Source organism: Pseudomonas anguilliseptica (assembly GCF_021375795.1).
Lineage (GTDB): Bacteria > Pseudomonadota > Gammaproteobacteria > Pseudomonadales > Pseudomonadaceae > Aquipseudomonas > Aquipseudomonas anguilliseptica_A.
In genome coordinates, this window is sequence record NZ_JAEIOI010000002.1 from 1 (window position 1) to 55,711 (window position 55,711).

Annotated in this window: 55 protein-coding genes, 1 tRNA gene and 1 pseudogene (1 of these 57 cut by a window edge); 31 read left to right on the forward strand and 26 right to left on the reverse strand. The window is 60.4% G+C overall.

Going from position 1 to position 55,711, the window contains the following annotated elements; translation table 11 throughout:
* Positions 1–8: 8 nt before the first annotated feature.
* Positions 9–85, reverse strand: a tRNA-Met gene (locus IOD17_RS07765).
* Between the two features lie 194 nt (positions 86–279).
* On the opposite strand from IOD17_RS07765, the gene IOD17_RS07770 reads away from it, so the two are divergent.
* Together IOD17_RS07770 and dinB are read left to right on the forward strand one after the other, a co-directional pair.
* Positions 280–495, forward strand: coding sequence for a zinc-ribbon domain-containing protein (locus tag IOD17_RS07770; RefSeq protein ID WP_233684544.1), 216 nt, complete (start codon positions 280–282; stop codon positions 493–495).
* A 26-nt stretch (positions 496–521) separates the two neighbouring features.
* Positions 522–1,583 carry a DNA polymerase IV gene (dinB, locus tag IOD17_RS07775; protein ID WP_233684545.1) on the forward strand — a complete coding sequence of 354 codons (1,062 nt, stop codon included), beginning with the start codon at positions 522–524 and terminating at the stop codon, positions 1,581–1,583.
* Between the two features lie 69 nt (positions 1,584–1,652).
* Here dinB and rhlB read toward each other — a convergent pair whose 3' ends face one another.
* From rhlB to IOD17_RS07800, 5 genes are all read right to left on the reverse strand, one after another.
* Positions 1,653–3,092, reverse strand: coding sequence for an ATP-dependent RNA helicase RhlB (rhlB, locus tag IOD17_RS07780; protein WP_233684546.1), 1,440 nt, complete (start codon positions 3,090–3,092; stop codon positions 1,653–1,655).
* Between the two features lie 104 nt (positions 3,093–3,196).
* The gene (locus IOD17_RS07785) at positions 3,197–4,360 is read right to left on the reverse strand and encodes a dipeptidase (RefSeq protein WP_233684547.1); all 1,164 of its coding nucleotides are present in this window, start codon (positions 4,358–4,360) and stop codon (positions 3,197–3,199) included.
* Positions 4,361–4,484: 124 nt separating this feature from the next.
* The gene (locus IOD17_RS07790; protein ID WP_233684548.1) at positions 4,485–5,423 is read right to left on the reverse strand and encodes a GGDEF domain-containing protein; all 939 of its coding nucleotides are present in this window, start codon (positions 5,421–5,423) and stop codon (positions 4,485–4,487) included.
* A gap of 194 nt (positions 5,424–5,617) precedes the next feature.
* Complete coding sequence (locus IOD17_RS07795; protein WP_233684549.1) at positions 5,618–7,519, reverse strand: acyl-CoA synthetase; 1,902 nt, start codon at positions 7,517–7,519, stop codon at positions 5,618–5,620.
* Between the two features lie 22 nt (positions 7,520–7,541).
* The gene (locus tag IOD17_RS07800; RefSeq protein WP_233684550.1) at positions 7,542–8,201 is read right to left on the reverse strand and encodes an alpha/beta hydrolase; all 660 of its coding nucleotides are present in this window, start codon (positions 8,199–8,201) and stop codon (positions 7,542–7,544) included.
* A 481-nt stretch (positions 8,202–8,682) separates the two neighbouring features.
* On the opposite strand from IOD17_RS07800, the gene IOD17_RS07805 reads away from it, so the two are divergent.
* The 4 genes from IOD17_RS07805 to IOD17_RS07820 all read left to right on the forward strand — a co-directional run bounded on the left by IOD17_RS07805 (position 8,683) and on the right by IOD17_RS07820 (position 12,875).
* Complete coding sequence (locus IOD17_RS07805) at positions 8,683–9,711, forward strand: amino acid ABC transporter substrate-binding protein (RefSeq protein WP_233684551.1); 1,029 nt, start codon at positions 8,683–8,685, stop codon at positions 9,709–9,711.
* A 101-nt stretch (positions 9,712–9,812) separates the two neighbouring features.
* Entirely contained in the window at positions 9,813–10,997 is a 1,185-nt protein-coding gene (locus IOD17_RS07810; RefSeq protein ID WP_233684552.1) for an amino acid ABC transporter permease, read from the forward strand.
* A gap of 9 nt (positions 10,998–11,006) precedes the next feature.
* Positions 11,007–12,104 carry an amino acid ABC transporter permease gene (locus IOD17_RS07815; RefSeq protein WP_233684553.1) on the forward strand — a complete coding sequence of 366 codons (1,098 nt, stop codon included), beginning with the start codon at positions 11,007–11,009 and terminating at the stop codon, positions 12,102–12,104.
* Positions 12,105–12,113: 9 nt separating this feature from the next.
* Positions 12,114–12,875, forward strand: coding sequence for an amino acid ABC transporter ATP-binding protein (locus IOD17_RS07820; protein ID WP_233684554.1), 762 nt, complete (start codon positions 12,114–12,116; stop codon positions 12,873–12,875).
* Positions 12,876–12,989: 114 nt separating this feature from the next.
* On the opposite strand, the gene IOD17_RS07825 is transcribed toward IOD17_RS07820, so the two are convergent.
* The 3 genes from IOD17_RS07825 to IOD17_RS07835 form a co-directional block, all read right to left on the reverse strand.
* Positions 12,990–13,394, reverse strand: coding sequence for an META domain-containing protein (locus tag IOD17_RS07825; RefSeq protein WP_233684555.1), 405 nt, complete (start codon positions 13,392–13,394; stop codon positions 12,990–12,992).
* Between the two features lie 20 nt (positions 13,395–13,414).
* Complete coding sequence (locus IOD17_RS07830; RefSeq protein ID WP_233684556.1) at positions 13,415–13,843, reverse strand: hypothetical protein; 429 nt, start codon at positions 13,841–13,843, stop codon at positions 13,415–13,417.
* 63 nt (positions 13,844–13,906) lie between these two features.
* Complete coding sequence (locus IOD17_RS07835) at positions 13,907–16,657, reverse strand: ATP-binding protein (RefSeq protein WP_233684557.1); 2,751 nt, start codon at positions 16,655–16,657, stop codon at positions 13,907–13,909.
* 116 nt (positions 16,658–16,773) lie between these two features.
* Between IOD17_RS07835 and IOD17_RS07840 the strand changes: the two genes are divergently transcribed.
* From IOD17_RS07840 to IOD17_RS07900, 13 genes are all read left to right on the forward strand, one after another.
* Positions 16,774–17,484 carry a response regulator transcription factor gene (locus tag IOD17_RS07840; RefSeq protein ID WP_233684558.1) on the forward strand — a complete coding sequence of 237 codons (711 nt, stop codon included), beginning with the start codon at positions 16,774–16,776 and terminating at the stop codon, positions 17,482–17,484.
* Between the two features lie 3 nt (positions 17,485–17,487).
* On the forward strand, positions 17,488–18,828 hold the full coding sequence (locus IOD17_RS07845) for a histidine kinase sensor domain-containing protein (protein ID WP_233684559.1): 1,341 nt from the start codon (positions 17,488–17,490) through the stop codon (positions 18,826–18,828).
* Between the two features lie 136 nt (positions 18,829–18,964).
* Entirely contained in the window at positions 18,965–21,205 is a 2,241-nt protein-coding gene (locus tag IOD17_RS07850; RefSeq protein ID WP_233684560.1) for a TonB-dependent siderophore receptor, read from the forward strand.
* 89 nt (positions 21,206–21,294) lie between these two features.
* Complete coding sequence (locus IOD17_RS07855) at positions 21,295–22,785, forward strand: class I SAM-dependent methyltransferase (RefSeq protein ID WP_233684561.1); 1,491 nt, start codon at positions 21,295–21,297, stop codon at positions 22,783–22,785.
* A complete protein-coding gene (locus IOD17_RS07860; RefSeq protein WP_233684562.1) occupies positions 22,782–23,678 on the forward strand; it encodes an alpha/beta hydrolase in 897 nt (298 codons plus the stop codon). Before IOD17_RS07855 ends, IOD17_RS07860 begins: the two co-directional genes overlap by 4 nt.
* The gene (locus IOD17_RS07865) at positions 23,671–23,967 is read left to right on the forward strand and encodes an iron transporter (protein ID WP_233684563.1); all 297 of its coding nucleotides are present in this window, start codon (positions 23,671–23,673) and stop codon (positions 23,965–23,967) included. The genes IOD17_RS07860 and IOD17_RS07865 overlap by 8 nt, the downstream gene beginning before the upstream one ends.
* Positions 23,964–25,493 carry a PepSY-associated TM helix domain-containing protein gene (locus IOD17_RS07870; protein WP_233684564.1) on the forward strand — a complete coding sequence of 510 codons (1,530 nt, stop codon included), beginning with the start codon at positions 23,964–23,966 and terminating at the stop codon, positions 25,491–25,493. Before IOD17_RS07865 ends, IOD17_RS07870 begins: the two co-directional genes overlap by 4 nt.
* Position 25,494: 1 nt before the next feature.
* A complete protein-coding gene (locus tag IOD17_RS07875) occupies positions 25,495–25,833 on the forward strand; it encodes a DUF3325 domain-containing protein (protein ID WP_233684565.1) in 339 nt (112 codons plus the stop codon).
* Between the two features lie 94 nt (positions 25,834–25,927).
* Entirely contained in the window at positions 25,928–26,839 is a 912-nt protein-coding gene (gene cysM / locus IOD17_RS07880; RefSeq protein WP_233684566.1) for a cysteine synthase CysM, read from the forward strand.
* Positions 26,839–28,197, forward strand: a complete 1,359-nt coding sequence (gene rlmD / locus IOD17_RS07885) for a 23S rRNA (uracil(1939)-C(5))-methyltransferase RlmD (protein ID WP_233684567.1) — start codon at positions 26,839–26,841, stop codon at positions 28,195–28,197. The genes cysM and rlmD overlap by 1 nt, the downstream gene beginning before the upstream one ends.
* A 148-nt stretch (positions 28,198–28,345) precedes the next feature.
* Complete coding sequence (gene relA, locus IOD17_RS07890) at positions 28,346–30,589, forward strand: GTP diphosphokinase (RefSeq protein ID WP_233684568.1); 2,244 nt, start codon at positions 28,346–28,348, stop codon at positions 30,587–30,589.
* An 88-nt stretch (positions 30,590–30,677) separates the two neighbouring features.
* Positions 30,678–31,508, forward strand: a complete 831-nt coding sequence (gene mazG, locus IOD17_RS07895) for a nucleoside triphosphate pyrophosphohydrolase (RefSeq protein WP_233684569.1) — start codon at positions 30,678–30,680, stop codon at positions 31,506–31,508.
* Between the two features lie 72 nt (positions 31,509–31,580).
* Complete coding sequence (locus IOD17_RS07900; RefSeq protein WP_233684570.1) at positions 31,581–32,120, forward strand: DUF2058 domain-containing protein; 540 nt, start codon at positions 31,581–31,583, stop codon at positions 32,118–32,120.
* 247 nt (positions 32,121–32,367) lie between these two features.
* On the opposite strand, the gene IOD17_RS07905 is transcribed toward IOD17_RS07900, so the two are convergent.
* The 3 genes from IOD17_RS07905 to purM are packed head-to-tail and all read right to left on the reverse strand — an operon-like array spanning position 32,368 to position 34,801.
* Positions 32,368–33,084: a DUF3108 domain-containing protein gene (locus IOD17_RS07905; RefSeq protein ID WP_233684571.1), complete on the reverse strand. Its 717-nt coding sequence runs from the start codon at positions 33,082–33,084 to the stop codon at positions 32,368–32,370.
* A gap of 8 nt (positions 33,085–33,092) precedes the next feature.
* On the reverse strand, positions 33,093–33,743 hold the full coding sequence (purN, locus tag IOD17_RS07910; RefSeq protein ID WP_233684572.1) for a phosphoribosylglycinamide formyltransferase: 651 nt from the start codon (positions 33,741–33,743) through the stop codon (positions 33,093–33,095).
* On the reverse strand, positions 33,743–34,801 hold the full coding sequence (gene purM / locus IOD17_RS07915; RefSeq protein WP_233684573.1) for a phosphoribosylformylglycinamidine cyclo-ligase: 1,059 nt from the start codon (positions 34,799–34,801) through the stop codon (positions 33,743–33,745). The genes purN and purM overlap by 1 nt, the downstream gene beginning before the upstream one ends.
* Positions 34,802–35,113: 312 nt before the next feature.
* On the opposite strand from purM, the gene IOD17_RS07920 reads away from it, so the two are divergent.
* The 3 genes from IOD17_RS07920 (at position 35,114) to hda (ending at position 38,066) form a co-directional block, all read left to right on the forward strand.
* Positions 35,114–36,154: a DUF2066 domain-containing protein gene (locus IOD17_RS07920; protein WP_233684574.1), complete on the forward strand. Its 1,041-nt coding sequence runs from the start codon at positions 35,114–35,116 to the stop codon at positions 36,152–36,154.
* A 119-nt stretch (positions 36,155–36,273) separates the two neighbouring features.
* Positions 36,274–37,365: an AI-2E family transporter gene (locus IOD17_RS07925; RefSeq protein ID WP_233684575.1), complete on the forward strand. Its 1,092-nt coding sequence runs from the start codon at positions 36,274–36,276 to the stop codon at positions 37,363–37,365.
* Positions 37,362–38,066 (forward strand): DnaA regulatory inactivator Hda, encoded by a 705-nt coding sequence (hda, locus tag IOD17_RS07930; protein WP_108489847.1) that lies wholly within the window; start codon positions 37,362–37,364, stop codon positions 38,064–38,066. The genes IOD17_RS07925 and hda overlap by 4 nt, the downstream gene beginning before the upstream one ends.
* A gap of 57 nt (positions 38,067–38,123) precedes the next feature.
* Here hda and IOD17_RS07935 read toward each other — a convergent pair whose 3' ends face one another.
* From IOD17_RS07935 to arsC, 3 genes are read right to left on the reverse strand one after another with little or no spacing between them, the layout of a single operon-like run.
* Positions 38,124–38,531, reverse strand: a complete 408-nt coding sequence (locus IOD17_RS07935; protein WP_233684576.1) for a DUF2069 domain-containing protein — start codon at positions 38,529–38,531, stop codon at positions 38,124–38,126.
* Positions 38,524–39,129: an NAD(P)H:quinone oxidoreductase gene (gene wrbA, locus IOD17_RS07940; protein WP_233684577.1), complete on the reverse strand. Its 606-nt coding sequence runs from the start codon at positions 39,127–39,129 to the stop codon at positions 38,524–38,526. The genes IOD17_RS07935 and wrbA overlap by 8 nt, the downstream gene beginning before the upstream one ends.
* A complete protein-coding gene (gene arsC / locus IOD17_RS07945) occupies positions 39,126–39,479 on the reverse strand; it encodes an arsenate reductase (glutaredoxin) (RefSeq protein ID WP_233684578.1) in 354 nt (117 codons plus the stop codon). The genes wrbA and arsC overlap by 4 nt, the downstream gene beginning before the upstream one ends.
* A 104-nt stretch (positions 39,480–39,583) precedes the next feature.
* On the opposite strand from arsC, the gene IOD17_RS07950 reads away from it, so the two are divergent.
* Positions 39,584–40,813, forward strand: coding sequence for a virulence factor BrkB family protein (locus tag IOD17_RS07950; RefSeq protein ID WP_233684579.1), 1,230 nt, complete (start codon positions 39,584–39,586; stop codon positions 40,811–40,813).
* Between the two features lie 168 nt (positions 40,814–40,981).
* A complete protein-coding gene (locus tag IOD17_RS07955) occupies positions 40,982–41,194 on the forward strand; it encodes a hypothetical protein (RefSeq protein WP_233684580.1) in 213 nt (70 codons plus the stop codon).
* A 50-nt stretch (positions 41,195–41,244) separates the two neighbouring features.
* On the opposite strand, the gene IOD17_RS07960 is transcribed toward IOD17_RS07955, so the two are convergent.
* Entirely contained in the window at positions 41,245–41,637 is a 393-nt protein-coding gene (locus IOD17_RS07960) for a hypothetical protein (RefSeq protein WP_233684581.1), read from the reverse strand.
* Positions 41,638–42,094: 457 nt separating this feature from the next.
* Positions 42,095–43,504 carry a PilZ domain-containing protein gene (locus tag IOD17_RS07965; RefSeq protein WP_233684582.1) on the reverse strand — a complete coding sequence of 470 codons (1,410 nt, stop codon included), beginning with the start codon at positions 43,502–43,504 and terminating at the stop codon, positions 42,095–42,097.
* Positions 43,505–43,534: 30 nt separating this feature from the next.
* Between IOD17_RS07965 and IOD17_RS07970 the strand changes: the two genes are divergently transcribed.
* On the forward strand, positions 43,535–44,014 hold the full coding sequence (locus tag IOD17_RS07970) for a TlpA disulfide reductase family protein (protein ID WP_233684583.1): 480 nt from the start codon (positions 43,535–43,537) through the stop codon (positions 44,012–44,014).
* Between the two features lie 3 nt (positions 44,015–44,017).
* Positions 44,018–44,293 (forward strand): acylphosphatase, encoded by a 276-nt coding sequence (locus tag IOD17_RS07975; RefSeq protein WP_233684584.1) that lies wholly within the window; start codon positions 44,018–44,020, stop codon positions 44,291–44,293.
* A gap of 72 nt (positions 44,294–44,365) precedes the next feature.
* Here IOD17_RS07975 and IOD17_RS07980 read toward each other — a convergent pair whose 3' ends face one another.
* From IOD17_RS07980 to IOD17_RS07990, 3 genes are read right to left on the reverse strand one after another with little or no spacing between them, the layout of a single operon-like run.
* On the reverse strand, positions 44,366–44,938 hold the full coding sequence (locus IOD17_RS07980) for a transglycosylase SLT domain-containing protein (protein WP_233684585.1): 573 nt from the start codon (positions 44,936–44,938) through the stop codon (positions 44,366–44,368).
* A 6-nt stretch (positions 44,939–44,944) separates the two neighbouring features.
* The gene (locus IOD17_RS07985; RefSeq protein WP_233684586.1) at positions 44,945–45,898 is read right to left on the reverse strand and encodes a hypothetical protein; all 954 of its coding nucleotides are present in this window, start codon (positions 45,896–45,898) and stop codon (positions 44,945–44,947) included.
* A gap of 26 nt (positions 45,899–45,924) precedes the next feature.
* On the reverse strand, positions 45,925–47,640 hold the full coding sequence (locus IOD17_RS07990; protein ID WP_233684587.1) for a proline--tRNA ligase: 1,716 nt from the start codon (positions 47,638–47,640) through the stop codon (positions 45,925–45,927).
* A gap of 115 nt (positions 47,641–47,755) precedes the next feature.
* On the opposite strand from IOD17_RS07990, the gene IOD17_RS07995 reads away from it, so the two are divergent.
* Positions 47,756–48,163 (forward strand): PaaI family thioesterase, encoded by a 408-nt coding sequence (locus IOD17_RS07995; RefSeq protein WP_233685203.1) that lies wholly within the window; start codon positions 47,756–47,758, stop codon positions 48,161–48,163.
* A 95-nt stretch (positions 48,164–48,258) separates the two neighbouring features.
* Here IOD17_RS07995 and IOD17_RS08000 read toward each other — a convergent pair whose 3' ends face one another.
* The gene (locus IOD17_RS08000) at positions 48,259–49,566 is read right to left on the reverse strand and encodes an OprD family porin (RefSeq protein ID WP_233684588.1); all 1,308 of its coding nucleotides are present in this window, start codon (positions 49,564–49,566) and stop codon (positions 48,259–48,261) included.
* A 101-nt stretch (positions 49,567–49,667) separates the two neighbouring features.
* Here IOD17_RS08000 and IOD17_RS08005 point away from each other — a divergent pair, with 101 nt between their 5' ends.
* The 3 genes from IOD17_RS08005 to IOD17_RS08015 all read left to right on the forward strand — a co-directional run bounded on the left by IOD17_RS08005 (position 49,668) and on the right by IOD17_RS08015 (position 50,970).
* On the forward strand, positions 49,668–50,003 hold the full coding sequence (locus IOD17_RS08005; RefSeq protein ID WP_233684589.1) for a hypothetical protein: 336 nt from the start codon (positions 49,668–49,670) through the stop codon (positions 50,001–50,003).
* A 331-nt stretch (positions 50,004–50,334) separates the two neighbouring features.
* A complete protein-coding gene (locus IOD17_RS08010; protein WP_233684590.1) occupies positions 50,335–50,760 on the forward strand; it encodes an HIT domain-containing protein in 426 nt (141 codons plus the stop codon).
* 3 nt (positions 50,761–50,763) lie between these two features.
* The gene (locus IOD17_RS08015; protein ID WP_233684591.1) at positions 50,764–50,970 is read left to right on the forward strand and encodes a SlyX family protein; all 207 of its coding nucleotides are present in this window, start codon (positions 50,764–50,766) and stop codon (positions 50,968–50,970) included.
* Positions 50,971–51,022: 52 nt separating this feature from the next.
* On the opposite strand, the gene IOD17_RS08020 is transcribed toward IOD17_RS08015, so the two are convergent.
* From IOD17_RS08020 to IOD17_RS08035, 5 genes and pseudogenes are all read right to left on the reverse strand, one after another.
* Positions 51,023–51,247 carry a cold-shock protein gene (locus tag IOD17_RS08020; protein ID WP_233685204.1) on the reverse strand — a complete coding sequence of 75 codons (225 nt, stop codon included), beginning with the start codon at positions 51,245–51,247 and terminating at the stop codon, positions 51,023–51,025.
* A 105-nt stretch (positions 51,248–51,352) separates the two neighbouring features.
* Positions 51,353–51,625, reverse strand: a pseudogene (locus tag IOD17_RS19380) (cold shock domain-containing protein membrane protein); the annotation flags it as partial.
* 164 nt (positions 51,626–51,789) lie between these two features.
* Entirely contained in the window at positions 51,790–52,857 is a 1,068-nt protein-coding gene (locus IOD17_RS08025; protein ID WP_233684592.1) for a GGDEF domain-containing protein, read from the reverse strand.
* A gap of 102 nt (positions 52,858–52,959) precedes the next feature.
* Positions 52,960–53,430 (reverse strand): Dps family protein, encoded by a 471-nt coding sequence (locus tag IOD17_RS08030; RefSeq protein WP_108489828.1) that lies wholly within the window; start codon positions 53,428–53,430, stop codon positions 52,960–52,962.
* A 146-nt stretch (positions 53,431–53,576) separates the two neighbouring features.
* Positions 53,577–54,695: an HD domain-containing phosphohydrolase gene (locus IOD17_RS08035; protein WP_233684593.1), complete on the reverse strand. Its 1,119-nt coding sequence runs from the start codon at positions 54,693–54,695 to the stop codon at positions 53,577–53,579.
* 293 nt (positions 54,696–54,988) lie between these two features.
* Here IOD17_RS08035 and aspS point away from each other — a divergent pair, with 293 nt between their 5' ends.
* A protein-coding gene (gene aspS, locus IOD17_RS08040) for an aspartate--tRNA ligase (RefSeq protein ID WP_233684594.1) crosses the window boundary here: on the forward strand, positions 54,989–55,711 show its start. Its footprint extends 1,053 nt past the window's final position; the window shows 723 of its 1,776 coding nt (coding positions 1–723); the start codon lies at positions 54,989–54,991; its stop codon lies beyond the right edge, outside the window.

Here is a 55,711-nt window from a genome sequence, read left to right on the forward strand (position 1 = left end):
TGAGTATCTGGTTGCGGGAGCTGGATTTGAACCAACGACCTTCGGGTTATGAGCCCGACGAGCTACCAGACTGCTCCATCCCGCGGCGGCAATTATAGCGGCAAAAACCTACGTGTCAACCTAAAGATCGGCGGAAGTTGTTTTTATTCAGTTGCTTAGCCGTTTGACCTCTTGCTAGACCCTGAGTTAGAGCTGGTCTGATAGTTCGTAAAATTTTCACCGTAGCCCGTGACCCGGCTGTTGGGCTAGAGTCCGTGGCCATTGAAGAGGAGCGACACCATGAGTACTGAATGTAAAGCCTGTGGTGCCCAGGTGCCTACCGATGCCAAGGCTTGCCCCAGTTGTGGCGCCGCGGTGGTGAGCAAGACCAAACTGTTGCCGCTGGCGGCTTTTATGTTGATCGTCATTCTGATCATCCAGTCCTATATCAGCAAATCTGACGAGAGCGAGACGCAGGCCCAACCCACGGCACCCGTCAGCGCGGCCGAGCAGTAGCGGTCAGCGGGTCTGCTGATTTGACGATGAACAACCGCAAAATCATCCATATCGATTGCGACTGCTTTTACGCGGCAATCGAGATGCGCGATGACCCGAGCCTGGCCAGCAAACCCTTGGCGGTAGGTGGTTCGGCGGATCGGCGCGGGGTGATCGCCACCTGTAACTATGAGGCGCGCAGTTATGGTGTACGCTCGGCGATGGCTTCGGGGCAGGCGCTGAAGCTGTGTCCGGAGCTGTTGATCGTCAAGCCGCGGATGGACGTCTACAAGGTGGTGTCGCGAGAGATTCAGGCGATCTTTCGCGATTACACCGAGCTGATCGAGCCGCTGTCGCTGGATGAGGCCTATCTGGACGTTACCGACAGCCCGCACTTTGCCGGCAGTGCCACCCGTATTGCTCAGGATATTCGCCGGCGGGTCTCGCAGGAGCTGCATATCACCGTTTCTGCGGGGGTGGCGCCGAACAAGTTCCTGGCCAAGATTGCCAGCGACTGGAAAAAACCTAACGGCCTGTTTGTCATCACTCCCGATCAGGTCGAGGATTTCGTCGCGGCCTTGTCGGTGAGCAAGCTGCATGGCGTGGGCAAGGTCACGGCCGACAAGCTCGGTCGTCTGGGGATTCGCACCTGTGGTGATCTGCGCAAGTGGAACAAGCTGGCGCTGGTCAAGGAGTTTGGCAGCTTCGGCGAACGTCTCTGGGGATTGGCACGTGGCATTGATGAGCGTGCGGTGCATAACGACAGTCGGCGGCAGTCCGTCAGCGTGGAAAATACCTTCGATAAGGATCTGCCTGACCTAGCCGCCTGCCTGGAGCAGTTACCTGCGCTGCTGGAACAACTGGCAACCCGTATGGCGCGGTTGGATGCGAGTTATCGGCCAGACAAACCCTTTGTCAAAATCAAGTTTCACGACTTCAGCCAGACCACCCTGGAACAGGCCGGAGCACGGCGTGATCTGGACAGTTACGCGCGGCTGCTGAGTGCCGCCTACGTCCGAGGCAACAAGGCGGTGCGTCTGCTGGGTGTTGGTGTGCGCTTGCATGATGTGCGTGGCCAGCACGAGCAGCTGGAGCTGTTTGCGCCCTGACAGGTTGTGGCCGGTAGCCTATAAAAAAGGCGAAGCTCTGGGGCTTCGCCTTTTTTAGTCGCGCCTAGATTAGTGCTTGCGCGGTACCGGTTTGAGCAGCTCGTCCGGTGGCATTTCACAGGCAATCTTGCGGCCCAGCAAGGCTTCGATGGCGGGCAGGGCGTAGGCATCGTCTTCGCCGGCAAAGCTGATCGAGGTGCCACTAGTGCCGGCGCGGCCGGTGCGCCCGATGCGGTGCACGTAGTCGTCCGGGGTTTCCGGCAGGGTGAAGTTGATTACGTGACTGATGCCATCGACATGAATCCCGCGGCCGGCCACGTCGGTGGCGACCATCACACGGATCTTGCCTTCGCGGAAGCCTTCCAGGGCGCGGATGCGTTTGTGCTGCGGGACATCGCCGGACATTTGCACGGCACTGATGCCGTCGCGGGTCAGGCGTTCCTCGATGCGGCGTACTTCATCCTTGCGGTTGGCGAAGACCATTACCCGACTCCAGTCGTTCTGGCTGATCAGGTTGTACAGCAGCTTGTATTTGTCGCTGCCGGCAACCGCATAAACGTGCTGCTCGACGGTGTCGCTGGCGACGTTTTCCGGTTCGATCTCGACGATGGCCGGGTCGGTGGTCCACTGCTTGGCCAGATTCATCACATCGTCGGTGAAGGTGGCGGAGAACAGCAGGGTCTGGCGTTCGCCCTTCATTGGGGTCTGGCGAATGATCTGCCGCACCTGCGGGATAAAGCCCATGTCGAGCATGCGGTCGGCTTCGTCGAGCACCATCACCTCGACCATATCCAGGTGCACTTCGCCGCGCTGATTGAAATCGAGTAAGCGCCCCGGGGTTGCCACCAGAATGTCGCAGAAGCGTGATTCGAGCTGCTTGAGCTGTTTGTCGAAATCCATACCGCCAACAAACTGCATGACGTTGAGGCCGGTGTACTTGGTCAGTTCGGCGGCATCCTTGGCGATCTGCACCACCAGTTCGCGGGTTGGCGCAATGATCAGCGCGCGCGGCTCGCCCATGTAGCGCTCTTTCGGTGCCGGGGTCTGTTGCAGCTGGGTGATGATCGAGATCAGGAAGGCTGCGGTTTTGCCGGTGCCGGTCTGGGCACGGCCAATCGCATCGCGGCCACTGAGGGTGAAGCCCAGCACCTGCGCCTGAATCGGCGTGCAGTAGGGGAAACCGAGGTCATGGATGGCGTGCATCAACTCGGAAGAGAGCTTGAAGTCGTGGAAACGGGTCTTGCCTTCGGCCGGTTCGACGGCGAAGTCTTCCAGTTTCCAGGTATCGACAGGCTTGGCCGGACGTTCGCGACGCGGCTTTGCCGGCTTTTCCTGGCGCTGTGACGGTTTTTCAGCGGTTTCTGCGGCGCGCGGTTTGCTGTTGCGGCTGTCATTATCCGCGTGGGCATTCTGCTTGGCGCGCGGTGCGCTGGGCGTTACGGGCGGGCTTGATGGGCTGGGCTGCTCGCCCTCGGCTTTGCCGAATATTTTCTTGAGTGCTTTGAGCACGGTCATCTCATCAATTGGTTAAGGAGTGAACGGCCGCCAGTGTAAAGCAAGAAGCCGGCGCGGCGAAGTGCCACGCCGGATGGCAGCGTTTGACTGGTTTTTACTCAATCTACAGGGAGGCTGGCAAGCAGCAGGCGCTGTACGTTGCCGCCCATGATGGCGGCGATTTCATCACGGTTGAAGCCAGCCTTGAGCAGGCCTTCGGTGAGCTGTGGCAAGCCGGTTACATCAAACGGGGCGTGGATGGTGCCGTTGAAATCCGAGCCCAGGGCCACATGCTGTACGCCGATCAAGTCAGCGGTATAGCGGATGGCCTTGATGATTGCGTCTACTGAGGTGGCGCAAACGGCGGCATCCCAGTAACCGATACCGATCACTCCGCCAGTAGCGGCAATGGCTTTCAGGTGTTTGTCGCTCAGATTACGCGGGCCTTTGCAGGTGCCTTCGACCCCCGTATGGGAAACCAGAACCGGGCGGGTAGTGATGGCCAGTACATCGTCAATCAGCGGGCGGGAGGCGTGGGCCAGGTCAATCAGCATGGCTTTTTCTTCCAGGCGCTTGATCACTTGCTTACCCAGCGGGGTCAGGCCACCTTTTTCCAGGCCGTGGGCCGAGCCGCCGATTTCGTTATCGAAGAAGTGGGTCAGGCCGGTGATGCGAAAGCCGGCGTCATACAGTGTATCGACGTTTTCCAGTTTGCCCTCGATTGGTTGCAGGCCTTCGGTGGCGAGGATCGCCGCGACGCGTTGCGGGTCTTTTTGCCAGGCACTGATAAAGCGCCCGAGGTCGTCACGGGTTTTGATCAGTACCAGGCGACCGTCGCTGTTGGCACTGGCTGTATTGAGCTTGTGTGCCTGGTAGAGCGCGCGTTGCAGCAGGCTGGTCCAGGTTTCTTTGGGCCAGCGTTGGGCCATGGCCAGCAGGGTGATGTTGTCGCTGTCACCGCTGTTGCGTTCGTAGTTGAGGCCGCGCGGGGTTTTGGTCACGGTGGAGAACACTTGCAGGCCGACGTGGCCTTCGAGCATGCGCGGCAGGTCGGAGTGGCCGAAGTCGTAGCGCTTGAGCAGGTCGCGCTCCCACAGCAGCACGTCATCGTGTAGATCGGCGATAAACAGCTGTTGATGCAGCTGTTTGGCCGGCTCGCTGGCAGGGTAGGGTGCAGGGGATTCAACACTGTTCATCTTGCGGTCAAGCAGGGCGGGCAGGGCGAACACGCTGCCAGCAGCAATCAGCAGCACAATCAGGAGGGTCAGCAGAACTTTGCGCATAGTGGGTGCCATCCGGGCGTTGTTGTTATGCGCAGCACTCTAACAAGAGTGGGTAAAAAAGTGATTGCTAGCGAGTGAGCGTGTTTGTAACGCAGCAGGGCCGGCGCGCAGCAGATCGTAGAGGTCAGCCGCAGAGGCAGTCGCGGCCTTTCTGCTTGGCCCGATACAGCGCGCTATCGGCGCGGGCGATCAGGCCCTGCAGGCTGTCTTTGGGCTGCATCTGCGCCAGGCCGATGGAAACGGTCACACCCGGCAGGACGCCAATCGGTGAATGGAACGAGCTGACGTGATGCAGTGCCTGGCGCAGGCGCTCGCCGATATTGCGCGCTTCATCGAGGCTGATTTCCGGCAGCAGGATGACGAACTCTTCGCCGCCGTAGCGGGTCAGGCTGTCCTTGGGGCGCAGCTGATTGCGCAGGGTGTGGGCGACCAGGCACAGCGCATAGTCGCCGGCGAGATGGCCGTGCTGATCGTTGTAGGCTTTGAAGTGATCGACGTCGAGCATCAGCATGCACAGCGGTTTTTCGTTGAAGGCGCTGCGGGTGCTTTCACGCTCGAAGATATGCTCCAGCCAGCGACGGTTATAGGCGCCGGTCAGGGCGTCGATGTTGGCGGTCTGTTCGCTGTCGAGAATGATCCGATTGCCTTTGCGTACTCGATCGCACAGCAGCTCGAGCAGGTTTTGCATCAGTTCGGGTGATTGCCGGAATAGGTTGAATAGCGACTCACGGTGTAGCCGCAGCACACAGCAGGGCTCGGTGGCCACCACGTAGGCTGATGGGTGTTCATTGTCGATAAAGCTGATTTCGCCGGCGCAGTCGCCGACTTTCAGGGTGCTCACTGGCTGGCTGTCGAGCGAGCCAAGGTAGACCTTGAGTTGGCCTTTGAGCAGCAGGTAGAGGTACTGATTGCGGTTGAAGGGCGAGAGTAGCACTTCGCCAGCTTCCAGATCGCAGGCGCGAAATTCCTTGAGCAACTGGCTGATGCTGCTGGCGGCGACATTATTGAACAGTCGCAGGTGGCGGATTTGGTGCAGGTCAGCCTGCCACTTGGCGTTTTTCATCGCAGTGGCAGGTAGGGTCTGGTCTTGTGCCGAGTGTGCATCGCTAACGCTCCCTGCATTAAGGGCGAACACCATGGCTGAACATATTCCGCTGCCTGTGGGCTGACAATCCTTGTGTGGGTCTTGGGCGACCAGTGGTCTTAAAGTTGAATGGTTGGTCACAAATCTGGCGCGATCCTTGCGCCGGGTAGTTGTTATTGATCGTGGTGCAGTTGTATGCCAACGGCAAAACCACTCAGGCGCTTGGCCACGGCATCGGCCAGTGCGGCTTGTCCGGCGGGCAGGTGAATGTGCGCCACCTGACCGCGCTGGTCATCGCTGAGCACTTCCACGCGCAACTGCTCGTCCAGTTCTGTCAGCGCGGCCTGGTAGACCCGGGCGATGGCATCGAAACGCAGGGCAGGCTTGAAGGTCTTGCCCACGGCGGTCAGCGGAATGGCGTCGATGATCCAGGCGTCCTTGGGGATCGCCGCACGTTCGGGGATATGCTCGGCAGCATGGGCCAACAGCTCGGCTTCACTGACCTGTGCGCCGGGTTTGAGCTGCACGTAGACCACCGGCAGTTCACCGGCTTTTTCGTCTGGCTTGCCGACTGCGGCGGCCATGGCCACTGCGGGGTGTTTGTGCAGGGCTTCTTCGATCATTTGCGGGTCGATGTTGTGGCCGCCACGGATGATCAGGTCCTTGCTGCGGCCAGTCAGCCAGATATAGCCGTCTGCATCCACACGACCCAGGTCACCGGTGTTGAACCAGTCGCCATCGACCCAGATGCCGGCATTCTTGCTGCTCTGCAGGTAGCCCTTGAATACCGTGGCACCGCGGATGCACAGGTTGCCGATTTCATTGTTGGCCGCATTCCTTAAATAGTTGCCCTGTTCATCGAGCACCTTGATCGCCACCTCGCAGTAGGGCATCGGCAGGCCAATGGAGCCCGGGCGACGTTCGCCGGCTGGCGGGTTGGCGCAGCTGCCGCAGGTGCCTTCGGTGAGGCCGTAGCCTTCGATCAGGGTCAGCCCGGTTTTGCTTTCGAACTGGCGGATCAGTTCCACCGGCATCGGCGCCGCGCCGCACAGGGCGTACTTCAACGAGCTGAGGTCATGGCACTCGCTGGGAACTTGCAGCAGGCCGGCGTAGATGGTCGGTACGCCGCTGAAGAAGCTGACCTTGTAGCGCTCAATAATCTTCCAGAAATTACCGATCAACGCAATGTTGCGATAACCCTGCGGGGTAGCCAGCAGCACTTCGGCACCGCCGATAAAGGCGGTCAGGCCGGTGACGATCACACCGTTGACGTGGAACAGCGGCAGGCCGCAGAGGGTGACATCGCCCGGCTCGAAGCCGGTAACCAGATTCATGCTGTAGGCCATCGCCACTTCATTACCGTGGCTGTGCGGCGCCAGTTTCGGCGTGCCAGTGGTACCGCCGGTGTGGAAGTAGCTGGCAACTTCGTCGGCCGCGATCACTCGGCCGCTTTCCAGGTGATCGTCCGGGCAGCCTGCGATCAGCTCGTCAAAGTCCAGCACGCCCTCCGGCAATGCCCCGCGCTGGGCTTTGAGGCCACTGCGCTGCGGCTCTGGCAGCAGATTGGCCATGTCAACGCAGATAATCGCCTTGAGGTTCGGCAACTGATCGCGCAGGCCTTCGACCTTGGCCCACAAGTCAGTGCCGGGGAAGGGGGCGAGGGTGACCAGCAGCTCCGAGTCCGAAGCCTGGATCAGCTCGGCGATATGTTCCGGGTCGAGCAGCGGGTTGATTGCGTTGACGATCCCGGCGGCTTCGCCACCCCAGATGGTGAAGTGGGTGTGCGGCAGGTTGGGCAGCAGAAACGACACCGCCTTGCCTGGGCGCAGGCCCAGGCGGTGGAAGGCATTGGCGGTCTGGGTGATCTTGCCCAGCAGTTGCCGGTAGCTCAGGCGGTAGGCCGGCTCGTCGACATTGCCCTGCAGGATGAAGGACAGCGCTGGCGCGTCACCCTGCAACGCGGCACTGCGGCGGATCAGCTCATAGGTGCTGGTAGGCAGGTCGCGCTCGGTGAGCGGGGTTTGCTCGATCTGCTGAATGTCGCGCAGGGTCTTGATCGCAGGAATAGCAGGCATAAGTGGTTTCACTCGCAAACAGTCAACTGTTGAACCGTAGCTCCAGCCAGTCGGCGATGTCGCGGATTTCCTCGTTTACCACTTCGTGGCCCATCGGGTAATCACGCCATTGCACGCTGACGCCAGAGGCCTCCAGGTAGTCATGGGCTGCACGACCCATGGCCGGCAGAACGATGTCGTCGAATGTGCCATGCAAACACAGCACCGGCAGTTGTTTTTTTGTATCTACCAGGGTGATTTCGTCACTGAAGGTCGGTGCATAGGTTGACAGCGCCATGACCCCGCCCAGGGCAAACTGCCAGCGCAGGAACGCCGTATGCAGCACCACCGCACCGCCTTGGGAGAAACCGGCCAGAACGATACGGGCTGGATCAATGCCGCTGTCACGCTGCGCTTCGATCAGGGCGATCACCTGTTGCGCCGAGGCTTCCAGCTGCTCGCGGTTGATCGCGCGAGCCGGACTCATGGCCAGGATGTCGTACCAACTGGGCATGGCGTAGCCGCCGTTGATGGTCACTGCCTGGGTCGGCGCTTGTGGCAGGACGAAGCGGGTGCTGGTCAGGCGTTTCTGCAGCATTTCGGCTACCGGCATAAAGTCGTAACGGTCGGCCCCCAGGCCGTGCAACCAAATGACGCACGAATCGGCGGCAAGTGTGGGCTGAAGAATCAAGGGTTCGCTCATCTGAGGCTCCGCTGTGGTGCGCGCGCGCTGATTTAGTGCGCAGGGAAATTTTCAGGGTGGCGATTCTAGAAAGAAGTTGTCGCCAGGGTGCAAGTTTTGCTCTTGACCTCTCCGTATGGTGCTCAAAGCGCGGTGCTGGTACGGGCCTTGCTATACACCCTAGGGACTGATGACGTTGTTCGCCGGTGGTAACACTGCCACCCAAGCGGGCACGGAGCAGACTGAAATGCCTTGTAACAGGCTTTTCAACCAGTTCGCCAGGCGCTGCATGCTGTGCGACAAGTCACTTGCTATCTGTCTCTAGCCCATTCAAATAATGGGCGGGTGAGAGTCTATGGCCGCTGGAGCAATCGGCAACTAGACTCGAACTAAGGTCTGATCCCCGGCTGAGTGTGTTGCTGCCGACACAGTCAACGAGCCCCATAAGGGTACGGTGGTAGGGCCGAGACTCCAAACACAACAAAAGCAACTGGAGGTTTTAATGAAGATGGTGAAATCCACATTGGCAGTACTGACCACCGCCGCTGTTCTCGGTGTCAGCAGTTTCGCTCACGCAGGCGCTACGCTGGACGCGATCCAGAAGAAAGGTTTTGTACAGTGCGGTATCAGCGATGGTCTGCCTGGCTTCTCCTACGCCGATGAGAAGGGTAACTACCTGGGTCTCGACGTTGACGTATGCCGCGCAGTGGCTGCTGCCGTATTCGGTGACGCGACCAAGGTCAAGTACAGCCCGCTGACCGCTAAGGAGCGCTTCACTGCGTTGCAATCTGGCGAAGTCGACATTCTCTCGCGTAACACCACCTGGACCAGCTCCCGTGATTCCGGCCTGGGTCTGAACTTTGCCGGCGTCAACTATTACGACGGTCAAGGCTTTCTGGTGAACAAGAAGCTCGGCGTTTCCAGCGCCAAGGAACTCGATGGCGCCACCGTGTGCATCCAGGCGGGTACCACCACTGAGCTGAACCTCTCCGACTACTTCCGCGCCAATGGCCTGAAGTACACCCCGATCACCTACGATACCTCCGACGAGAGCGCCAAATCGGTTGAAGCTGGCCGTTGTGACGTGCTGACTTCCGACCAGTCGCAGCTGTACGCACAGCGCATCAAACTGGCCGACCCGGACTCCTACGTGGTACTGCCGGAAGTGATCTCGAAAGAGCCACTGGGCCCGGTTGTACGCCAGGGTGACGAGGAGTGGTTCGACATCGTGCGCTGGTCGCTCTACGCGATGGTCAATGCTGAAGAGCTGGGCGTGACTTCGGCTAACGTTGAAGAACAGGCCAAATCCACCAAGAACCCCGACGTGGCTCGTCTGCTCGGCGCTGAAGGTGAGTTCGGCAAAGATCTGAAGCTGCCGAAAGACTGGGCGGTACAGATCGTCAAGCAAGTGGGCAACTACGGTGAGAGCTTCGAGCGCAACGTCGGTACCGGCAGCGAGCTGAAGATCGAGCGTGGCCTCAACGCCCTGTGGAACAAAGGTGGTCTGCAGTACGCACCGCCGGTGCGCTGACCGTCCGCTGCCAGCCGCTCGTCCTGAGTGGCTGGCATTGTTCTGACTGATGTGAACCTCATGCCCGCTGTTGCGGGCATGAGGGTTCCAAGAGGGCTCTTATGCAAACCACTGCAAATGTCCCGCGCCCGGGTGGATCGGTTTGGACCGACCCCAAGGTGCGTGCCTGGCTATTTCAAATTCTTGCCGTTATCGCCGTTGTGGCGCTCGGCTGGTTTCTGTTTGACAACACCCAGACCAACCTGGAAAAACGCGGGATTACCTCCGGCTTTTCCTTCCTTAATAACAGCGCCGGTTTCGGCATTGCCCAGCACTTGATCGACTACAACGAAAGCAACTCCTATGGGCGTGTTTTCGTGGTGGGTTTGCTCAATACCCTGTTGGTGTCGGTGATCGGTATCGTCTTTGCGACCCTGTTGGGGTTCTTGCTGGGTGTGGCGCGCTTGTCGCCCAACTGGCTGGTCAGCAAGCTGGCCGCCGTGTACATCGAAACCTTCCGTAATATCCCACCGCTGCTGCAGATATTCTTCTGGTACTTCGCTGTCATGCTCTCGCTGCCGGGACCGCGGCAGAGCCTGGGCGTTGGCGACACTTTCTTCCTCAACAGCCGTGGCCTGTATATGCCGGCCCCCAGTCCGACCGACAGCTTTGCGCTGTTTTCCGGTGCGCTGATTGTGGCAATTATCGGGGTGGTGCTGTTTTCGCGCTGGTCGAAGGCGCGTTTCGAGGCGACCGGCCAGCTGTTTCCGGTTTCCCTGGGCGCTATTCCGCTGCTGATCGGCCTGCCAGGGCTGGCGATTCTGCTGGGCGGCAATCCGTTGCAGTGGAGCGTGCCAGAGCTGACCGGCTTCAACTTCCGTGGCGGCTGGGTGCTGATTCCCGAGCTGATGGCGCTGACCCTGGCGCTGACCATCTACACCGCGGCCTTTATTGCCGAGAACGTGCGCTCCGGGATCATGGCCGTCAGTCACGGGCAGACCGAGGCGGCGCGCTCGTTGGGCCTGCCTGCTGGTAAGACCCTGCGTCTGGTGATCATTCCGCAGGCGCTGCGGGTGATCATTCCGCCGTTGACCAGCCAATACCTGAACCTGGCGAAAAACTCCTCGCTGGCCGCCGGTATCGGCTATCCGGACATGGTCTCGCTGTTCGCTGGCACGGTGCTCAATCAGACCGGTCAGGCCATCGAGGTGATTGCCATCACGATGAGCGTGTACCTGGCGATCAGCATCAGCATTTCCATGCTGATGAACTGGTACAACAAGCGCATTGCGCTGATCGAGCGGTAAGGAGCAGCCATGCAAACTCATACATTCAAACCTGATCTACCACCACCGGCGATGAGCGTCGGCGTGGTCGGCTGGCTGCGCAGTAATCTGTTCTCCAGCTGGTTCAACACACTGCTGACACTGTTCGCCGTCTACCTGGTTTGGCTGATGCTGCCACCGCTGATTCAGTGGGCTTTCATCAATGCCGACTGGACCGGCACCACCCGTGCTGACTGCACCAGCGGCGGAGCCTGCTGGGTGTTTGTGCAGCAACGTTTTGGCCAGTTCATGTACGGCTTCTACCCAACTGAGCTGCGCTGGCGGGTGGATACCACGCTGTGGTTGGCGATCATCGGTGCTGCACCGCTGTTCGTCTCGCTGATGCCGCGCAAGGCGCTGTATGGCCTCTGCTTCCTGGTGGTGTACCCGGTGCTGGCCTTCTGGCTGCTGCACGGCGGCTTCTTCGGCATGTCGACTGTGCCGACCAGCCAGTGGGGCGGCCTGATGTTGACTCTGGTGATCGCTGCTGTCGGCATCGCCGGTGCCTTGCCGCTGGGCATTCTGCTGGCGCTGGGACGGCGCTCGGACATGCCGGCGATCCGTGTGATCTGCGTGACCTTCATCGAGTTCTGGCGCGGCGTGCCGTTGATTACCGTGCTGTTCATGTCCTCGGTGATGCTGCCGCTGTTCCTGCCGGAAGGCCTGTCCTTCGACAAACTGATGCGTGCACTGATCGGGGTGATCCTGTTCCAGTCGGCCTATATCGCTGAAGTGGTGCGCGGTGGTCTGCAAGCCATTCCCAAAGGCCAGTACGAAGCCGCAGCGGCCATGGGCCTGGGTTACTGGCGGATGATGGGCCTGGTGATCCTGCCGCAAGCCCTGAAGCTGGTGATCCCCGGCATCGTCAACACCTTTATTGCGCTGTTCAAGGACACCAGCCTAGTGATCATCATCGGCCTGTTCGACCTGCTCAACAGCATCAAGCAAGCCACCACCGATCCAGCCTGGCTGGGCATGGCCACTGAAGGCTATGTGTTCGCCGCGCTGATTTTCTGGATTTTCTGTTTTGGTATGTCCCGCTATTCCCAGAGTCTGGAGAGAAAGCTGGACACCGGCCACAAGCGTTAGGAGTGAATCATGAGTGAAGCAATCAAGCAGCCCAGCGCCGAGCCGATGATCCTGCTGCAAGGCGTGAACAAGTGGTACGGCCAGTTCCATGTGCTCAAGGACATCAACCTGAGCGTGCAGCAAGGTGAGCGTATCGTGCTGTGCGGGCCATCTGGCTCGGGCAAATCGACCACCATTCGCTGCATCAACCGTCTGGAAGAGCATCAGCAGGGGCGCATCATCGTTGATGGCACCGAGCTGACCCACGACCTCAAGCACATCGAAGCGGTACGTCGCGAAGTCGGCATGGTGTTCCAGCACTTCAACCTGTTCCCGCACCTGACCGTGCTGCAGAACTGCACGCTGGCGCCGATGTGGGTGCGCAAGATGCCCAAGCGCCAAGCCGAGGAAATTGCCATGCACTTCCTTGAGCGTGTGCGTATTCCGGAGCAGGCGAACAAATACCCAGGCCAGCTTTCTGGTGGTCAGCAACAGCGTGTGGCGATTGCCCGTGCGCTGTGCATGAAACCAAAGATCATGCTGTTCGACGAGCCGACCTCGGCACTCGATCCGGAAATGGTCAAGGAAGTGCTGGATACCATGATCGGCCTGGCCGAAGACGGCATGACCATGCTCTGCGTAACCCACGAAATGGGCTTTGCCCGCACCGTGGCGAACCGGGTGATCTTTATGGACAAGGGCGAGATCGTTGAGCAGAACGATCCGGATACCTTCTTTACCAACCCACAGAACGAACGCACCAAGCTGTTCCTCAGCCAGATCATTCACTGAGTTTCAGCGGTAAAAAAATGGCCGGGAGCCATTTTCAACGTCGCGTAGCCGCCAGGGATGGCAGGCATAAAAAAGGGAGCCCTCGGGCTCCCTTTTTTATCTGACGCAAAATGCTTACTTGTCTTCTGACCACAGGCGCAGCGGCTTGCCTTCGGTGGGCCACAGGCGCAGTTGCCCTGTGGGCGAAAAGTCCCAGCGCTGTACCTGACTCAGGCTTTCGAGAAAGCGGGTTTCCTGTTCCATCAGCGCCGGTGCACACATCTTGCGAGTGCTGCCTGGCGTGCTGATGCTGAGTTTTTTGCCGTCCAGGCGGTAGTTGGCGAACCAGTGGTTGCAGCCGGCATTGCCATAGGCCCGACCATCGTCAGCCAGGGTAATGCTCAGGTAGCTACGGTCGATCAACGGACGCTCACCAATCCACTCCACCCGGTAGCTGTGCTCGGTTTCCAGTTGTGGGCCGGGTGCGGCGCAGCCGGTGAGGCCGAGGGCCAGCAGGCTGATGGTCAGAAGTCGGTTCATATAGCCTCCTGGGGTGCGGCTTATTTTTGGCATTTAGGGCATAGGTGCTTGGCGTTATGCGACTGCCAGCCCAGCTCTTTGATGCGCGCTTCGGCCGCTGGGGCCTGGGCCTTCTTGCCGAGGGCGGCATCGACGGCAAACTCGAAATCGAGCTGGGCATTGCAGCTGTCGCAGTTGACCTGCCAATTGAAGATCGCCAGCTCCTTGAATGCCGGGCCGGTGGCCACAGCGACCCATTGGCCGCGCGGGTTGATCAGGTGGCGCACATTGTCGGCCTGCAAGCGCATGGACAGCTCGCGGCTGCCCTTGAGGGTGACCAGCAGGGTGTCGCCGCTCTTGATCGAGCCACCATTGCCGGTGACCTGATAACGGCCAGGGGCCAGTGCGCGGCATTCGATCAGCGTGTGTTCAGGGTTGAGCAGGTTGTAGCGAAAGTCGTGTTCAGCCATGGAGCCTCCAAGTAGGCGCAAATGCTAACACGCAGCCGTCATGTGCTGCGTTGGCCGACCGTCTCAGGCGCTGACTTGCGCCTCAAGGGCCAGTCGTTCGATGGCGGCATCCAGCTCATCCAGGGCTTGCTGGGCGGCCGGGTCGTTCTGTTTCAGCAGGGTTTCACTGCGCTGACAGGCGGCGCGCAACTGCGGCACGCCGCAATAGCGCGTAGCCCCGTGCAGGCGGTGCACCCGCTCAATCAGACTGTTGCGCTCGCCACTGTCGCGCGCCTGGCGAATGGCTTGGCGGTCGCCAGGCAGGCCGGCCAGCAGCATGCTCAGCATATCGGCGGCCAGGTCAGCCTTGCCGGCTGCCAGGCGCAGGCCTTCTTCAGCATCCAGTACGCTCAGGCTGTGCTGCACCTTGCCTGCGCTGGGAGGCTCGACGCTCTGGTTGCGCAGGGCCAGACCGGTCCACTTGAGCACCACCTGGGCCAGCTGGCGTTCGCTGATCGGCTTGGTCAGGTAGTCATCCAGGCCGCTTTGCAGCAGGGCGCGTTTTTCGTTGGCCAAGGCGTGGGCGGTCAGGGCTACGATCGGCACCGGGCTGCGGCCGTTCTCGCTTTCCTGCAGGCGAATCGCTTCGGTCGCTTGGCGGCCATCCATGCCAGGCATCTGCACGTCCATAAAAATCAGGTCGAAGACATGCTCGGCGGCTTTTTCCACGGCTTCATAGCCGCTGTTGGCGATGCTGACCTGGGCGCCCATGTCGTCGAGCAGGGTTTGTACGAGCAGCAGGTTGGCCGGGTTGTCGTCGACACAGAGAACCTGCGGTGCTCGGCTGGGGGCGCTCTGTGGGCTGTCCGTGCGCTGCTGGCGTGGGCTGATCAGTTCAGCCAGGGCGCGCTGCAGCTTACGTGTGCAGGCCGGTTTGGCCTGCAGTTGGCTGTAGGCGTTCGGGAGCAGGCCGTGGTACAGCGTTTGTTCGGTGGTGGGGCACAGCAACAGGGTTTTGCAGGCCTGGTGTTCGAGTTCCCAGATGCGTTGACCGAGGCGATCCGGTGGCAGGGTCTGGGTACTGACGCCGAGCACGGCCAGTTCGATCGGCTGGCTGCTGTGCCGGGCTTCGGCGACGGCCAGCAGCAGGTTGTCGAGGTTGTCGAAATCGCTGACCTGCAAACCACAATCTTCCAGTTGATGCAGTAGGGCCTGGCGTGCCAGTTCGTGGCTTTCCAGAATCGCCACACGCCGGCCAAGCAGCGGCGGCCGCGGCAGGTCTTCGGCGTCGTCACGGGCCTTGGGCAGGCTCAGGCTGATCCAGAACTCCGAGCCTTGTTCAGGCGTGCTGTCGACGCCGATCTCACCGCCCATCTGTTCGATCAGGCGCTTGGAAATCACCAGGCCCAGGCCGGTGCCGCCGGCCTGACGGCTGAGCGAGTTGTCGGCCTGGCTGAAGGCCTGGAACAGCTCGCGCAGGTCTTCATCGGAGAGGCCGATGCCGGTGTCTTGCACGCTGATGCGCAGCTGCGCGCGATCGGCGTTTTCGTCCTCGAGCATGGCGCGAATCACGATGGTGCCGGCACGGGTGAACTTGATCGCGTTGCTCACCAGGTTGGTCAGCACCTGCTTGAGCCGCAGCGGGTCACCGATCAGCGACAGCGGCGTGTCACGGTAGACCAGGCTGAGCAGCTCCAGCTGTTTGGCGTGGGCGGCGGGGGCGAGGATGGTCAGGGTGTCCTGCAGCAGGTCGCGCAGGTTGAACGGAATATTTTCCAGTACCAGCTTGCCGGCCTCGATTTTCGAGAAATCGAGAATCTCGTTGATGATCGCCAGCAGGCTGTCGGCGGATTTTTCGATGGTGCCCAGGTAATCCTGCTGGCGCGGGGTCAGTTCGCTTTTCTGTAGCAGATTGGTAAAGCCGAGGATGCCGTTGAGTGGGGTGCGGATCTCGTGGCTCATATTGGCGAGGAACTCGGATTTGATCCGACTGGCCTCTAGGGCCTCCTTGCGCGCCAGGTCCAGCTCGATGTTCTGGATTTCGATGGTTTCCAGGTTCTGCCGCACGTCTTCGGTGGCCTGGTCGACGCTGTGTTGCAGTTCTTCCTGGGCGTTCTGCAGCGACTCGGCCATGCGGTTGATGCCCGAGGCCAGCTCGTCCAGCTCATGACTGCCGAGTGGCGGCAGGCGGGTTTCCAGATGGCCGTCTTTTAGCTGGGCGACGCTCTGTTTGATCTGTCGCAGCGGGTCGTTGATGGTGCGGCTCATACGCACGGCGAGCAGGGCGGTGACCATCAGCCCGGTGGCAATCAGCAGCAGGCTGGCCAGCAGGCTGCGGTAGCCGCTGAGCAGGGTGCTGTGATGCGACAGCTCCAGCTCGACCCAGCCGAGCAGCTGGGTGCCGGGTTCGCTGAACGTACTGCCGGTCAGACTCAGGTGTTGCTGATACACCGGCATGAGAAAGCGTGTGGCGTCCTGGCTGCTGCTCTGTGCCGGCTGCTGTTCTTCGCCCATGGGCGAGGGCGTAAGCATGCGCGGGCCGGCATGGGCCAGTGGGCTGCGTTCCGGGGCTAGAAAACTTACCGCGCGTACGTCCGGTTGCTCCAGAGCCTGGGTGGCGATGCGTTGTAGCAGCAGCGCATCACCAGCCCGCAAGGCGGGGGCGGCCAGGGGCGCGAGCTGTTCGCTGATCATGTGGCCGCGTTGCAGCAGTTGCCCCTGCAAGCCGGACAGCTGCACCCAGGTGAAGTAACCCCCCAGAACCAGCGCCAACAGGCTGGTGGGCAGCAGGGTGAGCATAAGCACACGGCCTTTGATGCCTAGATCCTTTAACACGCGACGCCTCCTGGGGTGATATGTCGGCAGTGTAGCGATTCGGCGAGCGAGAATCTGTAGGTGAGTGCGGTACGAATAGTAGGTAGAATTATTATCATTTGAATTGGTGCTACCCCGTGCTCTCCTGCCATTTTCCTGCTGCGCGCATTCTTCTGGTTGAAGACGATCCCCTGTTGGCCAGTCACATGCAGGGCAACCTGCAGGCGCGCGGCTATAACGTCAGCCTTAGCCAGGATGGCCGCGAGGGTTTGCGCCTGGCCAGCAGTGGAGCGTTTGACCTGGTTCTACTGGATATCCTGCTGCCTGGCATCAGCGGTTTGCAGGCGTTGCAACATCTGCGCGAGCGCCTGGGGGTGCCAGTGATTCTGATTTCGGCGCTGGGTGGCGAGCAGGACCGCATTGCTGGCTTCAGTCAAGGTGCTGACGACTACCTGGCCAAGCCCTTCAGCATGGATGAGTTGCATGTGCGGATTGCCGCCGTGTTGCGCCGGGTGGCCTATGAGCGACGTGAGCCGGTGCAGGCCAGCCTTGACCCGCAATTGCAGTTCGATGAGGCGCGTATGGATGTGTCGCGGCAGGGGCAGTGGGCCGAGTTGACCCACACCGAATTTCGCTTGCTTGAACTGTTTGTGCGTCATCCGGAAGGGCTGATGAGCAAGGCCTTTCTCTATCAGCAGGTGTTGCGCCGCGCCTATTCGCGACATGACCGCAGCCTAGATATGCATATCAGCCACGTGCGCCGCAAGTTGCAGGCTGTTGGCTATACCGCCGGGCGCCTGGAAACCGTGTGGGGCAAGGGATATCTGTTCACCCGTGAGGGTGCCTGAGCCGTGCCGGGGCGTCATTCGCTGTTCTGGCGGCTGGCTTTGCTGGTCCTGGCCTTTTGTCTACTGATCATCTGGGTCAGCTGGTCCTGGGGCGGGCGTATCGAATTTCGTGGCTATTTGCTCAGCGAAGCGGCTCAGCAGCAATTGCTCGGCTATGCCGGTGAAGCCGAACAGGCTTGGCGCAGTGGCGGGGCCGCAGGCGTTGAGCGTTGGCAGGTGCAGATGCAGCAGCGCGAGTCGGTCTGGCTGAGGGTGGTTGGGCGTGATTTGCGCGCGCTGGGTACACAGGCCCTGAGCCTTGAGGAAACCGAGCGACTGACAGCCATGCGCCGCATTGACTGGCCGATGAGCAAGCGCGCCAATGGCTTGCCAGTGCTTGTCTTGCCATTTCCGCAACAGCCTCTGGATGGCCAACTGGTAATCGAGTTGCCGGAGCGTTTTCTGCCGGAAGGCTTTACCTGGCACGCTCAGTTATTGGTGCACGGCTTGCTGCCCTGCGGGCTGGCGCTGCTGCTCTGTGCCTTGCTCTATCGCTTGCTGATTACCCCGCTGCAGCACCTGCGTGAGCAGGCCAACGCTCTGCGTGGGGAACAGCTGAGTGTACGCATGGCCAGCCAGATCAGTACCCGTCAGGATGAACTGGGCGAGCTGGGTCGTGCTTTCGACCACATGGCCGAGCGCTTGCAGGGCATGCTCAGCTTGCAGCGGCAGCTGTTGCGCGATCTTTCCCATGAGCTACGCACCCCCTTGAGCCGCTTGCGGGTGGCCTGTGAGAGTGGCCTGGATGCCGAGCCGCTGCGTCAGCGCCTGGAGCGCGAGGTCAGCGGCATGCAGTGCCTGGTGGATGACACCCTGGAGTTGATCTGGCTGGGTACCGAGCGTCCGCAGCCTGAGCTGGAGCCGATCAGCCTGCCGTCACTGTGGGCTTTGCTGGTCGAGGATGCCTGCTTCGAAAGTGGCTGGCCGCAGGCCCAGCTGCGTTGTCTGCTGCCTGATGACTGCTGCGTGCGTGGGCACCTCAATGCCTTGGCGCAGGCGCTGGAGAACGGGTTGCGCAATGCCATTCGGCATTCTCCGGCAGGCGGGCTGATCAGCCTGGGTGGGCGCATGGAGCAGGGCGAGTGGCTGTTCTGGCTGGAGGATCAGGGCGGTGGCGTGGCGGCTGAGCAGCTGGAACAGATGTTCCTGCCGTTTATTCGTTTGTCAGCGGCTCGCCCCGGCGGTGATGGTTTTGGCCTGGGCCTGGCGATTGCCCGCAGCGCCATGCAGATGCAGGGCGGGGCGATGTGGGCCGAAAACACGGGTCAAGGTTTGCGCCTGAATTTTCGGCTGAAAAGTGTATAGATTGTAAATGCACTTTACTCTCAAATAAGAATAAGTAGCATCTGCGCCGTTCCCGCGTACCGGTCGGGTTGGCGCAGCGCTTTGCTGTCAGCGCCTGAGCCTGGATGCGGACCATTCGCCACAGGAGAGGGTGTTCATGCAGTCGCGATTCAAGCTCAGTCATCTGTCATTGGCCATCGTTGCGGCCAGTCTTTCCCCCTGCACGCTGTTTGCCGCTGAGGTGGTGGATGCCGAGATGGATGCCCTGAGTGCAGCCGCCGAACCCACCGATGCGATCACGCTCAAGGATGCCGTGGTCACCGCTAAACAGGAGCTCAAGCAGGCGCCGGGTGTGTCGATCATCACCGCTGAGGACATCAAGAAGCGTCCACCGGCCAATGACCTCTCCGACGTGATCCGCCGCGAGCCGGGGGTCAACCTGACCGGCAACAGCACCAGTGGCAGTCGTGGCAACAACCGCCAGATCGACCTGCGCGGCATGGGCCCGGAAAACACCCTGATCCTTATCGATGGTCGTCCTTCCAGCTCGCGCAACGCCGTGCGTTATGGCTGGACCGGTGACCGTGACACCCGTGGCGAAACCAACTGGGTGCCGGCTGAAGAAGTCGAACGCATCGAAATCCTCCGCGGTCCGGCCGCCGCACGCTATGGCTCTGGGGCCATGGGTGGGGTGGTGAATATCATCACCAAGCGGCCGACCGAAGACTTGCGTGGCTCGGTCACCCTGTACGCGATCCAGCCTGAAGACGATGCCGAAGGGACCGGTCAGCGTGCCAACTTCAACCTCAGCGGTGCGCTCAACGACAGCCTGGCCTTCCGCCTGTATGGCGGTGCCAACAAGACCAATGCCGATGATGCTGATATCAACGGTGAACATCAGGTGGGGGCCGATACCCTGGTGGCGGGTCGTGAAGGCGTGCGCAACAAGGACATCAGTGGCCTGCTCAGCTGGCAGCTGAACCCCGGTCACAGCCTGGATCTGGAAGCCACCTACAGCCGTCAGGGCAACATCTACGCCGGCGACACCATGCTTAATGGCGGTGGTGCATTCGTGAACCAGCTGTATGGCAAGGAAACCAATATCATCCAGCGCAGCAGCTACGCGCTGACCCACAACGGCATTTATGACTGGGGCAGCTCCACTGCCTCGCTGGCTTACGACTACACCCGGAACGAGCGCCTCAACGAAGGCCTGGCGGGTGGTGGTGAGGGCGCGCCGGCGGAAGGGGCCGGGGTGTTTATGTCGCGCCTGCGTAATACCCGCGCCAATGCCGAGGTCAACTTGCCGCTGGAGATGGGCGCGCCGCAGGTGCTGACCCTGGGCGGCGAATACCTGTATGAGAGCCTGAATGACCCAGGTTCCATGCGCGCGCAAACCTGGGATCCGGGTGTTGGCGGTGTGCCGGCGATTCCCGGTTTTGATCGCAGCCAGACCAAGACCACCGCGCACAGCTTTGCGCTGTTTGCCGAGGACAACATCGAGGTAGGCGAGCGCACTATCGTTACCCCGGGTCTGCGCTATGACGACCATGAAGAGTTTGGCGGTAACTGGAGCCCGAGCCTCAACGCCTCCCATGAACTGACCGATGAGCTGACCCTCAAAGGCGGTATCGCGCGGGCGTACAAGACCCCCAACCTGTATCAGTCCAACCCCAACTACCTGCTCTACAGCATGGGCTTTGGTTGTAACGCGGCAGAAGCCAACGCCGGTGGCTGCTACCTGATCGGGAACCCGAACCTGGAGCCGGAAACCAGCATCAACAAGGAAATCGGCCTGGCCTTCGATAAAGGCACCTGGCGTACCAGCGCGACCTACTTCCGCAACGACTACAAGAACAAGATCGTTTCCAGCAACACGGCGGAGTTCCGCCTGGCGAACGGTCGTCGTGTGCAGAACTGGGAAAACTCCGGCAAGGCGGTGGTCGAGGGGGTTGAAGGCAACCTGTTCGTCACCCTCAGCCCGACGCTGGAGTGGAACACCAACTTCACCTACATGATCGAGTCCAAGGACAAGGACAGCGGCGAGCCGCTGAGCATCATTCCCGAATACACCCTCAACACCAGTCTGGACTGGGCCGCCACCGAGAAACTGTCGCTGCAGGTCAGTGGCACCTACTACGGCACCCAGGAGTCCCCGAGCTACAACGCCCGACGCAACGTGGCGATCGACAGTCAGGCACAGCAGGACATCGATCCCTACGGCCTGATGGGCGTCAGCGCCGGCTATGCCTTCAATGAGCAGTACAGCGTGCGCATGGGCATCAACAACCTGTTCGACAAGCGCATCTACCGCGAAGGCAACGCCACCGAAGCCGGGGCCAACACCTACAACGAAGCCGGGCGTGCCTACTTCGCCTCGGTCACCGCGTCCTTCTAGGTCATCGTGCTCCTTACCCGTTGCTACGGCGGGTTTCGGCTCCGTCAGGCGTGTCCTGGCGGAGCCTTTTCAGTGCAGGAAAACGCTTAATGCAAGTGTGGAATCAGGGGTATCTGGTCGAGTTGCCCTATCCCCATCATGTTCAACCGCAGTTGGCGCCCAGTTGGCTGGTGGCGCTGCAGACGGCTCTCGGTCAGCGCGCAGGCAATCTGCAGGCGGGCTTTCGCTACTGCGAGCTGGGCTGCGGGCAGGGCCTGAACAGCCTGCTGTTGGCCGCCAGCAACCCGGCGGGGCAGTTCGTGGCAGTGGACTTCAACCCGCAGCACATCGAGCATGGCCGGCGTCTGGCGGCGGCTGCGCAGTTGAGCAATATCGAGTTTGTGCAGGCCGAGTTCACCGAGCTGCTCGAGCAACCGGGCGAGGGCTACGACTTTATCGTCGCCCAGGGCGTGTACAGCTGGGTAGCACCCGCGCAGCGTGCGGCCATCCGTGGTTTTGTCGAGCAGCGCCTCAACGCCAATGGACTGCTGTGCCTGGGTTATATGTGTCAGCCCGGCATGGCGCCCCTGGCGGCGGCTCAGCGGTTTATCTGGCAGCACGCGCAACACGGCAAAGGTTCACCGCCGCAGCGTGTGCAGGCGGCGCTTGAGGCATTGCAGGCCTTGCAACAAGGCGGCGCCGGCTATTTTGTCGAGCAGCCTGAGATGGCCCGGCTGCTGGCGCGCAGTGCCGAACAGGGTTTGGACTATCTGGCCCATGAGCTGTTGTGTGAGCACTGGCAGCCGTTGCCGGTGGCCGAGGTAATGGCCGATTTTGCCCGCCTTGGCTGCCAACTGATCGGCAGCGCCATTCCACTGGAAAACATCGATGCAGTGTCGTTGCCCGGTAACTGCCTGTCCGCGATTCAGGGCCTGTCTGACCCGGCGCTGCGGGAAACCGCCAAGGACCTGGCACGCAACCAGGCCCAGCGCAGTGACCTGTACCAACGTGGCGATCAGACGCTGACGGCAGCGGTACACCGGCACGCCTTGCTGGACAGCTGCTGGGCACTGTTGCCCGCAGCGCCGGCACCGGGCGCGGTGGATTTTTCAACGCGCATCGGTCCGCTGCAGGGCGCTGCCGAGTTGTATCAGCCATTGCTGCAGGCCCTTGGCGAGGGGCCGCAAAGCTTTGCCGAGCTGGCGCGGCGACCCGCCCTGGCGGCGCAGGTTGGCCAGCTCAGTGGCGCCCTGCAGCTGCTGATGTGGGCGGGTTATGCCCATCCGTTGCTGCACGCGCCGGTGGATGTCACCCGCTGTCAGGCGCTTAACCGTCTGCTGGCCGAAGGGGCCTTACGAGGTGAGGGCTACGCGCACCTGGCCGCACCCAGCCTGGGTGCGAGTGTGCCTGCAGATAAGCTGGAGATGGCAGCCGCCCGCGTGCTGCTGGAACATCCGCTGTTACGCGGCAGCTTGCTGAGTGAAACCACTCAGGCGCTGTTGCGCCGTCACGGCGTTGCCGTGCAGCAGGCTGCCGAGCGCCTGCAGCACTTCGAGCAGCGCACCTTGCCCAGCTGGCAAGTACTGGGGGTAGTGCCATGAAGCGCTGCTGGTTGTGGTTGTTCTGCCTGTCCTGGCTGAGCGTGGTGAACGCAGCGGATTATCCCGGTTATCAACGGCTTGCGCCGTTCCAGGTGCAGTCGGCAGATGCCCAGCGCAGCTATCAGGTGCAACTGCTGGTGCCGGCACGTGCAGCCCCTGCCAGCGGTTTCCCGGTGCTTTACCTGCTTGATGGCCATGCCGCGCTGGCGGCGCTGAAGGCGCAATGGCTGGATGAGCTGAGGGCGGGTACGCCGCCGCTGCTGGTGTTTATCGGGCATGCCGGTGAGCGGCTTTTTAATGTGCCGGCGCGCACCCTCGACTACACCCCGGCGCGCCGCGATGGTCAGCCGATGCAGGCGTTCAATGGGGTACAGGGTGGCGGTGCCGCAGCCTTTCTGGCGTTGCTGGAGCAGCACATCAAGCCGCAGGTGGCCGCGCTACAGCCGGTTGATCCGGCGCAACAGGTACTCTGGGGGCATTCGTTCGGCGGGCTGTTCGTGCTCAATACCCTGTTGACCCAGCCGGCCAGCTTTACCCGCTACATCGCCGCCAGCCCGTCGCTGTGGTGGCAGTCCGGGCTGTTGCTGGAGGCAGAGCGTGACTTTGCCGGGGCCACTGCCCAGCTGTTGATCGTGCGCGGCAGTGACGAAGGCCTGCCCGGCAACACCCGACCCGGTGTCGACCCGACGCTGTTGGAGCAGCGGCGCAAGGCCATGGCTGCGGTTCCGGCCGATGCCGCGCGGCAGATGGCCGAACGCCTGGCGCGTTGGTCGGGCATGCAGGTGACCTATCAGGAATTTGCCGGTTTGGGCCATGGACCGATGCTGGCCGCGTCCTTGCGGCCGGCACTGCGCATGGCGGCCGGCTTGGCGCAGGAGGTTAGCAATGAGTAAGGCCGTTGAAACAACCCAGGCATGGCCGATCTGCTCACGGGTGCTGGCCGGGCTGCTGGGCGGCTATGTGTTCACCTACGCATTGACCGCCGCCCTGGCGCAGCTGTTGCCGCTGGCCCGGGTGGATGCGCTGCTGATCGCCAGCTTGCTGTCATTCACCTTCTACACCCTGGCGATTCTCTGGGCGTTTGCCGCACGCAGCGTCTGGCGCGCCTGGGCGCTGGTGCCGGCCGCTGCACCGCTGGCGCTGATCGGCTTCTGGCCACACCTGCTGGAGCGCCTGGCATGAAACAGACCCTGACCCAATCCATGGCCTGGCTGCACACCTGGGGTGGCCTGCTGTTCGGCTGGCTGCTGTTTGCCATCTTCCTCACCGGCAGCCTGGCGGTGTTCGATCAGGAGATCGATCACTGGATGCAGCCGGAGATCCAGCAGACGTCGGTCAGCAACGCCCAGGCTGTCGAGCATGCGGTGACTTATCTGCAACGCCAGCATGCCGATGCCAGCGCCTGGAACATCAGCCTGCCCAGCGAGCGCATGTCTGCCTTGCGGGTGACAGCGGGCGACCGGCGCTCGGGCATCAGCACCTACCTGGACCCACTCACCGGTGAGCCCTTGGTGGTGCGCGACACGGCCGGCGGTACATTTTTCTTTCGTTTCCACTACAGCCTGAGCATGCCACGCAATCCGGGTATCTGGATTGTCGGGTTGGCGGCGATGGTGATGCTGGTGGCGCTGATCAGCGGCATCATCATTCACAAGAAGTTCTTCAAGGAGTTTTTCACCTTCCGGCCGAACAAGGGCCAGCGCTCCTGGCTGGATGCACACAATGCCGGGGCGGTGCTGCTGTTGCCGTTTCACCTGATGATCACTTACACCGGCCTGTCGATCTTTGCCCTGATCTATATGCCAGCGGCGCTGGACAGCCTCTATAAAGGTGATTTTGCGGCGTTCTACCGCGAGCACATTGAGGTCGTGGAAGAGCCCCGTCAGGCGCAGACCCACCCGGCGCCGCTGACGCCGCTGGCTCCACTGCTGGCTCAGGCTGAAGCGCGCATGGGGTCGCTGAGCGGTGTGGTGATCGAGCACCCCGGACGCAGTGATGCACATATCGAAATGCGCCGGGTGCTGGGTAACCGCATTGCTCTGACCAAAGGCCACAACATGCTGTTTGACGGCGTCACCGGTGAGCTGCTGGCCGGGCCGCCGGAGCTGCGCCCCAGCGTGCTGGCGCAGCGGGTGATGTTTGGCCTGCACTTTGCGCAGTTCGGCGGCTACCCGATGCGCTGGTTGTACTTTGTCTGCGGCTTGCTCAGCAGCGCCATGATCGGCACCGGGCTGGTGCTGTTTACCGTCAAGCGGCGGCGTAAATACGCCAGTGAAAGCCCGTTGGGGCAACAGCTCTATCGCCTGGTGGAAAGCCTCAACGTGGCGACAATTGCCGGCCTGGCTGTGGCCTGTATCGGCCTGCTGTGGCTTAACCGCCTGTTGCCACAGGAGCTGACTCAACGTGCCGGTTGGGAAGTGCGCGGCTTCTTCGCAATCTGGCTGCTGAGCCTGCTGCATGCCTGGCTACGCCCGCGTCTGCAAGCCTGGCGTGAGCAGCTGAGCCTGGCGGCGCTGCTGTGCCTGGGCTTGCCGCTGCTCAGTGCAATCAGTGACGGCCAGGCTTGGGGCGACAGCATGCGCCTGTGGCTGGAGGTGACGGTGGTGGCGCTGGGGCTGCTGCTGGCCTGGAGTGTCTGGCGTTTGCGTCAGCCACAGGTGCAACACAGCGAGCGGCGGGTACGGCACGCACAGGCGCAGGTGAATTGAAATGATGACGGCATTCTTGGGCAGCTTCTTGCTGGCCTACAGCAGCATGTTGGCCCTGTGTCAGGGCCTGGAGCGGCATTACAAACAGGTTTGGGGCAGGGTACCGACGTTGCTGCAACGCCGCGTTCTGCGTGGCAGCGGCTGGTTGCTGCTGGCCGCCAGCCTGTGGGGTTGTGCGCAAGCCTGGGGTTGGGCGATGGGGCCGATTGGCTGGTTTGGCATGCTGTCGCTGAGCGGCTTTGCCCTGGCGCTGCTGTTGCCCTATGCACCGCGCCTGGCGGTGTACGCGCCGGTGCTGGGGCTGCCGTGCTGGCTGCTGTTGTATGCCCTGGCGGGGTAATTTTGCTGCCGTGTAGTGGTGTTCGCTGATATGGCCGAGCGCAGTTTGCCGTTATCATGGCGGCTTTCTTTGCTTCTGGATCATTTCGTTCGCCATGAGCCTGCATTACCCAACCATCGCCGATTGCGTCGGCAACACCCCGCTGGTGCGTTTGCAGCGCTTGCCGGGTACCACCAGCAACACCTTGCTGTTGAAGCTGGAAGGCAACAACCCGGCCGGTTCGGTGAAGGATCGTCCGGCGTTGTCGATGATCACCCGCGCCGAACTGCGCGGCGATATCCAGCCCGGTGACGTGCTGATCGAAGCCACCAGCGGCAATACCGGTATCGCCCTGGCCATGGCGGCGGCGATCAAGGGCTACAAGATGGTGCTGATCATGCCGGACAACTCCACCGCCGAACGCAAGGCGGCGATGACCGCTTACGGCGCGCAGCTGATTCTGGTGGGTGGTATGGAAGAGGCCCGCGATCTGGCCCTGCAGATGCAGGCGGACGGCAAGGGCAAGGTGCTCGACCAGTTCGCCAACGGCGACAACCCGATTGCTCACTACACCAGCACCGGCCCGGAAATCTGGCAGCAGACGGGCGGGCAGATCACCCATTTCGTCAGCTCGATGGGCACCACCGGCACCATCATGGGCGTCTCGCGCTTCCTGAAAGAACAGAAGCCCGAGGTGCAGATCGTCGGTCTGCAGCCGATGGAAGGCGCGGCGATTCCCGGTATTCGCCGCTGGCCGCAGGAGTACTTGCCGAAGATTTATCAGGCCGAACGGGTGGACCGCATTATCGACATGGGCCAGCAGGAAGCCGAAGACGTGATGCGCCGTCTGGCGCGTGAAGAAGGCATCTTCTGCGGGGTGTCTTCCGGCGGTTCGGTGGCGGCGATGCTGCGCCTGTCCCAGGAAGTCGAGAACGCGGTGATGGTGGCTATCATCTGCGACCGTGGCGACCGTTACCTGTCCAGCGGCGTTTACGACGCCCCCGTTACGGATGGCCAGAGTAACTGATGGCCAGGAAAGACGGCGGCCTGCGCTTTCAACCCAGCGGTGGTTCCCGCACGCCGCAGGTGCCAGTAGGCAAAAAGCAGAAACTGGCTATCGAGCGCCTGGCCAACGACGGCCGCGGCATCGCGTTCAGCGAGGGGCGCACCTGGTTTGTCAGCGGCGCACTGGCCGGCGAGCAGATCGAAGCGCGGGTGCTCGGCGCCCATGGCAAGGTGGTCGAGGCGCGGGTTGAGCGCATTCTCAGCGCCAGTGCCGAGCGGCGTAGCGAGGCTTGCGTGCATGCCAAAGTCTGCGGTGGCTGCAGCCTGCAACATATGCCCCATGCCGATCAGCTTGCCCTGAAACAGCGCATGCTCGCCGAGCAACTCAGCCGCCTGGCCAATCTCGAGCCACAAGAGTGGGCCGCGCCATTGATCGGCCCTGAGCTGGGTTATCGCCGCCGCGCGCGCATCGCCGTGCGCTGGGACAACAAGGCCAAGCGCCTGTATGTGGGTTTTCGCGCAGCGGCCAGCCAGGACATCATCGCCATCGGCGATTGCCCGGTGCTGGTACAACCCTTGCAGCCGATCCTGCACGCGTTACCTCAGGTGCTGCGTGCGTTGGACAAACCCCAGGCCATTGGTCATGTCGAGTTGTTCAGCGGCAGCTCCAGTGCTGTGCTGATAAGGCATACCGCTGCACTGAGCGAGGCGGATCTGGCTCGTTTGCAGGCGTTCTGCACTGAGCAGAAGGCGCAGCTGTGGTTGCACGGCGCGGCCGAGCCGCAGCCGTTTGAGCCGGCGCAGCAACTGAGTTATCGCCTGGACGCGTTTGCTCTCGACTTGGCGTATCGGCCTGGTGATTTTGTCCAGGTCAACCAGCCGGTGAATGACGCCATGGTTGCGCAGGCGCTGGACTGGCTGGCGCCGCAGGCCGATGAGCGGGTGCTGGATCTGTTCTGCGGCCTGGGCAATTTCGCCTTGCCACTGGCCCAGCGAGTGCGCGAACTGGTGGCGGTGGAGGGCGTGCAAACCATGGTCGAGCGCGCCGCTGAAAATGCTGCGAGCAATGGCTTGGGCAACGCGCACTTTTTCCAGGCCGACTTGTCCAACCCGCTGGCCGATTCCAGCTGGGCGCAGGGCGGTTTTGCTGCCGTGCTGCTGGACCCACCGCGTGACGGTGCGCTGCAGGCGGTACAGCAGATGTCGGCGCTGGGTGCCAAACGGGTGTTGTATGTGTCGTGCAACCCGACGACTTTGGCCCGTGACAGCGCCGAATTGCTGGCGCAGGGGTATCGGCTGGAACGTGCCGGTATCCTCGATATGTTTCCGCAAACCGCGCACGTTGAAGCGATGGCGTTGTTTGTTCGACCCCAGGCTTGATACCTGGGGCAAGGCTTTACCGGGGCAATAGCCCAGTGAGTGGTAACGGGGCGCACAGGGATTGCGCTTTCAAGCGGTTCAACCGACCGGCTCATAGAAGCTGGCGACTATTCGGCAGGCTCTGCTCTGCCGTAGGGAAGGTAGCAAGATGGTTCAGGTCAGAGCGCATCAGCCGATCAACGATGACGGCAGCATCAACCTTGAAGCCTGGCTCGGGCATGTACTGAGTGTCGATCCGGCGTTGGATCGTGACGCCCTGCGTGATGCCTGCGAATTCGCCCGTGAGGCCGAGCAGCAGGCCAATGCCGCGCAGAACCTGTGGACGGAGGGCGCATCGAGTTTCCGGGCAGGCCTGGAGATCGCCGAAATCCTCGCCGATCTCAAGCTCGACCAGGATTCCCTGGTCGCCGCAGTGATCTACCGCTGCGTGCGCGAGGGTAAGGTGCCGTTGGCGCTGGTGCATCAGCGCTTTGGCCCGGTGGTGGCCAAGCTGGTGGAAGGCGTGCTGCGCATGGCGGCGATCAGCGCCTCGATGAACCCGCGTGATTCCCTGGTGCTCGGCTCCCAGGCCCAGGTGGAAAACCTGCGCAAGATGCTCGTGGCGATGGTCGATGACGTGCGCGTGGCGCTGATCAAACTGGCCGAGCGCACCTGTGCGATCCGTGCGGTGAAGGGCGCTGACGACGAGAAGCGCCAGCGCGTGGCCCGTGAGGTGTTCGATATCTATGCACCGTTGGCACACCGCCTGGGCATCGGTCATATCAAGTGGGAGCTGGAAGATCTGTCCTTCCGCTACCTGGAGCCCGAGCAGTACAAGCAGATCGCCAAGCTGCTGCACGAGCGCCGGCTGGATCGCGAGCACTACATCAATGAAGTGATGGACCAGTTGCGCAGCGAACTGGAAGCCACCGGCATCAAGGCCGACATCAGTGGCCGGGCCAAACACATCTACTCGATCTGGCGCAAAATGCAGCGCAAGGGCCTGCAGTTCAGCCAGATCTACGACGTGCGCGCGGTGCGCGTGCTGGTGCCGCAGGTGCGTGATTGCTACACCGCCCTCGGCATCGTCCATACCCTGTGGCGGCACATTCCCAAAGAGTTCGACGATTACATCGCCAACCCCAAGGAAAACGGCTACCGCTCGTTGCACACCGCCGTGCTCGGCCCGGAAGGTAAGGTGCTGGAGGTGCAGATCCGCACCCAGTCGATGCACGAAGAAGCCGAATTGGGCGTGTGCGCGCACTGGCGCTACAAGGGCACCGACGTCAAAGCCAGCTCCAACCATTACGAGGAGAAGATTTCCTGGCTGCGTCAGGTGCTCGAATGGCATGAAGAACTGGGTGATATCGGTGGCCTGGCCGAGCAGTTGCGCGTGGATATCGAGCCGGACCGGGTCTATGTCTTCACCCCGGACGGTCACGCCATCGACCTGCCCAAGGGCGCGACGCCGCTGGACTTTGCTTATCGCGTGCACACCGAGATCGGCCATAACTGCCGTGGCGCGAAGATCAACGGGCGCATCGTGCCGCTCAACTACAGCCTGCAGACCGGCGAGCAGGTGGAGATCATCACCAGCAAGCACGGCACGCCGAGCCGCGACTGGTTGAACTCCAACCTCGGTTACGTCACCACCAGCCGGGCACGGGCGAAGATCGTCCACTGGTTCAAGCTGCAGGACCGCGACCAGAACGTTGCCGCCGGCAAGCAGCAGCTTGAGCGCGAACTGCTGCGTTTAGGCCTGCCGCATGTGGACTTCGACAAACTGGCCGAGAAGGCCAATCTGAAAACCAGCGAGGATCTATTTGCTTCCCTCGGTGCCGGTGATCTGCGTCTGGTGCAACTGGTCAACCTGGCGCAGCAACTGGTCGAGCCAGATCGGGTCAACGAGCAGCTCGAACTGATCCCGCGCAAGGCCTTGGGCTTCAAACCTGGCAAGCGCGGCGATATCCAGATCCAGGGGGTCGGCAACCTGCTGACGCAGATGGCAGGCTGCTGCCAGCCGCTGCCGGGTGACCCGATCGTCGGTTACATCACCCAGGGGCGCGGTGTAAGCATTCACCGCCAGGACTGTGCCTCGGTGCTGCAACTGGCCGGGCGCGAGCCGGAGCGGATCATCCAGGTCAGCTGGGGCCCGGTGCCAGTACAGACCTATCCGGTCGACATCATCATCAAGGCTTACGACCGTTCCGGTCTGCTGCGTGACGTGACTCAGGTGCTGCTCAACGAGAAGCTCAATGTGCTGGCGGTGAATACCCGCTCGAACAAGGACGACAACACCGCGTCCATGTCGATTACCGTGGAGATTCCCGGGCTGGATGCACTGGGCCGGCTGCTGGGGCGGATTTCTCAGCTGCCTAACATTATTGAAGCGCGTCGCCACCGGGTCAGTTAAGTCTCAATACCGTAGCCCGGATGCAATCCGGGGAATTGCGTACAGGCATTCCCGGATTGCATCCGGGCTACGTAGGTAAAGGAATCTTATGTACCAACTCGATGACCTGCTGCACCTGATGGCCCGGCTGCGCGACCCTCAGCACGGCTGCCCCTGGGATCTCAAGCAGAACTACACGACGATTGTGCCGCATACGATTGAAGAGGCCTACGAAGTGGCCGATGCCATCGAGCGTGGCGACTTCGATCATCTGCCCGGTGAGCTGGGCGACCTGCTGTTTCAGGTGGTGTATTACAGCCAGCTGGCCCGTGAAGAAGGCCGCTTCGAATTTGCCCAGGTGGTGGATGGCATTACCCGCAAGCTGATTCGCCGCCACCCGCATGTGTTCCCCGATGGCGATCTGTACGGCGCTGTGGATGTGGCCAAGCTGGAGGAGGCTGCGGTCAAACAGCGTTGGGAGGAGATCAAGGCCGAAGAGCGCGCCGAGAAGGCTACTGCCCCTGAGCAGCTCTCACTGCTTGACGATGTGCCCACGGCGCTGCCGTCGCTAAGCCGGGCAATCAAGTTGCAGAAGCGCGCCGCTCAGGTCGGCTTCGACTGGCCCGAGGCCTTGCCGGTGGTCGACAAGGTGCGCGAAGAGCTGGATGAAGTGCTCGAAGCCATGAGCGAGAACGACCCCGAGGCGATTGGTGAAGAGATCGGCGATCTGCTGTTTGTGGTCAGCAACCTAGCCCGGCACCTCAAGGTCGATCCGGAAACGGCGCTACGGGCGGCCAACGCCAAGTTCGAACGGCGTTTTCGTTTTATCGAGCAGGCATTGCGCGAAGCGGGGCGCAGCATGGAAGATTGCGCCCTGGATGAATTGGACGCGCTCTGGGGCGAAGCCAAGAAACTGGAAAAGCAGACCCCGAGCTGCTGAGCCCGTAGGGTATGGCGCGTCACGATTGCGCTGGGTACGCCCACTTAATATTGAAGGTTGGAAAGGTAGGTTATGGCTCTCTCACTACGCGATCAGCTGCTTAAAGCCGGGCTGGTCAACGAAAAGCAGGCCAAGCAGGCCGGCAAACAGCAGCAGAAACAGCAGCGCCTGGTGAATAAAGGTCAGGCCGAGAAGGACGAATCGCAAAAGCTCGCCGCCCAGCAGGCCATGGCTGAAAAGGCCGCGCGCGATCAGGAGCTGAACCGCCAGCAACAGGAAAAAGCCGAGCAGAAAGCCCGTGCTGCGCAGATCAAGCAACTGATCGAAGTCTCGCGTCTGCCCAAGCTGACTACCGAGGATTACTACAACTTCGTTGACGACAAGAAAGTTAAGCGCCTGTCGGTCAACGCCCTGATGCGCAACAAGCTCAGCAGCGGCTCGCTGGCCATTGTCCGTCACGGTGGTGGCTATGAAGTGATCCCGCGTGAAGCCGCGTTAAAGATTCAAGAGCGCGACGCCCAGCGCGTGGTCCTGCTCAACACCCCGACCGAAGCGCCGGATGCCGATGATCCGTATGCGGCCTATCAGGTGCCGGATGATCTGATGTGGTGATTACGATCTGCTGCGCGTCGGCCATCCAGCGTTAAAAACAGCCTCGAAATGCTCATGTACAAAAGTACACTCCGCTTTCTCGGCGTTTTGACCAGCCGGAGGCTGTTACTAACGTAGCGCCTTGTCTGGCTCTAGCTCGCGAGATCGTAAGCAGGCTCTAAGGATTGACGCTGTTAGGCTCTGGTTTACCGAAATCAGCGCCATGAAAAAGCCGAGCACTTAGCTCGGCTTTTTTATTTGTGCTCACTCAGTCCTGGCGGCCTGCAACCGCTTTGCCGTCGACGGTGCCGTCCTTGAGCATGATCTGGTATTCCTTGCCGTCTTTCTCGACCTGATGCAGGCGCACCAGCAGGAAGTCCCAGTCCTTGGCGAACCAGAGGATGGTCTTGCGGCTGCTTTGTGTTGGATCACGCACGCGTTCGACCTTGATGGCGTCGATCAGGCCGGCCTTGGTCCGCACGGTTTCTTCACCCAGCACGCGGAAATCGTAAGTTTCCACTTCGTCGCCATCGACCACCTGGTAGCTCATGCTCTTGGTGCCAGCGGCCACGTCATATTGCAGGGCCAACTGATAGGTCGACTTGTCCAGCAGGCCGCGGTTCAGCGGCAGGCGCACTGGAGTGTCGCGGTCACTGCCGATCACCTGCTTGGCGCTCCAGTCGAAGTCGTGCTCGATCTTCTTGCCCTTGCCCAGGCCGTTGCGTTCATACAGGTAAGTCTGCGGCAGGAAGACTTCTTTATCCACGCGCAGGGTGCTTTGTTCGGTCAGGCTGGCGACCAGCATGGAGGCTTCGAAGTTCAGCTTCCACACGCCGTTATCCAGCGCTTCAAGGCTGCGTTCGGCGCTGCCGCTGACGGGCAGTTGCTTCCAGTCGGCGGTGTAGCTGGCGGAGAAGGGTTTCAGCTCGACGGCCAGTGCCGGCAGGCTCAAAAGTGTCAGTGCGAACAGTAAGGCGCGACCCATGGTGTCTCCTAAGTTCGAATAAGGTGTCCGGTACTCGGTAACAGTTGCTCGTCCAACATCGCCCCCTGCGCGGCCAGCTGCAAACGGCCTTCGGCAAACCAGCGCACGGCCAGCGGGTAAATCACGTGTTCCTGCTCGTGCACACGCTGCGCCAGGCTGCTGGGCGAGTCATCCGACTGTACCGGTACCACTGCCTGTACGACCAGTGGTCCGCCATCGAGTTCCTCGCTGACGAAGTGCACGCTGCAGCCGTGTTCGCTGTCACCCGCTTCCAGCGCCCGCTGATGGGTGTGCAGGCCTTTGTATTTCGGCAGCAAAGACGGGTGGATATTCAGCAGGCGGCCGGCGTAGTGACGAACGAAACTGGGGGTGAGGATGCGCATAAAGCCAGCCAGTACCACCAGTTGCGGATCAAACGCATCAATGGCCTCGACCAGCGCAGCATCGAAGGCCTCGCGGCCATCGAACTGCTTGTGGTCGAGCACGGCGGTGGCGATGCTGGCCTGTTTGGCGCGTTCCAGGCCGTAGGCATCGGCGCGGTTGGATATCACCGCGGCGATGCGTGCCGGATTGCTGTCATGGGCGATGCTGTCGATCAGCGCCTGCAGATTGCTGCCGGAGCCGGAGATCAGCACCACCACATTGCACTGTGCTGGCATTAGTGCTGTTTCAGGTTGTTCAATACGACCTGTGCAGCGCCTTCGGCTGCTTCACCGATCTGGCCGATCACCCAAGGCTGCTCGCCTGCGGCGGTCAGGGTTTGCAGGGTGACTTCGACCTGATCCTGCGCCACGCAGATGACCATGCCGACGCCGCAGTTGAGTACGCGGTGCATCTCGTGCTCATCCACATTGCCTTTTTCCTGCAGCCAGTCGAAGACCGCCGGGCGCGTCCAGCTCGCCACGTCGACCACGGCTTGTGCGCCTTTTGGCAGTACGCGTGGGATGTTGTCGAGCAGGCCGCCGCCGGTGATGTGGGCCATGGCTTTGACGGCGCCAGTGTCTTTGATCAGCTTGAGCAGCGGTTTGACGTAGATGCGGGTCGGCGCCATCAGCAGGTCGGTCAGCGGCTTGCCATCGACCTGAGTGGTTTCGATATCTGCACCGGAGACTTCGATGATCTTGCGGATCAGTGAGTAGCCGTTGGAGTGCGGGCCGGAGGACGGCAGGGCGATCAGCGCGTCACCGGTGGCGACTTTCGAGCCGTCGATGATTTCGGCTTTTTCCACCACGCCGACGCAGAAGCCGGCCAGGTCGTAGTCTTCGCCTTCGTACATGCCGGGCATTTCAGCGGTTTCACCGCCAACCAGGGAGCAGCCAGCCAGTTCGCAGCCGGCGCCGATGCCGGTGACTACGGTGGCGGCCACGTCAACGTTGAGCTTGCCGGTGGCGTAGTAGTCGAGGAAGAACAGCGGCTCGGCGCCACAGACCACCAGGTCGTTGACGCACATGGCAACTAGGTCTTGGCCGATGCTGTCGTGCTTGTTCAGGTTCAGCGCCAGGCGCAGCTTGGTGCCTACGCCGTCAGTGCCGGAGACCAGTACGGGTTGTTTGTAACCTGCCGGGATCTCGCACAGCGCGCCGAAGCCGCCCAGCCCACCCATGACTTCCGGACGCGCGGTGCGCTTGGCCACGCCTTTGATGCGTTCGACCAGGGCTTCGCCCGCGTCGATATCTACACCTGCGTCCTTGTAGCTGATGGAGGGTTGCTTGCTCATAGATCCAGGCCTTTAGGGGGAAATGCGGATTGGCACCACCGCTTATGGCGGCGGTCTGCGAAGGCGCGCGATTTTATCAGGCTTGCCCGGCAGCGGCCACCCGCTAAGGTTGCGGCAGTTGGGGCGGCTGTTTAAGGTAGCCAATGGCTGTATCTGGAGCGTTACTGCCGGCTGGGTGGTGAAAATGGCTTTGGAATGCGCCCTGACAGCCCTAAACTCGCGCTTGTGTCCTCTGTCTGCTGCGCTGTTGGCAGGGGCGAGTATTTTTCAACCCGGCCTGCGCGCCACTTTCCGTCCGTCGAGAATCCATCCATGCGTTTGACCGCTCGCCTGTTTCTTGTCTGTGTGTCGCTGTTCGGCCTGCCAGCTTTTGCTGCCCCCGTGACTGACCTGTACCAAGTTCGTGAAACGGTCAGCAGCCAGCAGCCGGAAGAGCGCGCGGCCGCTCTAAGCCGTGCGCTGGACACCCTGGTGTTGCGCCTGACCGGCAAAACCGATGCGGCGCAGAACCCGGCCCTGGCGGCGCTGTATAAGGATCCGCAGCAGATCGTCAGTCAATATGGCTATGAAGGCGACAAACTGCTGGTCGACTTTGATCCACAGAGTACCGACCGCAGCCTGCGTCAGGCCGGTCTGGCGCTGTGGGGCGCCAATCGTCCGAGCATCCTGCTGTGGTGGTTGAGTGATGCCAGCGATGGCAGTCGTCTGCTTGGTGATGGCCAGGCTGCTGCTGCGCCGCTCAATCAGGCCGCGCAGCACCGTGGTCTGCCGCTGCGCTTGCCGTTGGCCGATCTTTCCGAGCAACTGGTGGCGGTTGCGGAAAACCTCACTGCGAATGATCCGGCTGCCTTGCGTGAAGCCTCCGAGCGCTACGCCGCCGATGCCTTGCTGGCGGTCGTTGCGCGCGAGGCCAATGGTCAGTGGCAGGCCGGGTGGCGCTTGTGGCTGGGTGATGAGCGCGAGCAGGGCACCGTGCAGGGTGCTGATCAGGCGGCGCTGGCCGATGCCATCCTGCTGGCCGTCAATCAGCGTTTGGCGCCACGCTTTATTGTCGCCCCTGGTGCGGCCACTTCCCTGACTGTGCAGGTGCAAGGCGTTGACCTGGCGCGCTATGCCGAGTTGCAGCGCATTCTTGAGCCCTTTGCCGCGCAATTGCGCAAGGTTCAGGGCGATACGCTGACCTTTGCGGTGAATGCCAATACTGAACAGTTGCGCGCACAACTGGCGCTGGCGCGTTTGCAGGAAGTGCCGGCCGAGGCGGCGGTGGATGCCGGGCAGTCGCTCACGCTACCAGCTGCGGCTGCTGAGCCTGCTGCGGCAGCGCCGGAAAATGTGTTGACGTTTCGCTGGTAGACTGCGGGCATAGCGCCTTCTCAAGTTGAAAACCGCAGCTCATAGCTGCGGTTTTCATATGAGCTGAGGTACAGCTCGGGCAGATTTCTGGATAGCAGTGGGCATATGGAGCGCAGGGCATGATCGATTCGCATCGTTGGATATGGATAGTTGCGGCATTGCTGCTGGGTGGTCTGCTGTACCTGCTGGCACCGATTCTTTCGCCGTTTCTGATTGGCATTCTGCTGGCCTATATGGGCGACCCGCTGGTTGACCGCCTGGAACGCTGGAAACTGTCGCGAACCTGGGGCGTGGTGGTGGTGTTTGCCCTGATCACGCTGATCATGGCCATTCTGCTGCTGGTCTTGGTGCCCATGCTGGGCAAACAGCTGGTGCGCTTGTACGAACTGGCGCCGCAAATGCTTGATTGGCTTCAGCACCAGGCTTTGCCATGGATACAGCTCAAGCTCGGGCTGAACGAGGGTTTCTGGCGTTTTGATCAGCTGAAAACTGCATTCTCCGGACAGTTGGGCAAAACCACCGATATCGTTGGTGCGCTGCTGTCCACGGCCACGGCCTCGGGCATGGCACTGCTGGCCTGGCTGGCCAACCTGCTGCTGATTCCGGTGGTTAGTTTTTACCTGATGCGTGACTGGGACCTGATGGTCGCCAAGCTGCGCAGCTTGCTGCCGCGTGGCCGCGAGGGGCTGGTCGTGCAACTGTTCGGCGAATGCCATGAAGTGCTGGGGGCATTCCTGCGTGGCCAACTTCTGGTGATGCTGGCGCTGGGCGTGCTGTATGCCACCGGCCTGATGGTGATTGGCCTGGAGCTTGGCCTGTTGATCGGTGTGCTGGCCGGCTTGGCCAGCATCGTGCCGTACCTCGGTGTGGTGGTGGGTATCGGCGCGGCGCTGACGGCGGGGCTGTTCCAGTTCGGCCTGGATTTCTACCCGCTGCTCGGTATAGCGGCAGTCTTTATCGTCGGGCAAATGCTCGAAGGCATGCTGCTGACGCCGATGCTGGTAGGCGATCGCATTGGCTTGCACCCGGTTGCCGTGATCTTCGCCATCATGGCCGGCGGTCAACTGTTCGGCTTTACCGGCATCCTTCTGGCTCTGCCAGTGGCGGCGGTGATCATGGTGTTAGTGCGTCATCTGCATGATTTCTATAAACTTTCCGATCTTTACGGTGAGCCAGCCAGCGGTTCCGACGAGCCGCCCAACCCAGCATGACACCCATACAACTGCCTTTAGGTGTGCGTCTGCGTGATGACGCCACTTTCGCCAACTATTACCCCGGCGCCAATGCGGCGGCCCTCGGCTATGTCGAGCGGCTGTGTGAAGCCGACGCTGGCTGGACCGAAAGCCTGATCTACCTGTGGGGTGGTGAGGGCGTTGGGCGCAGCCATCTGCTGCAGGCGGCGTGTCTGCGTTTTGAGCAGCGTGGCGAGCCAGCGGTGTATCTGCCGTTGGCCGAGGTGGTCGAGTATGGCCCGGCGCTGCTGGATAACCTTGAGCAGTGTGAGCTGGTCTGTCTGGATGATCTGGATGCAGTGGCTGGCAACAGTGAGTGGGAAGAAGCGCTCTTTCACCTATTCAATCGTCTGCGTGACAGCGGTCGACGTTTACTGTTGGCGGCGGGTACTTCGCCGCGTGAGCTGCCAATCAAGTTGGCGGATCTGCAATCGCGCCTGACCTTGGCGCTGGTGTTTCAACTGCAGTCGCTGTCCGATGAGGACAAGTTGCGCGCCCTGCAACTGCGCGCTTCGCGCCGTGGCCTGCACCTCAGTGATGAGGTTGGGCGCTTTATCCTGACCCGCGGTGAGCGCAGCATGAGTGCGCTGTTCGAATTGCTCGAGCGCCTCGATCAGGCCTCGTTGCAGGCTCAGCGCAAGCTGACCATTCCCTTCCTCAAGGAAACCCTGGGCTGGTAACTACCCACCTCAAAGCAACGGCACTTGCAGGTGTTGCTTTGAGGTCAGGGGGCGCCGTTATTCTCCGGCCAGCTTGCGTTCGTACTGAAAGCGCCAGCGGGTGTACATCAACGCTGCGCAAAACAAACTGAAACTGAGCAGAGTGAGCAGCCAGCCATACAGCGCTTTGCTTGGGTCGAAAGCAGCGAGCACGCCCTGGATAAAGTACAGGTTGACCACGAAGCAGGCCCAGGCATGCGCACGCGCGTTGCCCAGCAGCAGGCCTGGGGCGAGCAGCAGCAGCGGGGTCAGCTGCAAGCCAAGGATGACCCACAGCAGTTTGCCGGGGATGTTGGCGTAGTGCAGATTCCACACCAGCAGCAGGGCGGTCAGGCTAAAGAAACTCATCAGGCTGGCGACGCGGCTGATGTTCAGGCGCGGTTGCAGCCATTCCAGGCTGGGCAGCGGTTTGGCGATTCTAGCCACGGACACTCTCCAGTTTGATTGCGATGTGTGCCAGGCGCTGGCCGAGCGCGCGGCACAGGGCCGTTTCGTGTTCATCCAGGGCGCGTTTGCCATCGGCGCCGGCATGGTGGCTGGCGCCATAAGGCGTGCCGCCGCCACGGGTTTCCAGCAGTGCGGCTTCGCTGTAGGGCAGGCCAGTGATCAGCATGCCGTGGTGCAGCAGCGGTAACAGCATCGACAGCAGGGTGCTTTCCTGGCCGCCATGCAGGCTGGCCGTGGAGGTGAATACACCTGCCGGTTTGCCGACCAGGCCGCCGGTCAACCACAGGCCGCTGGTGCCATCGAGAAAATACTTCAGTGGTGCGGCCATGTTGCCGAAGCGGGTCGGGCTGCCGAGCGCCAGGCCGGCGCAGTTCTTCAGGTCATCCAGGCTGGCGTACAGCGCGCCCTCCGGCGGAATCGCAGGGGCAGTGGCTTCGCATTCGGCGGAAATAGCCGGCACTGTACGCAGGCGCGCCTCCAGACCGCCCATTTCGACGCCGCGGGCAATCTGCCGGGCCATTTCGGCGGTGGCGCCATGGCGGCTGTAATACAGCACCAGAATGTAGGGGGCGCTCACGGCAGGATCTCCAGAATGCTTTCCGGTGGCCGGCCGACCACGGCTTTGTCGCCTGCAACCAGAATGGGGCGTTCGATCAGTTTGGGCTGGCTGACCATGGCGGCGATCAACTGCTCATCCGTCAATTCTGGATCGTTCAGGCCGAGGGCCTTGTACTCATCCTCACCGGTACGCAGCAACTGGCGGGCGCGAATGCCCAACTTGCGCAGCAGTTCGTGCAGTTCGGCGGCGCTCAGCGGCGTTTCCAGGTAGCGCACAATATTGGGGTTGAGTCCGCGTTCTTCGAGCAGTTGCAGGGCGCTGCGCGATTTCGAGCAGCGCGGGTTATGGTAGAGCGTCAGATTGGTCATGTTCGGGTCGCCTGTGGCCATCGATGGCGGCTATTCTACCCGCTAACGGCATTTACGCCTGCGTCCATGGCAGGTTGCTGAGCGCGGGTGGCTAAGGAGAGTGCATGCGGCAGCGCGTTATTAACCAGTTGGAGTTCTGGCGTTTCCTGTTCCAGCGGTTTATCGCTGATCAAGGTACCAACAATGCGGCGGCGCTGACCTACACCACCCTGTTTGCGGTGGTGCCGATGATGACCGTGACGTTTTCTATGTTGTCGGCCATCCCGGCATTCCAGGATACCGGCGAGCAAATCCAGAGTTTTATCTTCCGCAACTTCGTGCCCTCGGCTGGCGAAACCCTGCAGCAATACCTGCGTGATTTCACCACTCAGGCGCGGCAGCTGACCTGGGTGGGTGTGGTGGTGTTGGCGGCTACGGCGTTCTGGATGCTGGTCACCATCGAGAAAACCTTCAACACCATCTGGCGCGTGCGCCAGCCGCGCCGGGGTGTTTCCAGCTTTCTGCTGTACTGGGCGATTCTTAGCCTGGGGCCGTTGCTGCTGGGCGGTGGCTTTGCCATCAGCACCTATATCACCTCGCTGTCGCTGATCTCCGGGCCGGATGCCCTGCTTGGCATGCAGGCGCTGCTGAAATTCATGCCGCTGCTGTTCAGCGTGGCAGCCTTCACCTTGCTGTATGCCACGGTGCCGAATGCCCAGGTGCCGCTAAAACATGCGTTATTGGGCGGCTTGTTTGCCGCCACCTTGTTTGAAGTGGCGAAGATGCTGTTTGGCCTGTATGTGCGTCTGTTTCCGGGTTATCAACTGATCTATGGCGCTTTTGCCACGGTGCCGCTGTTTCTGCTGTGGATCTATCTGTCCTGGCTGATCGTGCTGTTCGGCGCGGAGTTGGTGTGCAACCTGGGGATTTCCCAGCAATGGCGCAGGCGTGCCATGCCGCGCTTGCTGACAGTCTTCGGCGTGCTGAGGGTGTTTTATGAACGCCAGCAAGCAGGCCTTAAGGTGCGTTTACGTGACGTACAGCGCCAAGGCTGGCAATTGGCCGAGCACGAGTGGGAAGAGATTCTGGCATTCCTCGAACAGCAGAAGTTGATTGCCTCGACCGGCCCCGGTGCGTGGGTGTTGAGCCGCGATCTCAGTCATTACCCGGTGCAACAACTACTGAGCCATAGCCCGTGGCCGTTACCTCGGGTGGAGAACCTGCCTGAGCAACTTGAGGAACCCTGGTATCCGTCGCTGCGCAGCGGGTTGCAGCGTTTGCAGGACGAGCAGACACAACTGTTTGCGGCAGACCTTGCGCAGTGGCTGCAGCCTCAGGCTGAAGTTGCCGAGTGACGTAAAACGTCAGTTTGCGGCGCTGCACTGATGGCGCATGATGGCACCGGTGACCATGAAGGTCACCAAACACGCTTTAAAGGGAGGCTGGCACGCTTCTGGCTATCGCAACTGCAGATAGCGATCAGGTTGCCAGCAGGGCAGGGATTAGCGGAGTGTGAAGGCGTTATGACAGCCAGCAAAGGCAAAGTGATTCATCTGTATCAGCGTGATCCTCAGGAGGCCCTTGAGCGCCTCAATCGTATTACCGGGCTGCGTTTCAGCAGCTGGCCACAATCTTTGGTCAATACCGCTACGCCTTCCGGTGAGCCCTCAGCTGTAGCGCTGCCTGAGGTACAGCCCAGCAAAAGCAAAACGCCCAGTGGTGTGGTCTCGGGCTGAATGCAAAACCCCGCGACAGTGCGCGGGGTTTTGGGTTGCTTCGCGGTGGCTTAAGCGAGTGCTTGGCGGCTGTCGGCTTGTGCCAGTTCCACGGCCTGCACAAACAACTCTTCGACGATCAGGCTGTTTGCCGATACGGCCGAACGCAGGCGTACCTGCATGTCTTCGATTTTCTGTTTGACCGGCAGGCGTGCCACACCGGAAAGCAGGATCTTGCTGTGTTGATTGACCTTGCCGTGGTCGACCATCACTTCGCGCAGGTTGCCGCCGTCACGGTAGCTGATCAGCAGGGACACCGGCAGGTTGGCCAGCCCGGGCAAGTGCAACCAGGCGGCTACGTTGAACTCGGCGACACGCCCTTCGTACGAGGTGACCTGTAAGCGGGCGAGGTTGACGATGGCAACAGGTACTGGGCCGACCAACTTGTCGAGGGCTTGGGTCATGGTTGTGTTCCAAGGTAATAACAGATCGCATCATGCGTGAGTGCGATCAATTATAAGTGGAGCCTTCCCGATGAAACTGTGCGCTTGGCCGATGTTCGGCGTGACCTTTCTCGCAGTTTTAGCGTAATGGCCAACCTATCTAGGGTCTGTTGACGTTTTGTCGCGAGCCGCGTTGCCGCGAAAAATCTCGCCAGGCTAGGCCGCGCCCGCTCCCGGCGGGCTTGCGGTATTCACCCCGTCCATGGGGATTGCGGAGGACGCAGGTAATGGTTGCTCCCTTGCCAAGTCCTTCAACAATGCATGGCGAGATTTTGCGCGCAACCCGAAGGGCCGGGCCCGTTTTAGCGCGATGCTGCGTTTCTCGATGGCTCATTTAGCTGGCTAAACTTCGCATCTCGTGCCTTGCCTCGCGCGAAAACTGGCTCCGGCGCGGCCGCGAACGAAACGTCAACAGACCCTAGGCCAACTGCATCGGGTAGCGGGTGACCGAGGCTGTCATCAGGTTGGCTGCAGGCAGCGGCAGAATGGCCTGATTGTGTGCGCTGGCCAGTTGCAACCAGACGTTTTCCCCTTCTACGAACTGCCCATTGGGCAGCCATAGCCCGTGATGCCAGCCATTGCCCGGTGCCGGTGTGCTTTGCAGCACGCCGGGATGGGTTTGTGCACTGGGTGCACGGCGCAACCACACGGGGCGTGGCAGGCCTTTCAAATAGCGCAGACCGAGGTGCAGGCCTTCACTGTTCAAATGGCGCCAGCGCACCAGGGCCAGGGTCGGGGTGTCGCTGCCGGTGAGCAGCAGCACCAGTTGACCAACCGATAGTTGAACGGCTTGATCGGCATTGCACAGCAGTCGGGCGCCACCGGGGCTGGCGTCGAGCATCTGTGCGGCAGTGCGGGCAGGTCGTTGTTCCAGCAGTTGGGCATGGATGCCCGTCAGCCCAACCACCAGCTCGCATGTGGAGCTGTGGTCGGCACGGGCGTGGCGACGCTGCTGACGTCCCAGCCAGTGTTGCTGTACACGTTCCAGTACCTGACGCTCAGCCTGACTTTGCAGTGGCGCGGGCTCATGCAGGGCGACCAGCAGAGCGCCCAGCTCAAAGCGGCGCAAATAGGCCGGACTGCCTTCGGCAACCTGGTCGTAACTCAAGCAGGGTTGAGACTCGGTCAGGTCGATTGTCGGACCTTCGATATCTTCGTCTTCATCCCAGGGCAGCAGGCGAGCCAGGCCGGATAGAGGGGAGAGAGCGCCAAACAGCAGGGCGCATTCACCATCAGCCAAATGGAACGGGTTACTCAGTGCCAGTAGCAGCATCTGTTGATAGATGCCGCGCAGGGTGCTAGCGGGCTGCGGCAGGAATGCGGCGGCAACCGGTTCATCCAGGCAATCCTGATGTTCACCGATCCAGTACAGCAGGTGGCTGTCGCGCCATAGGCTGGGCGGTGGTTCCTGATAAAGCTGGTAGTGCCGCAACAGGCTCTGCGCCAGGAAGTGCTGGGCCATGTACAGGCACCAGGCCAGATGTGGACGTGACGGTTGGCGCCCCTGGAGAATCTGCAGCAACAGGCGCTTGAAGCCGACCGCCAGTTCGCCGCACAGATGAACAAACAGTGCGCTGGGCGGCGTCTCGTCCTGATAGGCCTTGCTGTAGTGGCGGTATTGATCGCTGAAGCTTTGCAGTGCGCGCTGCCTTTCGAGTAAGGTCATGGCGCTGCGGTTCAGCCTGAAGAGCAGGCTCAATACCTGTTGCAGGGCCTGTTCTGCTGGCTGCAAGCGCGCTTGAGCCAGTTGCTCGTTGAGATCGGCCAGCGGCGCGACGTCGTTCTCGAGGATGTCTGGCACTTCCAGGCGCAAGGCATCTAATGTCATATCAACCTTATCGAATCAGGGAGCGAATGCATGGGAATGCGTTTCCAGGCGATCATTCGTGCTGTGGCAGGCGTCGGCATAGGTCTGATTCTGGCTGGGTGTGCGGAAGACATAGGCGTCGATCAACATGGACGAAAGGTAGCGGTTGAGCGCCTGGAAGGCCAGTGGTTAGTGATTAATTACTGGGCGCAGTGGTGTGCGCCATGCCGCACCGAGATTCCCGAGCTTAACGCCCTAGAGAAACAGCTCAAGGCGCAATCGGTGCAGGTGCTCGGGGTGAATTTCGATGGGCTGCAGGATGAGAAATTGAGCCAGGCCTCGCAGGATATGGGCATTTCCTTCACGGTACTGGCGCAGGACCCGGCCGAACGTTATCAGTTGCCACGCGCAGAGGTACTGCCCGTGACCTATATCGTCGATCCTCAGGGGCGGATGCGCGAGCGTTTGTTGGGCGAGCAGACGGCAGCCGGCTTAACAGCACGTCTGGCCGCGCTCAAGGCACAGGAGTAGGTCATGGCGCATATTTGCATGCATGGTTATGTCAGTGGGCGTGTGCAGGGTGTGCGCTTTCGGCAGACGACAGCGGAGCAGGCTGAACGCCTTGAGCTGAGTGGCTGGGTGCGCAACCTGGCTGATGGTCGGGTTGAGGTGCTGTTTGAGGGGGATGAGGCCGCTGTGAGCGAATTGGCCAGTTGGTTGCGGACTGGCCCGCAAGCCGCCCAGGTCACTGCTCTTGAACTGCAGGAGCAGGCTGTACAGGGAATTGCCGGGTTTATTGTGCGGCGCTGAGTCGTTGATGGCTTATGCGACGCGCAGGGTTCGCCGTTATGTGCGCCTTGTACTTTGCGCCGCTCACCCATCCTAGGGTTTGACGTACCAGAAATCGTGCCAGAAACCGACCACCTTGGCCGGATAGGCATGCTTGCCGAGGCTGCCGTTATAGCGTGCCAGCGCGCGATTCAGATCGCCGTTTTCCTTGCGCAGATAGAAACTGAGGATGGTGCAGCCGTAGCGCAGGTTGGTGGCATTGTCGGTGAGGTTGTCATGCGGCCGCCCCAGCTCGGCTTTCCAGAACGGCATCACCTGCATTATGCCCTGAGCGCCGACCGAAGAAATGGCGAAGCGGTCGAAATGGCTCTCGGCATGAATCAGGGCAATCACTAAATCAGGACGCAAACCCGCCTTGCTGGCTTCACGATGCACGAGCCGTAGCAGGCTCAGACGTTCCTCTGCGTCTGGAATGTAGCGCCGCATGCGCGTGGACATATCCAGCAGCCAGACTTCGGCCTCAAAACGATCCTGAAAGCTATCAGCCTGAGCCACTGTTTGCTGGAGCAGTGCGCGCAGTTCCGGTTCCGGTGCCTGACGTATTTCTGCCTGGCTCGTGCCCCACCACAGCAGGCCCAGCAGGGCGCAGGTCAGGCGCGGCCACATACTGTGTCAGTCGTGGCCAGGGTCAGCAACTAGGCGTCCTGCGTCCCTGGTCAGGGCCAGCAGGAAGATCTTCTGCAGTTCGGGGTCGTTGCGCGTCAGCTCGATCAGGCTCTGTTCCAGCTCGCTGGCTTCTTCCTCAAGGCCGAGCTCCGACAAGCGCTTGACCCGGTGTACCCACTGGGCCACGTCATCCCCTTCAAGGTCTGCGTAGATCAGCTCGTGGGCTTCCTGCAGCTTGCCACGCAAGGTGCGGCTGACCAGCAGGGAGGCGTCGGCACGGGCCGAGCCCTGGTCATCTTCAACTGTCAGCAGCAGGGTGCTGATACGTGTCACATCCTGCTCGGCAAATGGGCTGTCGAGCAGGTTCAAGCGCAGGATGCCGTTGCGATCGGTGAGCAGTTCATGGGTCTGTTCGCCCGCCTTGACCTGCACCGGGCGCTCGGCCCAAGGCAGGCTGGAGTATTCCATGCGCGCATCCTGGCGGCGTTCCTCAAGACTGGCGAGATTCTGCTGCGAACGGCCGTTGGACTCGACGTTCATCGCCGGATTGATACCGGCAAAGCCGTAACTGATCCAGTCCTTGGTGACTGTATCCGGCAGGCTGCCGAGCAGCACCACATTCATCACGTTTGCGCCAATACCGCCGACAATCGCCAGTGCCCCGAGCGGTACTTCATAGAGCTCGCGCCAGGGTTGGTACGGTGTGTAGCGGTCGTAACGGCGTGTCACGTCGAAGACTGTAACTTCGAAGGTCTTCTGTTCATGCACGCGTACGCGGCGCTGTGGCAGCTCCAGTACGCGCGGCTCCCCCACATCGATCTGCAGACTGTGATCGAGCAGTTTGCGCTCGATACGCTCCTCATGCTCGCTGCGTTGCGGCAAATGATTGGCGCAACCGCTAAGTAGCAGGGTGCCACCCAGAAGGGTGGCAGTGAGGCTGAGGGTGTTTCGCTTGAACATGACGACTCTTGCTAAAAGGGCTGAAATCAGTGGCGGATACGGGCCTGGATAAAGCTCATGATGTCGGCCACAGGCACGGCCTGGGCTTCGGTTTCCTGACGGCTCTTGTATTCCAGGTTGCCTTCGGCCAGACCGCGGTCGCTGACGACAATGCGGTGCGGGATACCGATCAGCTCCATATCCGCGAATTTGATGCCCGGGCTGGTCTTTTTGTCACGGTCGTCCAGCAGTACTTCGAAACCGGCGGCAGTGAGTTCGGCATACAGCTTGTCGGTGGCTTCGCGCACCGCATCGGTTTCGTAACGCAGCGGCACCAGGGCGATATGGAAGGGTGCGAGTGCATCATTCCATAGGATGCCACGCTCGTCGTTGTTCTGCTCGATGGCGGCTGCCACTACGCGAGAAACACCGATGCCGTAGCAGCCCATGGTCAGAATCACTGGCTTACCGTTTTCGCCCAGTACCTGACAGTTCAGTGCCTGGCTGTACTTGGTGCCGAGTTGGAAAATATGTCCGACTTCGATGCCGCGTTTGATTTCCAGGGTGCCTTTGCCATCCGGGCTCGGGTCGCCGGCCAGCACATTGCGCAGATCGGCAACTTCCGGCAGGGGCAGGTCGCGCTCCCAGTTAACGCCGAAGTAGTGTTTGTCATCGATATTGGCGCCAGAGGCGAAGTCGCTCATCAGGGCGACCGAGCGATCAATGATGCAAATGATCGGCAGATTCACCGGGCCGAGCGAGCCTGGGCCTGCGCCGACAGCTGCACGGATTTCGGTTTCGTTGGCAAACACCAGCGGGCTGGCAACCTGTTCCAGATTGGCGGCCTTGATTTCATTGAGCTCGTGGTCGCCGCGGACAATCAGGGCGACCAGAGTGCCTTCTTTGGCGCCATGGACGATCAGGGTTTTGATGGTTTTTTCGATGGGCAGACCGAAGCCCTGCACCAGTGCATCGATAGTCTTGGTGTCTGGGGTTTCAATCATGCGCATGCTTTCAGTCGCCGCGCCACGGCTGCTTTCGCGCGGAATTGCTTCGGCTTTTTCGATATTGGCGGCGTAATCGGAGCTGTCGCTGAAGGCAATATCGTCCTCGCCGGAGTCGGCCAGCACGTGGAACTCGTGAGAGCCAGTACCGCCGATGGAGCCGGTATCCGCCTGCACAGGGCGGAAGTTCAGGCCCAGGCGGGTGAATACGTTGCAGTAGGCCTGGTGCATGCGGTCATAGGTTTCTTGCAGCGAAGCCTGGTCAACGTGGAAGGAGTAGGCATCCTTCATGATGAACTCGCGGCCACGCATCAGGCCGAAGCGCGGACGAATCTCGTCGCGGAACTTGGTCTGGATCTGATACATATTGATCGGCAACTGCTTGTAGCTGTTCAGCTCGTTGCGTGCCAGATCAGTGATCACTTCTTCGTGAGTCGGGCCTGCGCAGAAGTCACGGCCGTGGCGATCCTTCATACGCAGCAGTTCAGGGCCGTACTGTTCCCAACGCCCGGACTCCTGCCACAGTTCAGCGGGTTGAATACCAGGCATCAGTACTTCCAGTGCGCCGGCGGCGTTCATTTCCTCACGTACAACGTTCTCAACCTTGCGCAGCACGCGCAGACCCATGGGCAGCCAGGTGTAGAGGCCGGAAGCGAGCTTGCGAATCATGCCGGCACGCAGCATCAGTTGATGGCTGATCACTACGGCGTCGGACGGGGTTTCTTTGAGAGTCGAGAGCAGGAACTGGCTAGTACGCATATTTGGCTGTTCTGTCGGTTGCAAGAGATTTTCAATGGCCCGCATTGTACGGTGCCTGTACAGATGCGTACAGGATGCTGGCGTGTGCTTATAAAAGGAGGGGAGTGTGTCGATATTGACGGCGGAACAGGTGCAGGCGCTGATTCGTGCAGGGTTGCCGATGGCGGAAGACATCAACTTGTGTATTGATCGTCTGGACGGCGAGGGAGCACTGGCGCGCGTGCCATTTCACAGCAAACTGGTTCGTCCTGGTGGCACCTTGTCCGGCCCGACCATCATGGCGCTGGCAGATGCGGCCATGTACGCCGTTGTATTGGGTCGCCTCGGGCGGGTTGAGATGGCGGTAACGTCAAACCTCAATATTAACTTCTTGGTTAAGCCTAAGCCGATTGATCTATTGGCAGAGGCGCAGATATTGAGATTGAGTCGCAGGCAGGCAGTTTGCGAAGTTTCGGTCTATTCATTGGGTAATGAAGATGAGTTGGTGGCGCATGTGACAGGGACTTATGCGTTGCCCATTTAATATTTGGGCTACTTGTCTGGGTATAGTTCAGACGTGCAATAAAAAAGCCCGACCTAAGTCGGGCTTTCTTGTTTCAGTATCAAACTACAACTGGATTACAGAACGTCCAGTGGGTAATCGATAAAGACACGAACTTCGTTGACGTCGCTGGTAGTCGACGGGCCTGCGCCTGCAATCTTGTCAGAACGGGTCAGGTTGTGTGCTACGCGGAAGGACAGGTCTTTAGCTGCGCCTTCTTGGATCACGTACTTGGCGGAAAGGCCCAGTTCGTGTTCCTTACCATCGGTGCCTAGGTCAGAAGTGACGTTCCAGCCAGTGACATAGCGAGCCATAAAGCTCAGGCCTGGTACGCCATATGCGCCCATGTCGATGTCATAACGAATCTGGGCGGACTTCTCGTCTTCGCTCCAGAATTCGCTGGTGGTGGCGTTTGCGACCCAAACAGTACCGCCGCCATCCACGCCGTAGGCATAAGCGGAATCACCGCTGGATTGTTGATAGGCCAAGGTTACAGTGTGTGCGCCAAAGTTGTACGCACCGGCCAGGCTCCACAGTTTATTGTCAATGTCGCCGCCCAGCTCTTTCTCTTGGCTCTTAGTGCGGTAGGCATTGAGGTCAAAGTTCAGCGATTGCTCGTCAGCCAATGGAATGGTGTAGTTGGCATTGATGTAATGCTTTTTCCAGTAGTCTTCAACATCAGACGCATGGTAGGCGGCGCTGAAGTTGTCGGTGAACTGGTAGCTGGCGCCAATAATGTTGGCCGAAGAGAGGCCATCTGCGCCTTTACCATTGATGCTGTCGCGGCCTGTTGCGGTCTGGCTGCTGAGTGCAGTGAAACGACCTGCGCTCAGTTCTAGACCTTCGATTTCGTTGCTGACCAGATAGGTACCAGTTGCAACTTCCGGAAGGATGCGGCTGTCGTCAGTGGAGAATACCGGGCTGGCAGTGAACATATTGCCATGTTTCAGAACTGTATCTGATACGCGGAACTTGATAGCGCCACCGACTTCAGTTTGGGTGTCATCAGGACGACCTTCATCTGTGCGGGAGAACTGGCCGGTACCCAGGCGACCACGACCGCTATCCAGTTTTACGCTGCTCAGGCTGTGAGCATCAAAACCAACACCTACAGTCCCTTGGGTGAAGCCGGATTCCAGCAGCAGGCGTACGCCAAGACCGAACTCTTCACGGTAACCATTCTTGAAACCGCTTGCCTTGTTCGGGTCAGCAACGTTGCCGTCGCCATTGCGGAAGTCGCGGTTGAAGTACAGGGCGCGGGTAAAGATGTCGAAGCTGGTATCTTCGATAAAACCCTTGGATTCGGATTGGCTGGAAGCCACTGCCATTTGGGTGGTGCCCGCTGCTACTGCGAGGGCGATTACGCTCCACTTCATCACTTGCATCGTGATTGCTCCTTTGGTTTAGAAAAGTTGTGTCGTCCGGTTGGTTGTTATATAGACGGCTCTTTCTTTTTGTGTCGGCGGTAACTTATAGCACGCTGCCAATGTTGGCGATAGTTGCAATCTATTCATTACGATTTCTTCACGCTCGTGTCGCAAAAGCTTATGAATCATGTCGCAATTTTGTAGAAGCGTCTGGCGTGCTGCGAGTCAATACTGACGGATTTTTGCCCTTGCTCGCTGGTGGCCTGGGGCTGCCAAACGGTGCAGTGCGTTTTGTCAGGGTTTGTATAGCAATAGTCATGCTCAAAATTGAAAAGCTCGGAATTTTCTTGTGTTGCAGTGATCGGCGCTCAGCGTTTTCGGGCTTTGCGTTGGTTTTTGCTGAAATTTTCAGGGGTTATTTCTGTTTTTCAATGGCCCGACAGGCTTTTCTGTGAAGCGCTTTTCGCTAGGGCTTGGCACTGGTTTGTGGTGAGGCTGATCTGTCATCAGGGGCATGTTGTGAGGGATTACCGAAGGGAACAATTTTGGTGCGCATCCCTGTGGTGCGTGTGGGGTGTGCTGCCTCTTGGTGCGTGATGGTTTTGCTGGGTGCAGGTGTTGGTTGTGGCGCTTCGGCGTATCCTTTGTGCAGTGGCTGGGCTACGGCAACAGGCGGTTGTTCGCAATCTGTTCTGCTTTTATTCCTGTGCAACGAAAGTTGGGCGGGTTAGGTGGTTATACGTGTTGTGGCACCAGTACTTTGGGTTTGTAGTAAGGGAAATGATTATGTTTGTACTCGATGCGCGCTTGCAGCAGGACACTATCTGGTTGGGCGACTACCCACTGAGCCGTTTGTTGCTGATGAATGATGTGCACTACCCCTGGTTTATCCTGGTGCCGCGACGTGAGGATGTCAGTGAGTTGTTTCAGCTGGATGCAGAGGATCAGTTGCAGCTCTGGCGTGAGACCACTGGGCTGGCTGAGGTGCTCAAGGATTGTTTTGCAGCGGACAAGATGAATGTGGCGACCCTGGGGAATGTGGTCAGTCAGCTACACATGCATGTCATTGTGCGTCGGCGTGAAGACATTGCCTGGCCGGCGCCAGTGTGGGGGCGGCATCCTGCGCAGGCCTACAGTGCTGAGCAGTTGGCAGTATTAAAAGCACGCTTACGGTTGGTGCTGACTGGCGATTTCAATTTTGTTGAGAGTTGATTGGTGAACATAGACGAGCGTATCAATGAGCTGGAAAGCCGCCTGGCTTTTCAGGACGACACGATTCAGGCACTCAATGATGAATTGGTGGTGCAGCAGCGCTTGATAGAGCGTTTACAGATGCAGGTTGCGGCGCTGGCCAAGCGGCAGGATGAGGTGAGTTCGCAGTTTGGGCTGGCCGAGAGTGAGGCCCCGCCACCGCATTATTGAGTCAATTAAATGAAAAAGGCCCGCACTGTGCGGGCCTTTTTCATTAATAAGTTTAGCGACGTGTTGGTAATGCGGCGATTACGTCTTCGGCTTGTAGGCCCTTGTCGCGCTGCATAACTGCGAATTCAACACGCTGGCCTTCAACCAGAACGCGATGCCCTTCGCCGCGGATGGCGCGGAAGTGAACAAAGATATCGTCACCTGAGTCGCGGGAGATAAAGCCGAAGCCCTTGGAGGTGTTGAACCATTTGACGGTGCCAGTTTCGCGATCGCCCAGGTCTTGCGTGCTCGAGGTGCTGCGTGATTTCAGACGCAGGTTGGTGGCCAGGTGCACGGCAATAGCGGCGGCAATGATGATCAGGCTGAACAGGCTGGCGGGTTGGTTGGCAATCAGTGGCAGTGGCGCAAGCAGGATCAGTGCTTGCAGCAGTGTGCCAAGTACCAGCAGTGCGGAAACCAGGTTTTGTGCCTGATGGCGCAGGCCGGCATGCCAGATTGGCAGTTGTGGGGCAAACAGCAGGTTGAGGAGGCCGAACAGGGCAAGGCATAGAGCCTCGGGTTGTTGCAGCAATGATTCAGGTGTGTCGCGTAAGGAGGGGGCAAAAGAAAGCAGTAGGGCTAGTGCGCCGGTCAGAAGGTGGACAATTTTCAACATGTTCGATGGGCTCGCTTAATTCAAATAATCATCAGGAAGAGCTGGTTGCGCGTAGTTGCTGTTGCGGGAGGGAGTAGAGCGCGTGAAGCCAGCCTATGCGCCGAACCATAGAGATGGCCCGGCGGCACGGGGCGTATTTAACAGTAAAGAGGTGGGGTTCTCAATCAGGCGCTGAGTGCTGTTTGGCTGGGGGTGGGATTTACCTGGTTGCGGCCGTCGCGTTTGGCTTGATAGAGCGCATCATCAGCGCGGGTCAGCAGGGTCTCCAGCGTGTCACCAGGGATTGCCAGGGCATAGCCGAAAGAGGCGGTAATGCTGTCGAGTACTTCGTCAGTGCGGCGCACCTTGATGCGCAATGACTGGATTTTCAGGCGCAGCTGTTCGGCAAAGCTGTGCACGGTTGCCGAATCAAAACAGTCACGCAGGATGATGCAGAATTCTTCGCCGCCATAGCGCGCAGCGATTGCGCGGGCCGGGAGCATATCGCGTAGCAACTGGCCAACATGCTGCAGTACACGATCACCCAGGGGGTGGCCGTACTGGTCGTTGAATTGTTTGAAGTGGTCGATATCCAGCATGACTAGTGCGACGCCATCGTGTTCGCTGCTCAAGGTCTGCTCCAGCAAGCGGCTGAAGGCGTTGCGGTTGAAAACCTGGGTCAGACTGTCCAGTGTCGCCGCGATGTGCGCACGTTCCAGCTGGCTGCGCAGACTTTTGATTTCCTGCTGCGCGGCGTTGAGGCGGTAGAGGAATTTGTCCTGCTGATCCTGCATCAGCTGGGTGCTCTGCTGCAGTTCGTTGAGCACATTGGGCAGGTCATCAATGATTGGTTCCTGCAGGGCGGCGAGGCCATGTTCCAGGCTGACTTGGTAGTTGCGACTGCCCAGAATGCTGCGTGACACATTGCCTTCGATATCGTCGACCAGTTCGATGACCTGCTGCTGACCGGCGCGGGCTTCTTCAAGTTCGCCATGGATGATGTAGTCACGAAACAGCTTGGCCGCAGTTTCCGGGGGGAAGCTGTCAAAGTCGGCGACGGTTTTGTCCAGGCGGCGGTTGAGTTCGGGCTCCAGCCCCTTACTGTAGGTGTACCAGAGGGCGTAATGCACCGGGTTTGGTGGAATGTCGTGGCGCATCATCAGGGGGACTGCTTTCTTCAGAAGTGCCGCTGCATCGCGGGTTTCTTCTGGAAACAGTTCCAGGACGCTGGGGGCTTTTGCGGGTTTGTTCATGCACGTCACTGTGGCCAAGTTGCAATTGACCAAAGCATAGAACAGCTGCCGCTCAAGCGCCTAGCAAAAGGCCCGTAGAAACGGGCCTTTTACGTGATTTACCTACGCCGCCAGCAGGCTACGCAGCATCCAGGCGGTTTTTTCATGGACTTGCATGCGTTGAGTCAGCAAATCTGCTGTCGGTTCGTCGCTGACCTTGTCCAGTAGCGGGAAAATACCGCGTGCGGTGCGTACGACCGCTTCCTGACCTTGTACCAACTGTTTGATCATGTCTTGGGCCGCCGGTACGCCTTCTTCCTCTTTGATGGAGGAGAGGCGGGCGTAGGCCGCGTAAGTGCCAGGTGCCGGAAAGCCCAGGGCGCGAATACGCTCGGCGATCTGGTCGACGGCCAGTGACAGTTCGGTGTACTGACCTTCAAACATCAGGTGCAGGGTATTGAACATCGGGCCGGTGACGTTCCAGTGAAAGTTGTGGGTTTTCAGGTACAGGGTGTAGGTGTCGGCAAGCAGGCGTGACAGGCCTTCGGCGATGGCGGCGCGGTCTTGCTCGGCAATTCCGATATTGATTTCCATACCATTTCTCCTCTCAGGTGGCTCGGGGCTTGGCTGCCCGTTAATGGGCAGAGACTACCATGGGTTTTTCCGAGCTTTATCGTGGTTTATATCAATGAAAGTGATGATTGGAGGCTATTACTTGGCGTGGGTTCAATTTCCGGAGTTTAACGGTGCGCCAGTTCGGGTTGTTGTTGCAGTGTCTGGTTAAACAGTTCAACCCAGTGTGCGCTGAACTGCCGTCCAGCCAGGTTGTTGATTTCAAGAATGGCACGCAGCAGCGGGCGCTTGTTCAAGGTTTGATGAGCACGTTCATGGGTGCGGGCGTCAAATGTATCGACGATGCTGATGATTAAAGCGCCTGGACTGATCTCGATTTCTTTCAGCCCTTTTGGATAGCCTTTGCCGTCGGCCTGTTCCTGATGCTGCAGGGTGATTTCGGCTGCGGCGTCCCAGCGTGGCATGCGTTTGAGCAGTTCGTAGGCCAAACGCGGGTGTGACTGCATCTGTCGGCGTTCTTCACGGTTGAAGTGTGCCTCCTTGTGCAGCATGTCCAGTGGTAGAAAGGCCATGCCGAGATCGTGCAGGCAGATGGCTGCGGCCAGTTGTGCGGGGTGTTCGGGGCTGCCGCCGCGTTGGTTGATCGCCAGGCCCAGGTCAAGCTGACGCAGGCCGCGTCCTTGCCAGAAGTGCGAGCGACGTTCGCTGGCTTGCATCAAGTCGACAAAGAACAGCAGGTCGGCGTCTGGCTCGATGCCGTAGCGCCTGAGCAATTCGGCGGCTTCCGGTTCGGCGGTCGCGATACTGGCAGGTGGGCGTGAGCTGGGGTCGAGTTGCTGCAATAGGGAGCTGCGAATGCCGGTTTGTTGAGTGTCTGGTGCTAGCGCCAGGGCGCTGAGCGCCTGCGTGAGGGCCTTGCTCTGTGCTGGACTGAGTTGCGGTTCGGCGCCGCCAAGGGCGTGGCGGATCTGCTCTTTGAGGTGGTCAAGGGTCAGCAGTAGGATGTCGCCGAGCAAACTGTCGAAATTGAGCTGCGCTTCACGCAGGCGTGCGAGCACATCCTCCATGGCTTGTGGCACCTTCATCAGCGCCTCCAGACCGATGTAACCGAGGTTGCCCTTGAGCGTGTGCACCAGGCGAAACAGCTCGCGCAAGCGTTCGCTGTCGCCGGGCGTGTGTTCCAGTTCGATCAGCAATTGCTCACAGCGCTGGAACTGTTCGCTGGATTCCAGGCGAAAATCGGCCAGTAAGTCGCTGGGTATTTCTGCCAGATTCGGCGTGGCCATAAGCCTTTTCCTATCTCGATGGTCAGGGTGCTGCACGTCTGAGTATAGAAAGCACTGGCAAAAGCGCGTGGGGCGGCGGCTGCAAGTGGCGGCTTAACCATATATAATCCCGCGCTTTGCCGCGTTTTGTCGGGCGAACAGTCGGCTGCGTATGCAGCGCTGAATCGTTTCGCGCCCCTTAAAGGCAGCACAATTGCGGAAAATGGCGCCTGCGCCAGCCGGTCATCCGGCCAACGAGCGTCGCAGTTATTGCGACCCAACGAATTCAAGACTCAAGAGAAGCGACCACCACCATGATGCGCAGCCATTATTGCGGCCAACTGAACGAGAGCCTGGACGGCCAGGAAGTCACCCTTTGCGGTTGGGTACATCGCCGTCGTGACCATGGCGGGGTGATTTTCCTCGACATTCGTGACCGTGAAGGTCTGGCCCAGGTGGTATTTGACCCGGATCGCGCCGAGACTTTCGCCGCAGCCGACAAGGTGCGCAGTGAGTATGTGGTGAAAATCACTGGCAAGGTGCGTCTGCGTCCGGCCGGTGCTGGCAACGCCAACATGGCCTCCGGCGCAATCGAAGTACTGGGTTACGAGTTGCAAGTACTGAATGAAGCGGAAACCCCGCCGTTCCCGCTCAACGAATACACCGATGTGGGCGAAGAAACCCGTCTGCGCTATCGCTTTATCGACCTGCGTCGCCCGGAAATGGCGGCTAAGCTGAAGCTGCGCTCGAGCATCACCAGCAGCATCCGTCGTTACCTGGATGACAACGGTTTCCTCGATGTGGAAACGCCGATCCTTACCCGTGCCACCCCTGAAGGCGCGCGTGACTACCTGGTGCCGAGCCGTACCCACGCCGGCAGCTTCTTCGCGCTGCCACAGTCGCCGCAGCTGTTCAAGCAGCTGCTGATGGTCGCTGGCTTCGATCGCTACTACCAGATCGCCAAGTGCTTCCGCGACGAAGACCTGCGTGCTGACCGCCAGCCGGAATTCACTCAGATCGACATCGAAACCAGCTTC

Bases quoted from the DNA above. Each gene is read 5' to 3' on its own strand.
- IOD17_RS07770 (WP_233684544.1), top strand. From the start codon at position 280: ATGAGTACTGAATGTAAAGCCTGTGGTGCCCAGGTGCCTACCGATGCC.
- dinB (WP_233684545.1), top strand. From the start codon at position 522: ATGAACAACCGCAAAATCATCCATATCGATTGCGACTGCTTTTACGCG.
- IOD17_RS07785 (WP_233684547.1), bottom strand. From the start codon at position 4,360: ATGCGCAAAGTTCTGCTGACCCTCCTGATTGTGCTGCTGATTGCTGCT.
- IOD17_RS07790 (WP_233684548.1), bottom strand. From the start codon at position 5,423: ATGAAAAACGCCAAGTGGCAGGCTGACCTGCACCAAATCCGCCACCTG.
- IOD17_RS07795 (WP_233684549.1), bottom strand. From the start codon at position 7,519: ATGCCTGCTATTCCTGCGATCAAGACCCTGCGCGACATTCAGCAGATC.
- IOD17_RS07800 (WP_233684550.1), bottom strand. From the start codon at position 8,201: ATGAGCGAACCCTTGATTCTTCAGCCCACACTTGCCGCCGATTCGTGC.
- IOD17_RS07805 (WP_233684551.1), top strand. From the start codon at position 8,683: ATGAAGATGGTGAAATCCACATTGGCAGTACTGACCACCGCCGCTGTT.
- IOD17_RS07810 (WP_233684552.1), top strand. From the start codon at position 9,813: ATGCAAACCACTGCAAATGTCCCGCGCCCGGGTGGATCGGTTTGGACC.
- IOD17_RS07815 (WP_233684553.1), top strand. From the start codon at position 11,007: ATGCAAACTCATACATTCAAACCTGATCTACCACCACCGGCGATGAGC.
- IOD17_RS07820 (WP_233684554.1), top strand. From the start codon at position 12,114: ATGAGTGAAGCAATCAAGCAGCCCAGCGCCGAGCCGATGATCCTGCTG.
- IOD17_RS07825 (WP_233684555.1), bottom strand. From the start codon at position 13,394: ATGAACCGACTTCTGACCATCAGCCTGCTGGCCCTCGGCCTCACCGGC.
- IOD17_RS07830 (WP_233684556.1), bottom strand. From the start codon at position 13,843: ATGGCTGAACACGACTTTCGCTACAACCTGCTCAACCCTGAACACACG.
- IOD17_RS07850 (WP_233684560.1), top strand. From the start codon at position 18,965: ATGCAGTCGCGATTCAAGCTCAGTCATCTGTCATTGGCCATCGTTGCG.
- IOD17_RS07855 (WP_233684561.1), top strand. From the start codon at position 21,295: ATGCAAGTGTGGAATCAGGGGTATCTGGTCGAGTTGCCCTATCCCCAT.
- IOD17_RS07860 (WP_233684562.1), top strand. From the start codon at position 22,782: ATGAAGCGCTGCTGGTTGTGGTTGTTCTGCCTGTCCTGGCTGAGCGTG.
- IOD17_RS07865 (WP_233684563.1), top strand. From the start codon at position 23,671: ATGAGTAAGGCCGTTGAAACAACCCAGGCATGGCCGATCTGCTCACGG.
- IOD17_RS07870 (WP_233684564.1), top strand. From the start codon at position 23,964: ATGAAACAGACCCTGACCCAATCCATGGCCTGGCTGCACACCTGGGGT.
- IOD17_RS07875 (WP_233684565.1), top strand. From the start codon at position 25,495: ATGATGACGGCATTCTTGGGCAGCTTCTTGCTGGCCTACAGCAGCATG.
- cysM (WP_233684566.1), top strand. From the start codon at position 25,928: ATGAGCCTGCATTACCCAACCATCGCCGATTGCGTCGGCAACACCCCG.
- rlmD (WP_233684567.1), top strand. From the start codon at position 26,839: ATGGCCAGGAAAGACGGCGGCCTGCGCTTTCAACCCAGCGGTGGTTCC.
- relA (WP_233684568.1), top strand. From the start codon at position 28,346: ATGGTTCAGGTCAGAGCGCATCAGCCGATCAACGATGACGGCAGCATC.
- mazG (WP_233684569.1), top strand. From the start codon at position 30,678: ATGTACCAACTCGATGACCTGCTGCACCTGATGGCCCGGCTGCGCGAC.
- IOD17_RS07900 (WP_233684570.1), top strand. From the start codon at position 31,581: ATGGCTCTCTCACTACGCGATCAGCTGCTTAAAGCCGGGCTGGTCAAC.
- IOD17_RS07905 (WP_233684571.1), bottom strand. From the start codon at position 33,084: ATGGGTCGCGCCTTACTGTTCGCACTGACACTTTTGAGCCTGCCGGCA.
- purN (WP_233684572.1), bottom strand. From the start codon at position 33,743: ATGCCAGCACAGTGCAATGTGGTGGTGCTGATCTCCGGCTCCGGCAGC.
- purM (WP_233684573.1), bottom strand. From the start codon at position 34,801: ATGAGCAAGCAACCCTCCATCAGCTACAAGGACGCAGGTGTAGATATC.
- IOD17_RS07920 (WP_233684574.1), top strand. From the start codon at position 35,114: ATGCGTTTGACCGCTCGCCTGTTTCTTGTCTGTGTGTCGCTGTTCGGC.
- IOD17_RS07925 (WP_233684575.1), top strand. From the start codon at position 36,274: ATGATCGATTCGCATCGTTGGATATGGATAGTTGCGGCATTGCTGCTG.
- hda (WP_108489847.1), top strand. From the start codon at position 37,362: ATGACACCCATACAACTGCCTTTAGGTGTGCGTCTGCGTGATGACGCC.
- arsC (WP_233684578.1), bottom strand. From the start codon at position 39,479: ATGACCAATCTGACGCTCTACCATAACCCGCGCTGCTCGAAATCGCGC.
- IOD17_RS07950 (WP_233684579.1), top strand. From the start codon at position 39,584: ATGCGGCAGCGCGTTATTAACCAGTTGGAGTTCTGGCGTTTCCTGTTC.
- IOD17_RS07955 (WP_233684580.1), top strand. From the start codon at position 40,982: ATGACAGCCAGCAAAGGCAAAGTGATTCATCTGTATCAGCGTGATCCT.
- IOD17_RS07960 (WP_233684581.1), bottom strand. From the start codon at position 41,637: ATGACCCAAGCCCTCGACAAGTTGGTCGGCCCAGTACCTGTTGCCATC.
- IOD17_RS07965 (WP_233684582.1), bottom strand. From the start codon at position 43,504: ATGACATTAGATGCCTTGCGCCTGGAAGTGCCAGACATCCTCGAGAAC.
- IOD17_RS07970 (WP_233684583.1), top strand. From the start codon at position 43,535: ATGGGAATGCGTTTCCAGGCGATCATTCGTGCTGTGGCAGGCGTCGGC.
- IOD17_RS07975 (WP_233684584.1), top strand. From the start codon at position 44,018: ATGGCGCATATTTGCATGCATGGTTATGTCAGTGGGCGTGTGCAGGGT.
- IOD17_RS07980 (WP_233684585.1), bottom strand. From the start codon at position 44,938: ATGTGGCCGCGCCTGACCTGCGCCCTGCTGGGCCTGCTGTGGTGGGGC.
- IOD17_RS07985 (WP_233684586.1), bottom strand. From the start codon at position 45,898: ATGTTCAAGCGAAACACCCTCAGCCTCACTGCCACCCTTCTGGGTGGC.
- IOD17_RS07990 (WP_233684587.1), bottom strand. From the start codon at position 47,640: ATGCGTACTAGCCAGTTCCTGCTCTCGACTCTCAAAGAAACCCCGTCC.
- IOD17_RS08000 (WP_233684588.1), bottom strand. From the start codon at position 49,566: ATGCAAGTGATGAAGTGGAGCGTAATCGCCCTCGCAGTAGCAGCGGGC.
- IOD17_RS08005 (WP_233684589.1), top strand. From the start codon at position 49,668: ATGTTGGCGATAGTTGCAATCTATTCATTACGATTTCTTCACGCTCGT.
- IOD17_RS08010 (WP_233684590.1), top strand. From the start codon at position 50,335: ATGTTTGTACTCGATGCGCGCTTGCAGCAGGACACTATCTGGTTGGGC.
- IOD17_RS08025 (WP_233684592.1), bottom strand. From the start codon at position 52,857: ATGAACAAACCCGCAAAAGCCCCCAGCGTCCTGGAACTGTTTCCAGAA.
- IOD17_RS08030 (WP_108489828.1), bottom strand. From the start codon at position 53,430: ATGGAAATCAATATCGGAATTGCCGAGCAAGACCGCGCCGCCATCGCC.
- IOD17_RS08035 (WP_233684593.1), bottom strand. From the start codon at position 54,695: ATGGCCACGCCGAATCTGGCAGAAATACCCAGCGACTTACTGGCCGAT.